Raw genomic sequence first — 53,748 nt, forward strand, 5'->3', positions numbered from 1 at the left:
CGAGCAGGGTCAAGATGATCCGGGATCGAGTGGGGTCGGCCAGTGCACGACCCAGGCGGTTCATCACGTCGAGACGCGAAGCAATAGTCAGCATGCACTGAACTATACAGCGCGCACTGAACACTCGTTCACAGGCGTCAGCCCAGATCGCATGCCCGTAAGGGGATCCCTAAGCGGGCAATGCGCGTGAGTGGGCCCCACGCGTGCATCGCGCGTACGGCCGTCGACGTGTTCGTCGGCCTCCAAGCAGGCGAGCGCGAGCACCACGCAGTCCTCCTCGACCGCGGCGGGGATAGGGGCATCCAGCCGAGTCGCCGCCGTCGTCTTTCCCGGGCGTCGTGCTGCTACCGATAGCGTCGGGTTGTGACACCAGAACCGATGAGCACCCCGACCGACGTTCGAATCGCCGCGCTGCACATCGCCACCGCGGAACTGGTCGCGGCCGTCGAGTCGGATGACGAGGTGATGATCCTCGCCCGCCTCAACGTCGCCGGCTCTGCGCTGTACGCACTCTGGCTGCGACTCGGAATTGACGGCCGCGAGCAGGTCCAGTGGGCGGGCGACGACGCTGAGCGGCGGAACGTCGTCGGTCTGGTCTATGCGCGCGGAGAAGCCGACCACCGCGGCGAGCACGTCGCGATGGCAGCAGGATATGGCGAGGCGCCCTACGGTCTGGGTCCCTACGGCGGCGGGTGGCTGTGGCGGGAGTGCCCGACCGACCGCCCGCACTACGCCGAGAGCCAGACGCTCTACGACGAGCAGGTGCTCTGGTGCCCGGTCGCTGAACCGTTCATCCGTGCGCTGGCATGGTTTGAGGCACATACGCCTTGAGCTGGCCCGTGGATGTGCGTCCTCCGCGGTCAGCGGCTCGTCGTCGCGTCCTGGCCTTCGGTGCCGCGCCAGGCGGGCGCGATCACCGCGACCACGGTCGCGAACAGCCAACGCATCGCGCCGATCCGATCCTTTTACGGGTCCTGTCCGCAAGCGGGGCCCGTCCGTGCAGTGGTGGAGCTCCAGAGATGGCGCGCATGATCCCGTTCGCGTGGGTCCATCATCGAGGTTGTGGATGGCCACCTTTCGGCTGACTCGCAAGCCGTGAGCGAGCACGTCTGTGCGCTAGCGTGTGAGTTCTGCGTTCTGGGGAGATAGCAACGAAAATGAGTTCCAACACAGGCATCACCGTTCCGCGCCGGGCGCTTGTGATCGGCGGCCTCGCCGTTGCTCTTCTACTCGTCGGGTGTGCAGTGCTTGTCGGCATAGTCATCGGATCCGCCAATGCTCAGATCTCCAACAACGCCAGTGCCCCTACCGCAACCGAACCACCCGCCGATGTTGCCCCAGCGCCAGCGAGGACTGCCGAACAGCCTGCGGCTTCCGCTGAACCCACGCCGTCGGCTTTCGCCCTCGGAGAGACCCTCACGACGGGAACGGTGACGCTCACCGTTCACTCAATCGAGGCGGTGTCGGAGGTCCCAACAACCGACGGCTCGCCGATAGTGCCTGACCCAGGTGGGCAGCTGTTTCTCATCAAGACGACCTACTCAAACTCGAAGAGTCAAGCTGACCTCGCATGTGGGGATAGCCACGTCTACATCCAGGTCTTCGATACGGAGGAGCGTGAGATGGCGCCGAACTTCGATAAGGATCGGATCCCCGGGAACCCGGAATGCAATGACCATCTCTTGCAGGACACGCCTCACGAATGGAACTTTGCGTTCCAGGCGGTAGCCGGTGCAGTGCCAATGGCAATGTCGGTCACAGAAACGGATAGCTGGCTCGATCCTGTCTGGATCGATCTTCAGTAACGGTCGACACCCGCGGCCGCGCCGATCCTCAAACGAGCATTGCTCGGAAGCGGGACCGCTGCGTGCATCAGTGCGGTGTGCAAACGCGATCGACTCGCCAGTGTCGTCCGCTCGTCGTGCATCGGCGACGGTCGGTAGCCTTCAGAGGTGAGAACCACCGACTTGGGGACAGTGCGGGCCACACTCTGGGCCGCTGCCGACGAATTGCGTGCGAACTCGAAGCTGACGCCGGTGCAGTATCGCGACCCGGTACTGGGGTTGGTGTTCCTCGCGTACGCCGAGAACCGCTTCGAGGAGGTGCGCGGCGAGGTCGAGGCGAACCGGAGCGCGCGCAACCCCGCCCAACCCACCGACTACAAAGCGAAGTCGGTGCTCTACGTCCCGGACGCGTCGCGGCTCTCGCACATCGTCAACCTGCCCGAAGGCGATGACATCGGGAAGGCGGTCGATGAGGCGATCAAGGCGATCGAGGCGGCGAATCCCGAGCTGAAGGACATCCTCCCGCGCGGTTACCAGAAGCTTGAGCGTGCGACTCTCATCGAGCTGCTACGCCTTTTCGCCCCGCTGCCGACCAAACTGTCCGGCGACGCGTTCGGGTTCATCTACGAGGACTTCCTCTCGAACTTCGCCGCCCAGGAGGGCAAGGGCGGCGGCGAGTACTTCACCCCGTACTCGATCGTCCGGCTCATCGTCGAGATCGTCGAGCCGTTCCAGGGCCGGGTCTTTGACCCGGCGTGCGGGTCGGGCGGCATGTTCGTGCAGTGTGCGAAGTTCGTCGAGCGGCATCACGAATCCGCCACCCGCAAGCTGTCGATCTACGGCGCGGAGAAGACCGATGACACCGTTCCGCTGGCGAAGATGAACCTCGCCCTGCATGGCCTGTCCGGTGAGATCCGTCAGGCCAACAGCTATTACGAAGACCCGCACAAGGCGGTGGGTGCGTTCGACTACGTAATGGCCAACCCGCCGTTCAACGTTGACAAGGTCAAGAAGGAACAGCTCGCTGGCGACAAGCGGTTCCCGTTTGGCATGCCGAAGGCCGACAACGCGAACTACCTGTGGATCCAGCAGTTCTACGCCGCCCTCACCGACACGGGCCGGGCCGGGTTCGTCATGGCCAACTCGGCGGGGGACGCTGGGCACTCCGAGAAGGAGATCCGCAAGCAGCTCGTCGAGACCGGCGCGGTCGACGTCCTGGTCGCGATCGGTTCGAACTTCTTCTACACCGTCACCCTGCCGGTCACGCTCTGGTTTCTCGACAAAGCCAAGTCGGGCACGCCCCGCGAAGACACGGTGTTGTTCATCGATGCCCGGCACATCTTTCGCCAGATCGACCGCGCCCACCGCGACTTTCTACCCGAGCAGATCGAGTTCCTCGCCAACATCGTCCGGCTCTACCGGGGCGAGGACGTCGAGACCCACGCGGGCAGCGACGCATTGCTCGCCGAGAACTTCTCCGACCGCAGGTACGCAGATGTTGCGGGTCTGTGCAAAGTCGCGACCCGCGCCGAGATTGAGGCCCAGGGTTGGAGCCTGAATCCAGGTCGATACACCGGCACCGCCGCCGCGGACGTCGACGAGGAAGACTTCGCGATCAAGCTCGAGGAACTCTTCGAGGAGTTCACCCGCCTAAGCGACGAGGCTGTCGACCTGCGGGCGAAGGTGGATGCCGCGGTGCAGGGGATTCTCGACGCATGAGCCGCATTGCCTTCCGAGACCTTCTCGGTGAGCCCGTGCGGAATGGTGTCTACAAACCCAAGGAGTTCCACGGCTCCGGTGTGAAGCTCGTAAACATGAAAGAGCTGTTCGCATTCGACTTCCTGTCGGATCAGCCCGACGCTCGAATCGAACTTACCCCCGCCGAATTCGCCAAGTCCCAACTCCGCGACGGCGACCTTCTGTTTGCACGACGTTCCTTCGTCCTCGAAGGTGCGGGTAAGTGCTCTCTGGTTGTCAACCCGCCGGAGTCACTGACATTCGAGTCGTCGATGATCCGCGCCCGTCCCAATCCCGCCAAGGCCGACTCCCGATTCCTCTTCTACTACTTCAGGTCGCCTGAAGGCCGGGCGCGAATGGCTTCAATTGCCGCTCGCACGGCGGTTTCGGGCATTACAGGCTCGAACCTCGCGGCGCTGGAGATCGATGTCCCCACCGTCGACGTACAGCGCGAGATTGCTAAGATCCTGTCGCTGTTCGATGAGTTGATTGAGAACAATCGGCGGCGGGTTCAGGTGCTGGACGAGATGGCGCGAGCCCTCTACCGGGAGTGGTTCGTGAAGTTCCGCTATCCCGGCCACGAGTCTGTCCCGCTCGTCGACTCCGTCCTCGGCCCTATCCCGGAGGGGTGGCGGATCACGTCACTCTCGGTGATCGCGAAGGTGAACGCGTCATCTCGGAAGCCGGCATCTGACGAGGTATTCAAGTATCTCGACATCACCGCGTTGTCTGAGCGGGACATCGGCGACCTTTCGTCCGTCGTCGGTGCCGAAGCACCGGGTCGAGCCCGACGCGTTCTCAGCCCCGGAGACGTTGTTTGGGCGACAGTTCGACCCAACCGCCGAGCGCACGCCCTCGTTGTTGATCCCGGCGTCGACTGGATCGCTTCCACGGGGCTCTCGGTTCTTACGCCTACCGAGACCTCCTCAGCGTTCCTGTTCGAATCGACCTCTACCCACGCATTTTCAGATTGGCTTGTCGGTCGAGCGACGGGATCCGCCTATCCAGCGGTCCGAGCGAACGACTTCGAGGAAGCGCCCGTGATCGTCCCCTCTGGGGCTGTGGACGAGGCGTTCTCGAAGCGGGTAGCGCCGATGCACAACCTGAGCTGGACGCTACGCGCGGAGTCATCGCGGTTGGCCACACTGCGCGATCTACTGCTGCCCGGTCTGGTGACGGGTCAGATCGACGTGACGTCATTAAGCCTCGACCGTGTCCTGGAGGAGGCGGTCGCATGATGGCGGCGCACGGACCGGAGGCGATGTTCGTAGAGGAGCCGAGCATGCAGCTCCTCGCCGAGCTGGGCTGGTCTCGTGTTGACGCGTGGCAGGAGACGCTCGGTGCGGACGGCACCCTGGGCCGCGACTCCCAGCATGAGGTCGTCCTCACCCATCGCCTGCGCGCCGCGATCCGCCGGCTGAACCCGGCCGACGTGCCGGAGGCGACGATCGACGAGGCGGTCGAGGCTGTGACGCAGGACCGCTCGTTGATGGATCGAGTGCGAGCGAATCGCGAGGTGTTCAACCTGCTCCGCGATGGCTATCGGGCCGAGTGGGTCGACGATACCGGCGACAAGCGCATGGGGCTGCTCCGGTACATAGATCTGGCCAACCCGTCGGCGAACGATCTGCTGGCAGTGCAGCAGATGTGGGTGAAGGGAAGCCTGCACAGCAGACGCCTGGATGTGGCGCTATTCGTCAACGGCATCCCACTGGTACTCATGGAGTTCAAACACCCGAACGAGGACGTCAAGAAGGGCTTCGACGACAACATCACCGACAACCGCGACACGATCCCGCAGCTGTTCGTCCCGAACCTGCTCGTGCTGGTCTCCAACGGCAGCAAGGCAAAGATCGGGTCAACGTACTCCCCGTGGGAATTCTTCGGTGACTGGAAAGTCACCGACGCAAAGGGCGACCGCGGGAAGATCGCGCTGGAGACGGCGCTGCGCGGAACGTGCGATCCCCCGGTGCTGCTCGACCTTTTCGAGAACTTCGTCGCATACGTGGAACGTCCCGGCGGGTTGATCAAGGTGATCGCCCGCTCACACCAGTACTACGGGGTAAACGCCGCGATCGAAAATCTTCACCGTGCGCGGGCCGCTCACGACAAGCGGCTCGGGGTGTTCTGGCACACGCAGGGGTCGGGCAAGAGCCTGTCGATGCTGTGGTTCACACAGAAGGTGCTGCGGCAGGTGCCGGGCAAGTGGACGTTCGTGATGGTCACCGACCGCAAGGAACTCGACGCACAGTTGCACGGCGAGTTCGCCGACGCTGGGGCGATCCCGGCCGGAGCGCAGGTCCAGGCCGAGTCGATCGCAGCCCTGCGCACGCTACTCGCCGCCGATCACCGGTACGTGTTCACGCTGATCCAGAAGTTCCAGCCCGCGGGGGACGAGCGGGAGATGCCGGTGCTGTCGACGCGGTCGGACATCATCGTCATCACCGACGAGGCCCACCGCTCCCAGTACGACACACTCGCGTTGAACATGCGACGTGCGCTACCGGCAGCATCCATGATGGGGTTCACCGGTACCCCGCTGATCGCCGGGGAGGAGCAGGCGACCCGGGCGCAGTTCGGCGAGTATGTGTCGATCTACAACTTCCGCGATGCGATCGAAGACGGCGCGACCGTACCGCTGTACTACGAGAACCGCATCCCCGAGCTCCAGCTAACAAACCCGGACTTCGCCGACGAGCTGGAAGAGATCCTCAACGACGCCGAGGTGGACGACGAAGCCGAGGGCGCGCTGGTCAAAGCGCTGGGCAACCAATACATGCTGCTGACCCGTCCGGAGCGTCTGAAGACGATCGCTGCCGACCTGGTACGACACTTCGTCGGTCGCGGGTTCAGCGGCAAGGCGATGTACGTGGGTCTCGACAAGGCCGCCGCCGTGCGGATGTACGACCTCGTCCAGGATGCTTGGGCCGCGCACCTCGCGGAACTTCGGGTGCAACACGACGGACTACCCGAACTGGAACGACCCTGGTTGGCGTCGCGGATCGCGCTCATGGAGTCGACCGACATGGCCGTGGTCGTCTCGCAGAGCCAGAACGAACTGAGGATGCTCGACAGCCAAGGCTTGGATATCCGTCCCCATCGGGCGCGCATGATCCGCGAAGACCTCGCCGAGAAGTTCAAGGACGCCAAGGACCCGCTGCGGATCGTGTTCGTCTGCGCAATGTGGATGACCGGATTCGACGCCCCGAGCGTGTCCACGGTGTACCTCGACCGACCGATGCGCAACCACACTCTCATGCAGACCATCGCCCGCGCCAACCGGGTGTTCCCGGAGAAGGACAACGGCCTCATCGTCGACTACGTCGGCGTATTCCGGGACCTTGAGAACGCCCTCGCGATCTACGGGGCAGCCTCCGCGGGCGAGACGCCGATCGAGATCATCGACGCCCTCGCAGGCGAACTCGACACCGCCGTCGCCGCAATGATCACGTTCTGCGCCGGCGCCGGCGTCGACCTCATCGCCATGCGCGACGCCACCGGCTTCGATCACGTCGCCAAACGCGACGCGGCCGTCGAGGCGCTGCTCGTACACGATGAGACGTGGAACGACTTCCTCGTGCGGGCGCGCCTCATTCGGCGGCTCTTCAAAGCACTGCTGCCGAACCCGAAGGCTGCGGCCCAGCAGCGCACCGTCGCTGCCATCCGGGTGCTCGCGGAGCGCATCACCGAGGTCACCAAGCCTCCGCAGCCCGACATCAGCGGCGTGCTCGACGCCGTGGACGCTCTTCTGGACCGCTCGGTCGGAGCAGAGGAGTACGTCATCCGGGCCGCCGCCGAGGGGATCACCCCGGACCCGTTGCTCGATCTGTCACAGATCGACTTCGAAGGGCTGGCCCGCAAGCTCGCAGGACGCAAGCGTGCCGAGACCGACCGGCTCGCTCAGCTCCTGCTCGCGCGCGCTGTCAGCGCGGCAACGCGCAACCCGACTCGCTACGAGCTTGTCGAGCGGATCGAGCAACTCATCGCCGACTATAACGCTGGCAGCGCAAACATTGACGAGTACCTCAAACGGCTCATCGAGATGACTCACACCCTCACCGACGAGGAAGAACGCGCCGTCCAAGAAGGTATGACCGAGGAGGAACTGGCCATCTTTGACCTGCTCACCCAGCCCGACCCGGTCCTCACCCAGGAGGAACAGCAGCGGGTCAAGGCCAGCGCGAAGTCTCTGCTGGAACACCTCCACGACAAGCTCGTCCAGGACTGGCGGCGCAAGGTCGACGTCATGAGCGACGTCGACAGCACGATCCGATCCGTGCTCGACGCGGGCCTCCCCGACCCGTACACCGTCGACATCTTCCAGACCAAGGTGCAGCTCGTCTACGACCACGTGCTCTCGGCCTACGGCGACAACGGCGAGAGTGCCTACACGACGAAGGTCGACTTCACCGGCCCGCGTGACACCGCGGTCGGCTACCACGGTGTCATCGATGTGCACCGGATCGCGGACGACGTAGTGCGGCGCATCCTCGCCGATTCGGCCTTCGCAGCGCAGGTGGCCCAACAGCTCCAAACCGCGACCGGACCTGCATCGCAGGGGAAGCGGGGCTGGTCGCTTAGTTCGTGATGTAGCAACGAAGGTTGACCCGGTACCGGATCGGCGAACGCTCGTCGAGCGAACACGCCACGGGGCTGTCAGGGCAGCACGCGTGAGAGTCGGCTCTCGTAGACGACGAATCCGGCGGGGGCGTCGGCGGTCGCTCGATCGAAAATGGCTGCGCGGTGTCGGATGAATCGAGCGGCCTGCTCCGGCCCGGTCATCCGAGATGTCGGGAGGATGAACGCGCGGGCGGCGTGATCGGTGATCGCTGCCCGCTCCAGAGGGTTGCTGAGGATCATCCCGTCGCAGGACAAGATCGCGTGACCGAGTTGGGCTTGCTCGGTGATCCAGGGGACGTCATTCATCCTGTCCCCGGGTCGGCCGTAGAACTCGCGCATCGTGACTATGTCCCAGCCATCGGCGCGGAGGAGCCGGGCGATGACCTTCCCGCCGAGGCTCCGGTCGACGAAGAATCGCGGGTCGGTCATCCGGACTCAGGCGGCTCGGTCGGCGGTGATAACTCGGAGGATCTCGTCTGGATCGAGGTCGTAATCGTCGGCGACCTCCGCGAGCGGTTCCCCCGCGGCGATCCGGTTCTCAACGTCGATGATCCGGACCCCGGTCTCGACGAACGAGGGGCGACCGGCGTTGATGCGCGGATCGACGAAGACGGTTCCGCCGTAGCGGATCGGCCGGAACGATTCCACGAGCCCATTTGCGTAGGAGATCGTCTGGAGGTAGTCGGCGACGACTTCGGGGATGACGCCTTGCTTGTTGCGGACGACGGCGAGCCCGGAACGGGTTAGCCCGTCATTCTCGACATAGTCGAAGAGCACTTCCGAGCCGTCGGTCTTGAGGCGCTCACTGAGGAGCGCTTCGGCGGTACCCAGCTCGTTTCGGATCGCTTCGACGGCGGGGCGGATGCGTTGCATCGGTACTCCCGCCTTCTTCAAGGAGGCGATGACATAGGCCTCCGCGAGCCCGACGAACGGGACCGACATCCGGCTGAAGGGTTGTGGAGTGACTGTGATGAGGCTGAGGGAAGTCCTCGGGCCCTCGGTCGTCCGGTAGGCGTATCCATGCGCCCAATTTCGGACCGTATTTTCCGGCTCGCCGATGATCCGCGCCGCCTCCGCCTGGGAGTACAACGGCACGGTGTATTCATCCGCGAGTCCGAGCACACCTTCACGATATCCGGAGGGACCCCCGCCCGCCCGCAGACTCACGGAGCCCGAGAACGGCACGCGCTGTCAAAGGAGATCACGCACCGTGGGGAGTGCCGAGACCCTTATGAGGTCCTCTTGCGTTCGCAAGCCGGTCGGCCCACGCATGCCCTCAGATATCGACTACGCCCGAACCCATCAAAGCGCGATGTGCACGTTTAGCCCGCCCGGTGAATTGAACGTCCATGGTGCCCTAACTGCCGCATCGGAACTGTCCGTATGAGGATCGGCTAACGAACACATCCACACGGTCGTTGGTGGGGCTGAAATCTTGCGATGTCGGATGTCCCATTTAGGGTGTTCACAAGGAATCCCATTAGGGGTCGCCTTAATGCGACACGGTTGGAGTAGGCGACATGGCTGAGCACGAGGATGATCTGCGAGCGTGGGCGAAGGGGCTACTCCCGCTCGAGGCGGCGACCGAGCTACTGATTAGGGCGGGGTGGGCCGGCCCTGAGCGACGCTGGGTGCACCGTGCCGACGACGGACGGGTGTACATCGTGTTCTCCGAGATCCCCGACATGATCGGCGGGTACTCGGGCGGAGAACAGCGGCTGCTGATGATCGCCGCATCCCTCGGTGCGGATCAGGAGGCGCCAGTGAGGATCAGTCTCGAAGATGAACTGCCTGGTCTTGACCGCGAATACGCGCAGCTCGTGCTCGCGGCGATCGCGCACGCTAGCGGGTTCCACCGGCCCGGGCGCTCGATCGAGCTCGTCGACGAGACGCCGCGCCTCGTCGACGTCGACGCGCTGTACACGTGGCCGAGCTCTTAGGCGGACACTGATGCCTGACTTCGAGAGCTCGTCCTTCGATCCGGTGCTCCTGGATCTCCGCGACATCCACGACTACATGGTGCTTGTTGCGGCGATGAATGACTACGCAGCCCAGCTCGAGCACGAAGCTGACGAGGAGGAGAAGGATGCGCGCCGTAACGGGGACGAGGGCGATCGTGCGCAGGTCGCACACAACCGAGAGTGGGCGGCGCGCCTGAATCGACTCATCGACGAGATCGAGCGGCAGCTCGACGCGAACAGTGCGGCACGCCGCGAGATCGGGGGCGGGTTGTGAAGGTCGGGTACGCGCGCGTGTCGACGAACGAGCAGGACGCGCAGGCACAGCGGGCCTTCTTGCTCTCCGTGGGCGTCGACGAGGGCCGGATCTACAGCGACGTCGGCTTCACGGGCAAGAACGCGCAGCGGGAGGGGCTACGCCAGGCGCTTGCGGCGGTGCGTGAGGGTGACACCCTCGTGGTGCCGAAGATGGACCGGTTGGCCCGCAACGTTGAGGACACCCTGCAGATCGTGCGTGAGCTCACCGAGCGGGGTGTGATCTTCCAGATGGGGCAAACCGTGTACGACCCGCACGACCCGTGGTCGAAACTGTTCCTCACCTTCCTCGCGGCGATCGCTGAGGCTGAGGGAGGGTGGATCAGTCTGCGCACGCAGGAGGCGATGGCGCGCCCCGCGGTCCGTGCGAAGTTGAAGGGTCGGCAGCCGAGCTTGTCGCCCGAGAAGGATGCGGCGATCGCCAGGCACCTCGCGGACAACGAGATGACTCCGGCGGAGATCGCCACGCTATTCAACACGTCGCGGAGCAGCGTCTACCGCGCGGCTGGCAGGCACCAGAAGCGGATGGAGGCGCGTCGTGGCTGAGTGGGGTTCGAGTGGTTGGATCATCGGTCTCGTTGCGTTGGTGGTCCTGCTCTTCGTGTTCGTGTGGGGGGTTCGAGGATTGAGTCGGCGCAGCCTGCCCGCCTCGCTCGAAGGTGTGAAGCTGGAAGTGATGGCGCCCGTCCTGGTGGACGACCGTGTGGTCGACGCGGACTGGGAGATTCCATTCGTCGCGTCGAACCCGACGCGGAGGCCGCGTTGTGTTCCGATCCTCTCGGCGGCCGCGCAGGTCAAGACTGAGCGTGCCCGCTACCGTGCCGTCGTCGAGGTTGACGACAACTGGGAGTGGGAGGGTCGCCGTCTGGAGCTCAACCCAGAGGCCACGGCAGTCGGACGTGTTCGGCTGACCCTCCCGGGTGGTCAGACGCCGCGCAAGCTGGCGCTGTCCCAGATCCGTCCGAAACAGTACGTGCTGCACGGTCGGCTCAAAGCGCCGTACACCTGACGCCTCGGTAGCTCATCGAGCACCGGGCAGTCAGGCGCGGTCGGGGGCGAGTACCGCCGACGCCCACACCCACGTCCGGTACTCCTTGTCGTCGACGCGAAACCGCACCGCGCAGGCATCGACTGTCCACCGGCATACTTCGACGTCCACGAGCACCGGCGTCGAGCCGAACCGAAGCCAGGCACGTCCTGGCTTCGGTCGAGGATCGATGGTGACCGGTTGGGTGTCGAGGCGTAGTTCCTCGGCCGTCAGCGTCTGCAGTGGTCCCGCTTCGGCGATCGTTCGCGACAAGATCCGACGATCCATTTGCCTGTCGACCGCAGCGGCATACCGCTTGCTGGTGCCCATCGCGCGACTCCTCCCAGCTCGACCAGGCTAGCGCGCATCGTATTTATGTTCTAATCTCTCGGTCATGAGTTCCGCGCTGGTCGAACACGAACTGACCCTCTGGATGGAAGCTGACGTTCCCGTGCGGATGGTGTTCGCGGGGGAGCGGTGGACCGTTACCGACATGCCTACTCGGCTCCGAGAATCGGTCTGGTCGACAACCCCGGGAGAGCGCCGGCCCGCGGCGGCTGGACTCTACGGGTGGCGCTTCCAAGCGACCAACGCTGCGGGGTTGTCCCGGGTGTTTGACGTGTATGGCGGCGACGGTGGCTGGCACGTGCATCACTGCTACGACTGATCCGCTTACCGGAGCCCCGGGTGGCTTCAGCTGACCAATCACACCGTCGAGGCTGGGCGACGGGTATGCCGTTCCGATCCGTTCGAGACCGATCGAGGCATCGGGTCAATCCACGACGATCTACTCATTCGCGGTGTCGACGAGGCCGGCGCCGTAGTCGAGATTGGGTGGCGTTCACACGGGCGCCACCGTGCGATTCCGACCGCCGTGTGACCGCCGCCGCGCTCCTCTTCCGGCCTCGCCATCCGGGGCCGGGGTGGGACCGGCCCGGGGGCGTTTGGACGCCCCCTAGATCTGACCTTCCGACTCCGACGTAACGCTCGTCGCGTTCGTCCGCGAGAGCCGATGGGGCACGCTCGTATCTGGGGACAGCCGCAGATCGTTCACGAACCAGTAGACGGGTTGTGGCGTCATTTGTGGCGCGCGAGGAGGGTGTCCTGTCTTTGAGAGCGTCAGTTATCTGACATAACGTCGATTATCGGTGGTTGAGTCGGAAGCGTTCCATGGCGGCTCAACGGGCCTTTCGCCGGGCGCGTCTCATCATGATGATGAGTACGAGCCCCGCACCGAGAACACCGACGGTTGCGATTGTTGCCATGACGGAGAGGAAGGCGCCGCTGTCCTGACGTGCGGCGGAGGGATCGGCTGCAGTTGAGGCGGGTGTTGTTGGCGAAGTCGTCGGGGATGCGCTGCTGGTGGGGGCGTTCGCGGAATCGACTGAGTAGTGGTACTCATCGCTGATGGGATGCCCGTCGCTTGAGACAACTCGCCACTGCACGGTGTAACTTCCGTTGCCTCCCTCACCCGTGATGGGTTGTGTGACGGTAGTGCCCTCGACGAGAGGGTCGTTGAGGGTGAGGTCGGTGCCGTCTGGTCCGAGCACGTTGACGATGGCTGAGCTCCCTTCATCGAAGACCTCGTCGCTGAATGTCAACGTGACCTCCGTGGGGGATTCGTTGAGTTTCGCCTCGGGTGCGGGTGTGGCGGAGATGATGCTGTCGTGGGCCACGGCGGGGGACGCGCCGGCAGCGACGGCTGCCCCCACGATGAGCGCGGCGGTGAGGACAGCGGCTGATCGGTGCTTCAGGGTGAAGAGCGTCGTGATGGTCGGCATGATGTTCCTTACGCTAAGTAGTCGCAGCGCGATGGCCGCTTTGATTCAGGTGGCTTGGGGCGGCGATCGTTGGTGAAGATGCGTGCACTTCGACGAGGCTCTATTCGCCGCCACTCGCCGCAGGGGTACGCGTCTCAGCGGTGGCATCGGGGGCGTTTTCGCCCGAGTGCTGCCGGGCGCGGTGGTTCCACCAGTAGGTGAGGACACCCACGGCGACACCGACGCCGATGAAGATGTCGGCCAGGTTGCCGATGAAGAGATTCCCGTAGGCGAGGAAGTCGATGACGTGTCCGTTTCCGCCGCCGGGGGGTGCGAGGAATCGGTCGAGGAGGTTGCCGAATGCTCCTCCGAGCACGAACCCGAGGGCGACGGCCCATCCTTTGGACCGGAGCCGGGTGGCGGTGAGGATGAGTCCGGCGCAGGCGATGCTTGCGATGAGTGTGAGGACTGTCGACGGCGCTCGAAAACTGGACAGTAGCGGCGCTTGAAAAGTGAACACTCAACGATTGGAGAGTGATCACTTTGGAGGACTGGGCGTTGATCCGGAGGCTGGCCGGCGAGGGCGTGCCGAAGGCGCATATTGCTGAGCGGTTGGGGATCTCGAGGACCACGGTCATCAAGGCGGTGAACTCGGAATCGCCGCCTCACTATGAGCGGACAGCGGCGCCGACGTCGTTCACGCCGTTCGAGTCGCGGGTGCGTGCGTTGCTGCTGGAGACGCCGACGATGCCGGCGACGGTGCTCGCGGAGCGGGTCGGGTGGACGGGCTCGATCCGGTGGTTCCGTGACAACGTGAAGCGGTTGCGGCCCGAGCAGCAGCGTCTCGATCCCGCGGATCGGATCACGTGGGCGGCGGGGGACGCGGCGCAGTGCGATCTGTGGTTCCCGCCGAAGAAGATCCCGCTCGAGGACGGGACAGCGAAGCTGTTGCCGGTGCTGGTGATCACCCCGGCGCATTGCCGGTTCACGACGGGAGTGATGATCCCGACGCGGAAGACGGAGGATCTGCTGCTCGGGACCTGGCAGCTGATCGAGCAGCTCGGCCGGGTTCCGCGTCGGCTGATCTGGGACAACGAGCCCGGCATCGGGCGAGGACGCCGTCACGCGGACGGAGTCGACGCGTTCATGGGAACCCTCGCGACCAAGCTCGTGCTGCTGCCGCCGCGGGATCCGGAATCGAAAGGGATCGTGGAACGCCGCAACGGTTGGTTCGAGACATCGTTCATGCCGGGCCGGTCATTCACCTCGCCCGCGGACTTCAACGAGCAGTTCACCGACTGGCTCGGAGTCGCCAACCAGCGGAGGGTGCGCACCCTGGCCGCCTCTCCGATCTCGCTGCTGCCTGCGGATCTGGCGGCGATGTTGCCGTTGCCGCCGATCCCGTTGCATCTGGGCTGGCGGAACCGGATCCGGCTCGGCCGCGACTACTACGTCCGCATCGACACGAACGACTACTCCGTCGACCCGCGCGCGATCGGCAGGATCGTCGACGTCACCGCGGACCTGGACCGGGTCCGCGTCCGCCTCGATGGACGGATCATCGCCAACCACACCCGTGTCTGGGCACGAGGAATGGTGATCACCGACCCCGCGCATCGAGAAGCTGCGGCCGTCCTACGACGCGAGTTCCAGCAGCCGCGACTTGTTCCAGTCGGCGACGATCTGACTCGGGATCTCGCCGACTACGACCGCGCGTTCGGGCTCGTCGAGGGGAGCAACTGATGGCCGGCAAGACCGACGTCGCGAAGCAGATCACCTATTTCGCCGGCGCACTCAAGGCACCCCGGATCACGGAGGCCGCAGCCCGGATGGCGGACCAAGCACGCGACGCCGGGTGGTCGTTCGAGGACTACCTCGCCGCCGTCCTCGAACGCGAAGTGAGCGCTCGCAACGCCTCCGGCGCGGAGCTGCGGATCAAAGCCGCTGGCTTCCCGAGCCGGAAGACGCTCGAGGACTTCGACTGGGACGCGCAACCAGCCACCCGGCAGCAGATCGCCGCGCTCGCTTCGGGAGGGTTCCTCCTCGAAGCGCAGAACGTGGTCCTGCTCGGCCCTCCCGGGACCGGGAAGACGCACCTCGCGACCGCGCTCGGGATCGTCGCTGCCCGCCACGGGCACCGGGTGTTGTTCGCGACTGCGACCGATTGGGTCACCCGACTCGCCGACGCCCACCGGCAAGGCAACCTCCCACGAGAGCTCACCCGGCTTCGCCGTTACGGGCTGATCATCGTCGACGAAGTCGGCTACCTCCCGTTCGAACAAGACGCCGCCAACCTCTTCTTCCAGCTGGTCTCGTCACGCTACGAACACGCGTCGCTGATCCTGACCTCGAACCTGCCGTTCTCCGGCTGGGGTGGCGTCTTCGGAGACCAGGCCGTCGCCGCCGCGATGATCGACCGGATCGTTCACCACGCCGACGTCCTCACCCTCAAAGGGGCCAGCTACCGCCTCCGCGGCAGAGGCATCGACAGCCTCCCCAGCATTCGCACCACCACCGACGAGACCCCTGGCTAGACTGCCCGCAACCGTTCACTTTTCGAGCGCCGAAAGTGACCAGGATTCACCCGCCGCCGACAAGGACCCATGTGATATCAGCGCCGAGCGACATCACGGTCCCCGGGTTGAATGCCAGCTGCAGGCCGAACAAATCGCCGACGAGGGGAATCCGTTCGGTCAGGCTCAGCTCTGTGAGCGCGTTTGCTTTCGTGGCCTGATCGACGAGGGCAGTGAGGGCTGCAACCGTGATGGCGAGAAAGAACAGAGCCACCCGTGGGGCTGGCTGCGGGCGAGGGCTGGTGTGAGTTGTCATGGTTCAGCTCAGTCCGGAGTAGGAGTGCAGTCCTTTGAAGAACATGTTGACGATGGTGAAGTTGAACAGGACAGCGGTAAAACCCACGATGGAGAGCCACGCGGATCTGGTCCCGCGCCAGCCCCGTGTGGCGCGGGCGTGGATGTAGCCGGCGTAGAGCACCCAGATGACGAAGGTCCACACTTCTTTCGTGTCGAATCCCCAGTACCGCCCCCAGGAGTCATTGGCCCAGATAGCGCCGGCGATAAGGGTGAACGTCCAGAAGATGAATCCGACGATCGCGAAACGGTAGGCGAGGGCTTCGAGCTCATCGGCGTGAGGGAGGGTGTCGAGGTAGCTGGGCTTGCGCGGGGGTGTGCCGCCGTTCTCGGTGTGTGTTGATCGTCTCGCCGGACGAGAGGGCGAACTGGTGCGCTCGCGTCTGGTCTGCAGCAGCTGCGTCACCGACAGCCCACACGCGATGGCGAATAGCGCAGTAGCCAGAGATGCGACGAAGACGTGGATGACGAGCCACACACTCTTCAGTGGGTCCATCAGGGGTGTCACTTCGACGTAAAAGGACAGGGTCGACCCGCCGAGCAGGAGGACGACCATACCGATGAGGAACGCGCCGAGAAAGCGAAGATCGTATCGCCGCAGGACCGCGAGGTATACGGCGACGATCAGGAGCGTGCCGGTCAGCGCGAATTCGTACATGTTGGCCCACGGCACGCGCTCGGCTGCGATCCCCCGGCCCACGTCCCCAGCGAGGTGGAATAGGAATCCCAGAACGGTCAAGGTGGTGCCAATGCGAGCCCACAACAGGCGTGGGCGGGCCGCGGGCGGCACGTCTACCGCGCGCGTCGTGTGTTCGCCGCGGCCGCCCCGAGGGGTCGCTGCGGTCCCGCCCGCTGCGACGAGTTCACGGGCGGGTGCCGTGTGCGCGACTCTGCCGGACCTATGTGCGAGGTCGATGGCGTAGGCGATGAACGCCAAGGCGTACACGCCGATGGCCGTCCACACCAGGAGCAGCGAGATGCTTTCGATAGAGAGCGGGTCGATCATGGGATGGGGTTCACTTTTCTTTATGGGCGCGAGTACGTGTAGCGGAGAGCCAGAGCAGGCCCGCTAGGGAAAGGGCCGAAAGGGTAGGGATCACCCAGGGGCCGATCTGTACCCCCGCGGTCGTCCCGGCCCGGAGGGGCACGTCTGTGATGTCGGCGGCGACAGTGTCGACAGCGGCGGCGGCAAGGATGCGGCCGTCGGAGGCGATGACCTGCGAGGTGCCCACCGTGGAGACGTTGACCACTGACCTGCCGGTCTCGATTGCGCGCATCTTCGCGAACGCGAGCTGTTGAAGGTTTTCGTCCGTACCTCGGAAGTCGGCGTTGTTGGTTTGGAAGATCAACAGGTCCGCACCCGCTCGGACACTGTCCCAAATCACGGTGTCGTAGATGACGTCGAAGCAGATCGCGAGCCCGATGGAAATGTCGTTCACACGGACTACCGGCGGCACCGTGCCCCGGCTGTAGTCGCGTTGGATGAGGTTAACAAGCTGCGGAGCGATGGCTTCGTAGAACGGGCGGTCGGGGACGTACTCCCCGAAGGGGACGGGGTTGATCTTGTCGTAGAACTGCAGGTCTGCAGCGTTCCCGGTCCACAGGAGCGAGGTGTTGAATGTTTCGTTGCCCCGGGTGGTGATGGCGTTGGCCAGGAGTGGCGCCCCCACGATCGAGACGGTCGAGTTGAGTTGCTGGGCGGTCTCCGGGATGTGGGTCGGGTCAGTGTCGACGCTCCCCTCCGGCCAGACCAGAAGGTCGATGCGCTGTCCGATGAGGGGGTCAGTCGCCTGCAGTTGAGAGTTCAGCATGGCTCCGGGGTCTCGGTCATCGAAGTAGCCCGCGGGCCCGTTTCCTTGCACCCATCCCACAGCGAGTGTGCCTGCGGGTGCCGTGGGGAACGCAGGGACGAGCATCATTACGCTTAGCGCCACGGCCGGGGGTACCGAGCGGCGCAGCCGCGCGCCGGCTGGCGTCCGGGCTGCCTGGACGCCAGCGGCGGTGAGGAACGCGATGACAAAGGACAGTCCCGACACGCCCGTCCACGACGCAACGCTTGCGATCGGCGCGTCGACCTGCGTCACACCGAGGCGAGCCCAGGGGAAGCCGCCGTAGGGCCACGCGCCCAGCACGCCTTCCCTGGCAACCCAGATCGCCCCGACCAGCGCGGGCACCGCCCACAACACGAGAACACTCCCCCGCGGGAACTGTGCCGACCACCGGAAGGCCAACGTGATCGGGACTGCGGTCACGGCGAACAAGATGGTCTGCAGCCCGGCAAGAGCCAGCCACGGGATCGGGCCGAGAAACGTTCCCACCCAGACGAGGTGGGTGAAGAAGAACACGCCCCCATACATCGCGCCGACCAGGATGGCACCCCCGATCGACCGCCCGATCAGGGCGATGAGCCCGAGCGCAACGCTTACGTACGTGAGAGGCCACCATCCCACGTCAGGGGTCGCGAGATCCAGGAGGAGCCCGCCGACTGCGGAGGTCACCAGGGCAAGACTGATGGTGCGGAATCGCTGCTGAGGTGAGGTGGGGGTCGCTGACGCGGTGCTACTTGGCGATAGCGGCATCGAGCGCATCGGTGAGGTCGCTCAGTTGGGTGAGCTCGAGCTTCTTCCCGTCGAGGAAGAACGTGGGAGTGCCCTGTACCCCCAGCGCTTCCCCTTCAGCGAAGTCCTCCTCCACCCGTTTCTTCACGTCGGGATCAGTGACCGCTGCGTCGTACGCGTCCATATCGAGCTGGAGTTCCTCGGCGAACGAGCGGAATAGGTTGGAATGATCGACCTGCTGGTCACCCCACGTCGACTGGGTCTGGAACATCTTGTTGTACATGTCCTCTACCCGACCCTGTTGCGCAGCCGCTTCGACAGCGAGCGCGGCGTTCATGGAGTTGAGGTGGCTGGGGATTGGGAAGTAACGGAAGGCGTAGTTGATCTTCCCGTCGTAGTCCTCGCGAAGCTGCTCGATGACCGGGTAGAACGCTCCGCACACCTCGCACTCGAAGTCGAGGAACTCCACCAGGGTAGGGGCGTCGGGATCAACCTGGTCGAGTACGTGCGTGTTGCTGCGGGTGGCAGGCAGGGCGCCTTCCGTCCCGGCGGCGTCGGGCGCCTGCGGCCGTGTGGCGTTGGTGTATATGACAGCTCCAACGACGATCGCAATGACGACGATCACAGCGATGAGCGTTACTTTCAGTGGCGTCGAGAGTCGGCGGGTTTGCGGGTCGGTTTGGGGGCTCATGGTTCTTGGCTCCGGGCGTCAGGGCGCTTCGTCGAGGACGGATTGGATGAGGGAGGACAGCAGTGCGGCAGATTCGAGCTGACCGATGATCCGTGCCGCGACCCTCCCCTGCGTGTCGATGACGAGGGTGGTGGGGGTGGCTTGGATCGGGGTGGCAGCTGCGAAGGCGAGCTTGACGTCCCCGTCGTTGACGTCGATTACGCTGGGGTAGGTGATGCCGTAGTCCTTCGCGAACGCGAGCGCTGTCGGTGCCTGGTCGTAGATGTTGACTCCGAGGAACCCGACATCGTCGGACTTGTGCGTCTGCCATGCTTCCTCGAGCATGGGTGCTTCCACCCGGCACGGCCCGCACGCGGCGTACCAGAAGTTGACGACGTACACCCTGCCGGTGAAATCCTTACTTGACACGTTGTCGCCGTGCTCGGTTTTCCCAGTGAAGGACACCGGTTCTCCACGGTCCTGCGCGGGCACTTGCACGACGGTCCCGTCTTGGGAGACGTACCCGGCGGAAGCGTCACTGGGGAACTCCGCCGACAACGATCGCCCCTGCGGCGCGCAGCCCGCGACCGCAGCCGCCATCCCGATCACGACTGCCGCGGCAACCACGACACGCCGGCGCCTATGCATGCGTCAGTGCCGGCTGCTGAGACCGGGCCGCCTTCAGGCGAGCTGCGGCGGGGCGGCGGGCGGCGCTGACACCGTTAAGGATGACGACAACTTCCGCGATCTCGTGCACGAGCACTACCCCCGCGAGCCCCAGGACTCCGAACAGAGCTAGTGGGAACAGGACGACGATGATCGCCAATGCGAGGCCGATGTTGATCGTCATGATGAGGCGTCCCCGACGCGCGTGTGCGAGGGCTCCGGGGATCAGACGTAGGTCGTTCCCGGTGAAGGCGATATCGGCCGACTCGATCGCCGCGGCAGACCCCTTCACTCCCATTGCGATACCCACAGTCGCAGTGGCCAGGGCCGGCGCGTCGTTGATACCGTCTCCGACCATTGCCGTCGGCCCGGATGCGACCAGCGTGGTGATGGCGTCAGCCTTATCCTTCGGGAGCTGCTCGGCGCGCACGTCCGTGATGCCGGCCTGGGCAGCCAAAGCACGGGCAGTGCGCTCATTGTCGCCCGTCAACATGACGGTGCTGACCCCTTGGGCGGCGAGCAGCTCGATCGTTTCGGCCGCCTCCGGCCGGAGCTCGTCGCGGACACCGATCAGGCCTGCGATCTCACCGTCGACCTCAACGACGACGACGGTCATACCGTCTTCAGCCATCCGCAGGGCGGAAGGCTGAAGAGTCCCCGGGTGCAGCCACCGCGTGTTTCCGACCCGCACAGCGGCTCCACCAACGCGACCTGTGATGCCGTGACCGGCTTCTTCTTCAACGTCTGTGCCGGGGGCGCTGTTCGGGGCGGCAGCGGTGATTGCGGCAGCAAGCGGATGCGTGCTGGTGGCTTCCAGTGCGGCGGCGGCGGCGAGAACGTCTTCCTCATTACGGCCCGGGGCTGCCTCGACCTCCACGACCTGCGGCTCGTTGCGGGTCAGGGTACCGGTCTTGTCCAGCGCCACATGCCGGATGGTCCCGAACTGTTCGAATGCTTCACCGGACTTGATCACGACACCGAACTTGGAAGCGGACCCGATGGCGCTGATGACGGTGACGGGCACGGCGATCGCTAGCGCGCACGGCGATGCGGCGACCAGCACGACCAGTGCACGTTCGATCCACAGCTGTGGCTCCCCGACGATGAACCCGAAGATCGCCACGAGGGCTGCCACGATCAGGACAAGCGGAACGAGTGGGCGGGCGATGCGGTCGGCGAGGCGCGCGCGCTCCCCCTTGCGTGCGTGCGCTTGTTCGACCAGCTCCACGATCTGGGTCAGCGAGTTGTCGCGTCCGTTCGCGGTTGCTTCGATGCGGAGCGTGGCGGAGCCATTGACGGATCCAGCCGGGACCGCGTCGCCGGGTACAACCTCGACAGGGATCGATTCGCCCGTGACCGCTGAGGTGTCAACGCTCGAACGCCCCTCCACGACGACCCCGTCGGTTGCAACCCGCTCCCCTGCCCCGACGACGATGATGTCGAGCTCACGAACCTCCGCCGCGGGGATGGTGACGTCTCCCGCGAGCCGGGACACCCGCACGGTGTCCGGGATGAGGGAGAGCAGCGCACGCAGCCCCTCTTTGGCCCGGTCCATCGCCCGGTCTTCCAGGGCCTCAGCGAGGGAGAACAGGAACGCGAGTGTCGCCGCCTCGCCGACATGCCCGAGCGCCACTGCCCCAACCGCCGCAATCGTCATGAGCAGTCCCACGCCCAGACGGCCACGGATCAGTCGACGCACCGCACCGGGGACGAAGGTGTAAGCCCCAGCGAGCAGCGCGATCCAGTGGAAGACGAGGGCGGGGAAAGGACTGCCGGTCCACTCGAAGATGTACCCGAGGAGCAGTGTCACGCCGGCGATCGCGGAAGGGAGCAACGCAGTGTCCCGCCAGAGCGGCGGTCTCACTTCCGTGAGCCCGTGACCGCGCTCGTCGCCGCTGTCCTTCACTTCGGAGTCGCAGCACGCATCTCCCTCAGCGTGTGTTGGAGGCTGAGGCGCGGCGTGGTCGTCTACCGGCCCGCAGCAGGCGTCCCCCGCCCCGTGCGGTTGCTGCAGCTGAACTCTGCGGGGGGCCTTCGGAGTTTTTGTCTTGCGGGGCTCGTCGGGGCCGCAGCACTCTTCGCTCATCGAGCATCCTCCACATCGGCGGTGGCTGCCGGAGTGCAGCACAAGGGGACATCGCAGTCCTCCTTCGTGCACGGCTCACCATCGTCAACGGCGACGACAGCGTCGACGAGCAACATGATCGCGCGCGTGAGGTGCGGGTCGGAGATTTCATACCGGGTGCGGCGGCCTTCAGGGGTTGCGACGACGAGCCCGCACCCCCGGAGGCAGGAGAGATGATTCGACACGTTGGTGCGTGAAAGTTCGAGAGACTCAGACAGTCGCGCGGGATACCCCGGGCCGGAAAGCAGCTCGAGCAGGATTCGTGATCGGGTGGGATCGGCCATGGCCCGACCAAGTCGGTTCATCACATCGACCCGCGACGCAATAGTCAGCATGTACTGATCATACATCGGCTGCTGTAGAGTCGTCGACGAGTTGCGGCCGTCATTTGGTCGCTGTTATTCCGCAGGCTGTGCATCCTCACGGCACCGCCGATCACAGGGGACGAACTGATGATGCTCGATCCGTGGCGCACCCGCGTCGTCGATGTCCGTGCTCTGGAGACCGAGCGCCAGACCGCATCTCCGGTACGCTCGTGACCCCGGGACTGACGATCGCCGAGGGTGCCCTGTGGGTGGCGTTGCCCCTTGCGGTGTTGGCCGGGTTCATCTCCTTCGTGTCGCCCTGCGTGCTGCCGCTGGTTCCCGGGTATCTCGGATATCTCGGCGCCGCGTCGGACTCCTCCGTCGCTGCCGGCGCGCGATCGACCTCCGTGTCACGACGTCGCCTGCTCGCCGGTGTGGCCCTGTTCATTGCGGGGTTCACTGTCGTGTTTGTTGCCGTCACCATTTTGGGCGGGACGTTCGGGATGCTGCTTCTTCGCTACACCGACATCATCACCCGCATATTCGGTGTGGTGGTGATGGCGATGGGGTTGGTTTTCCTAGGCCTGTTCGGTCGCCTGCAACGGACCGCGCGCCCTCGCACACAGAACCGGGTCGGACTGGTGGGGGCGCCGCTGTTGGGCTTCGCGTTGGGAGTCGGGTGGACGCCGTGCATCGGCCCCACGCTCGCGGCGATCATCTCCGTGTCGTGGAATCTCGGCGACCCGCTGCGGGCGGGGCTACTCGGTCTTGCCTACTCACTCGGCCTCGGTCTTCCTTTCTTCGTCCTCGCCCTCGGGTTGGGGTGGGCAACCCGAACGGTCGGGTTCCTCCGCCGCCACATTCGGACCCTCAACATCATCGGAGGAGCCATCCTGTTCCTCCTCGGTGTGCTGATGGTGACCGGCGTGTGGAGCATGTTCATGTCCGCTCTGCAACAGGTGGTGGTCAATGTCCCCCTCCCCCTCTGAAAACCGGCCCCCCTCGACGGGCGACCCGCTACGACCATCGGACCACGCCGACAGCCAGACACCACCCCCGGACCGCGACGCGGTGTCCGCCCGCTTGAGCCCGATCGAATGGGCAAGGTGGGGGTGGCGGCAGTTGACGAGCATGAAGACCGCACTGGTCCTGCTGCTGCTGCTTGCTATAGCGGCAGTTCCGGGATCGCTGTTCCCCCAACGCACCGCGGACCCCAACGGCGTGATCCAATGGGAGAAGAACAATCCGGACTGGTACAACCTCGCCGACACGGTCGGGATGTTCAACGTCTACGGCTCGGTGTGGTTCTCTGCCATCTACCTCCTACTGTTCGCATCGCTTATTGGCTGCGTGATCCCTCGGGCCAAGCACCACTGGAAGGCACTGCGCGCTGCGCCGCCGCGGACCCCGGCTCGACTCTCACGCTTGGACACCTACCGCAGCGTCAGCTTTTCGCCCACGCCGCCGGAGATCACTGGGAACCAGGCGGCGGCGCAGGCGATCGACGTGGCTCTCGCGCAGCTGCGGCGCGACGGGTACCGCACACACCGTTACAACGACCGCAGCGGATGGATGTCCGTCTCCGCCGAGCGCGGCTACCTCCGCGAAACGGGGAACCTCATCTTCCACGTCGCCCTCATCGGCGTGCTGGTCTCGGTCGGTGTTGGTGGCGCGATGGCCTACACCGGGCAGCGAGTGATCGTCGAGGGAACCACGTTCGTCAATGCCCTCAGCGACTACTCGTCCTTCACTCCGGGCCGTCTCGCAGACAGCACGAACCTGCCGCCGTACTCACTGACCCTCGACCGGTTCAATGTCGAATACGAGACGCCCGGCAGCCCCGGCGCCGGGCAGGCGGGCAACTTCTCCGCCAACCTCAGCATCCGAGACGCCGGCGGCACCCGGAGGGAAGAAGCCGTACGCGTCAATTACCCCATCGACGTCGCCGGGGACCGAATCTACCTCCTCGGCAACGGGTACGCACCGACGATCACTGTCCGAAACGCCGACGGAGACGTCGCCTACAGCGAGTCACAACCCTTCCTCCCCCAGGACGGCAACATGACCTCGCTCGGCATAGTGAAAGTGCCCGACGGGCTCCCAGAACAGGTGGGACTGGTCGGGTTCCTCTACCCCACCAAAGGGGCACTCCCGTCGGGAGCGTTCACCTCGATCTATCCCGATTTAGCCAGCCCGCTGCTGACGCTCAACGTCTTCAGCGGCGACCTAGGGATCAATGACGGAACCCCTCGATCCGTGTACACCCTCGACACCCAAACGCTGCAACAACAGACCGGTGGAACCACCGGACTTGCATCCCTCCAACTCGGCCCCGGTGATACCGCCGATCTCCCGAACGGGTGGGGAACGGTCACCTGGGAAGACGAGACCCCGACCATCGGTGAGCCGGTCAAGCGATTCGCGTCCCTCCAGATACAGCGCGACCCAAGCGGCATCTGGGTGCTCGTCTTCGCCACCCTCGCGACCGCCGGTCTCTTCGCCGGCCTGTTCGTCCCCCGTCGTCGGGTGTGGATCAAAGCCCACGCCGCGACAGATCGAGTCGAGCTCGAGTACGCCGGGCTTGCCCGAGGTGAGGATCCCACTCTCGCCCGAGCTCTCGACGAGATCGTCGACAAACATCAAGAACAACTGATCAGGAGGCCTGGGGCACCCAGCAACGACCGCGCCTCCGACTCGAACTCTCGACTGAGCGATAGGCGCACGCAATGACACTTCCTCCCGACGTCGTGTCTTCCACCAGGAACAGCCGGGAGCCGGTCTTTGGTCTGTTCCTCGTTGTGGCCGGCACGATCGGATTGCTGGCAGCACTCGCCCTGTCGATCGAGAAGGTCGAAAAACTGCAGAACCCACAGGAAGGGTTGAGCTGCGACTTCTCCGTTCTCGTGCAATGCTCCGCGAACCTAGACAGCCCTCAAGGCGCCGTGCTCGGCTTTCCCAACCCCTTCCTCGGCCTGATCGGGTTCGCGCTCGTTGCCTGTGTCGGCGTGGCAACCTGGGCCACCCCTCACCTCTCCCGGTGGTTCTGGGCCACCTTCAACGCCGGGATCCTGGGCGCGGGTCTATTCGTGGCATGGCTCATCAGCCAGAGCATCTACGTCCTCGGCACCCTCTGCCCCTGGTGCCTCGTCGTCTGGACGGTCACCATCCCCCTCGTCATCTTCGTCACCGGCCGCAACCTCCGCCGCGGCACTTTCGGTAAGCGCGGCATCGCGCTCGGAGAACGAGCATGGCCATGGCTCCCCCTGACAACCATCGCCACATACACGGTGATCGCAGTCCTCGCCCAGATCCGGCTCAACGTTCTCGAGAGCCTCGTCTAAGTGCCTCCGAGGGGCGGCCTGGCGACATAAGACCGATTATCGGCATACGGCGGCACGTCACCGATGCGGAGGCGGATCGCCCAGCTGGGATGTGCTCGCTTCCTCCCGGGGATAGTGCGTGACCGGGCGGCGCCCGAGTTCCAGGTCGGAGAAGTCGTCCGAGGCATACAGCTCAGTCGGTGAACGACGGCGGCCCCTTGCTCGGTGAACCGAAAAGCGCGCTGCTCCGATTGCCAGCGCCGCGAATGCGCATACGAGGAGAATGAGCCAGGGGGAGCCTGACCCGCTTTTCCGGACACCAACTTTGAGGCGATGATCGTCTCGGAAGGAGTCCGTGAGATGCCTGCTGCCCACCCGCCGGAGTTTCGGCGTCGAGCCCTCGATCTCGTTGCCCAGGGCAACCCGGTTGCGCAGACCGCGCGTGATCTCGGGATCAGTGAGTCCTGTCTGCGGAACTGGATGAACCGGGATGCGGTCGACTCCGGCCGCAAGGCCGGGGTCACGACCGACGAGCACAAGGAGCTCGTTGAGCTGCGGCGCCGCAACCGTGTGCTGGAGATGGAGATTGAGATCCTCAAGCGCGCCAGCGCGTACTTCGCGAGGGAGAACGTGCTCCCAAAATAGGGTTCCGGCTGGTCCAGGAGCTCGCCGCGGACGGTGTTCCCGTCGTGGTGGCCTGCCGGTTCCTGAGCGTCTCGAAGTCTGGCTTCTACGAGTGGGTGCGTCGACCGCCATCACCGCGGGCTCTCGCGGATGCGGAGCTGACGATGACGATCCGTCGCATTCACGCTGATTCCCGCGAAACCTATGGTTCTCCTCGCGTGCTGGCGGAGTTGCGACTCGGGCTCGGCGTTCACGTCGGCCGGAAGCGCGTCGCGAGGCTGATGCGGCGGGATGGGCTGGTCGGTGTCTCGCATCGCCGCAAACGGCGCGGCTGGAAGCCGGACACCGCCACGCACGAGGACCTCGTGAAGCGGCAGTTCCGCGCCGACGCGCCGAACCGGCTCTGGTTCTGCGACATCACGCAGCACCGCGCGAGGGACGGATGGGTTTACTGCGCCGCCGTGATCGACGCGTCCAGCCGCCGGATCGTGGGCTGGTCGATCTCGGATCGGATCACCGCAGAGATCGTTGTTGACGCGCTCGAAATGGCCCGGTGGCGCCGCCGCCCCGAGCCCGGAACCGTGGTCCACGCGGATCGAGGAGCGCAATACACCTCGTGGCTCTTCGGGCACCGACTCCGCCAAGCAGGTCTCCTCGGCTCGATGGGCAGAGTCGCCTCAAGCGTCGATAACGCCCTCATCGAGAGCTTCTGGTCAACGATGCAGCGCGAGCTACTGGATCGCACGTCCTGGGACTCAAGGACGCAACTCGCGTCGGCCATGTTCGAGTGGATCGAGGGGTTCTACAACCCGCCGCCGGTGACACCAGCCTCGGCAACCTCAGCCCCGCCGAATACGAAGCCCTTCACACCGCCGCCGAAATCGCGGCATGATCAACACACAAGAACCGTCCGGGAAACCGGGTCAGGCTCCACTCCCCCGCCGCGCCGGACACGTCCCGACGCCGCCCATCACGATGGTGCTGCACCAGGAGCAACTCACCATCACCAGGAGGGCCGTGCCTGTGGAGGCCGTCACGGTGCGAGTATCGAGGGCGCAACGCGAGCACCGTATTGATGAAACTCCCCGCCATGAACAGGTCGACATCGTCGAGCACGACATCTCCCGTGGAGACCAGCAAAACCCTGAGAGCTTCGATCCAGAGCCTGCGAGCTCGGATGTTGGGCAGGGCGACCGGGGCCGTTTACGTCGATAGCGATACCGCTATCTCGAATGAGCCACTCCGCTCCCAACGAAAAAGGATCGCTTTGTCAGACACCATCATTTTCGATGTCGACGGGACACTCGTGGACAGCAACTATCAGCACACGCTCGCCTGGTACCGGGCACTGCGACGTAGCGGCATCACGGTGCCGATCTGGCGCATCCATCGCACGATCGGGATGGGTGGGGACAAGCTGATCGCCGAAGTCGCCGGACCCTCCGCAGAGAACGCGCGCGGCGCCGAGATCCGAGCTGCGTGGGAGGAGGAGTTCGAACTGCTGATCGATGAGATCCAGCCCCTTCCGGGCGCGCACGAACTCCTTGTTGAGACGAAACGACGAGGGTTCCAGATTGTGCTGGCAAGCTCGGGAAAGGCAGCGCACGTTGAGCGCAGCCTGGACCTGATCGACGCGCGGGGGCTCGCTGACGCATGGACCACTTCGGAAGATGCCTCCGACAGCAAACCTGCACCGGACCTGGTTGACACGGCACTGAAGAAGGTGTCCCGCTCCAGTGGGGTCATGATCGGAGACTCGACGTGGGATGTCATCGCCGCGGGCCGGCTCGACGTGAAAACGATCGCCCTGCTCACGGGTGGCTCCTCACGCGCCGAGCTCAGCGAGGCCGGCGCGATCGCCGTCTTCGACTCACCGCAGGACCTTCTCGACCATTTGGACATCACCCCGCTGCACCATCCCTCTGACGGGGTGGGAAGGACAGTTCAGACCTGAGCTGCGGACCTCTGTCAGGCGACGTCATCGCTCCCACCGGCACGAAGGCCAGGTTCAGTGTCGTAGCGGCTATCGGATGTGAAGGGCGCCGGGCTGGACAGTCACGGTGAAGGAGTCGGTTTCGCCGATCTGTTCGCCGTCGATTTCGAACGGTCGGGGACCGGGGAGGGTGACGTCGAGTTTGCGGGCGCGGGCGTGGGTGACCGTGTCGGTGCTGGTGGTTTCCTCGGTACTGCTGATGAGTCGTTTGAGTCCGTTGTCCCACAGCATCGTCTTGAGCGTTCCTGCCCATTGCGCGATGCCTTCGGCGCTGAGCAGGAGGTAGTCCAGCTCCCCGTCGGAGGGGTCCGCGTCGGGGAGCAGGGTGAATCCGCCCTGGAGGGTGCCGCAGTTGGCGATGAGCAGGGTGTGGCCTTCTTCATCGCGGGCCGGCTGGTCATCGGCGGTGATGTGGAAGGGGACGACGTCGCTGGCGGCGAGAGCACGACCGAGGGATTCGACGTAGGCGAGCCAACCGGCTTTGTCTTTCAGGTCGTCGTTGGTTTCGGCGATCATGTGCGCGTCGATTCCGAATCCGACCATGACGACGAAGCCGTGTCGTTCGCGCCCGCTGATCAGATTGACGTCGACCCAGCCCATGTCCACCTTCCGCGGGGTGCCGGTGAGTGCGCGGGTGAACGCTGCCGGGATGTCGCCGAGGGGGATGTCCAGATTGCGGGCGAGGAGGTTCCCGGTGCCGAGAGGGACGATGCCCAGATCGAGCGCCGACGGGCTGCTGGCGAGGTGTTCGGCGACAGCCCGGACAGTGCCATCACCCCCGGCGGCGATGATGAGGTCAGGCGTGGTGGCAACTGCGCGGCGGGTGGCGTCCCCGCCGGGGTCATTCTCGGTGGTCTCCCACCAGGACACCTCGGGGGCTGTGGCGTCCTGAAGGGCCGCAGATAGTCCTTCACTGAGCGTGTCCTTATCCGTCTTGGACGGGTTCCACACGATGGCAAGTCGACGTGTCATGAGGAGTCCTTTCGCGGGACACCGCGAGCCGGCCGTGCCGGATGAGGGGCATGGTCCGGCTCGCGCGTGTTCGTGTGTGCTTACTCGGCGTGCTCGTCTTCTTCAGGTTCGAAGGTGGACGCGGTCCCGGTGTGTCCGGCAGCGATACCGGCGGGGTGGTTGGGGATGGTGCCGTCGCCGCCGAGACCGCCCGGCTTGGTGGTGCCGTCGGAGTCATGCGTGGGGACTTCGATGTCGGGACCTTCCAGCGAGTTGTCTTCTGACAGCGGGGTGGTGTTCTCGGTCATGATCTGCTCCTTCAGGGTGCTGTTATGGTGCGGGGAGGTGGGGAGGACATCGCAGGGGGACGCGGTTCCTCCCCACCGGTCTGCTACCGGAGGTCGTCCTTGACGTTCTCAGCGGCCTTCTTCATCTTGGCTTCGGCTTGGTCGGCGGCGCCTTCGGCGGCGAGCTTGTCGTTGTCGGTGGCGGTGCCGATCTTCTCCTTGGCCTTGCCAGTGAGATCCTGCGCGGCGTTCTTGATCTTGTCGTCGAGTCCCATGACGGGCTCCCTTCCCTGGTGGTGTGGCACCGCGTGTGCGGGGCGTGTGGTGTTCAGTTGTCGTCGGAGTTGATAACGGCGTCCTCGGCGGCGTCCATCGCCGCCTGACCTTCCTCGGGTGATTCGGATCCTGCGGACGCTGCGGAATCGTCCTCAACGGTGGTGTCGTCTTCGTCGTCACCCTGCGACGGCCGGTCCGCGCGTGAACCATTCATCGTGATCTCCCTTTCCCTTGCAACTGATTGGTCGTGCGGTGATGAGCGGGTTCCGGTGTGGGCCGATGTCAGCCGGAGGGGTTCTCGAGGGGAAACCCGTCCTCGTCCGTGGTCTCGGGGAGGGGTTCGCGGTGCTCACCGGAATCCTGCTCTTCGCGGTCATTGTCCGCCGACTCGAGCTCACGTCTACTTTTCGTCATGGGTCAACCCCGGCGGGTGAGGCGGTGCAGGAATCCGGCGACGGGACGCTGCTGCTCGCCCTGCTGTGCGCCGAGGACGATGAGCACGCCGGTGAGGGCGGGAAGCACCCACTGGAGGACGCGCTGTTGACGCTGCGCGGAGGTGAGTTCCGGCGACGCCGTCTCATCGGCTTCGGTGACACCCTCGCCACCCTCGTCGGCGTGTTTGGCGATCTTGGTGCCGAGGATCCCGGCGTAGAGGGTCGCTGCTGCCGCGGCGGCGGTGAGGGCGAACTTCACCTTCGTGTTCGTGCGGGACTCCGGCTGGGCGGCGATCCTTGACTTGTTGCCGAGGATGAGGCCGGCACCGCCGATGCCGTGTGCGATGATCGCCGCCAGCTGGACCGGTGCCCACTTAGCCCATCCGATAGAGGACAGCCGCAGACGCTCGGCGGGGTCGGCGGCTTTCGCTGTGCCGCCGTTGAGGCCGACAGCGCCCATCAAAGTGCCCCCGAACCACGCGGCCAGGCCCACGTCGTGCAGAGATCGGACAACAGTATTGCGACCAGTCATGATGCGGTTCCTATCCGTGAAAGCGTGTTGCTGCGTGTAGTGAGGTGGGGTCAGGACTTGGCTTTGCGGCCGACGAGGAAGCCGTAGATGAGGAGGACGATGAGCGATCCACCGATGGCGAGGAGCCAGGTCTGCAGGGAGAAGAACTCTTCGAGCGGGGCATTGAACAGCACGCTGCCCAGCCATCCCCCCAGGAGTGCACCCACAACACCGAGGAGGAGGGTGATGAACCAGCCGCCCCCCTGCTTGCCGGGAAGGATCAGTTTGGCGATGGCGCCGGCGATCAGGCCGAGGAGAAGAAATCCGAGAAAACCCATGAGTCTGTCTTTCTGTGCGGGGTCGCGACGGGTCAGTCGCGGCGGGTGAGGGTGGCGAGGACGGCGGTCAGCCCGGCGAGGGATACCGCGCCGATGATGAGCACGCGGGCCGGGTTGGCGCGGTAGGCGGTGCGCAGCTTGTCGAGCCCATCGTTGACGAGGATGCCGGCCTTATCGATCACCTCGGTCACAATCTGGCCGAGGTCACCGGTTTTGCCCTTCGCGGCGTTCGAGGTCTTGTCAATGGCGTCGCGTGCGGTGTCGATGGTGTTGTCGGTATCTGAGGCCATGGGGTGCCCTTCTGGACTATCTGGTGACGGCGCGGGTCAGCGTGCGGCTGCCAGCTGTGGTGGTTTTGCGTGCGGCGCGCACGCCCCGCGTGTTCCACGCCTTCTTCGCGTTCTTCTTGATCGAGTGGTACCGGCCACGGCCGGCGCGAGCGCCAAGCGTGTAGGCACCGAACGCGATGGCGGCGACGAACAGGATGCGGAGGGAGGTCATGGCGGTCTTTCGCTGTGGCTAGGAGAGGCGACGCTGGTCGTGGGCCAGCTTGGCGCGCAACCCGGAGTGCACCGAGATGTACGTGTCGACGTTCTTTCCGGTCAATGTCGCCAGGTTGGAGACGAGTTGGTCCACGTCTGCGACCACCTGGGCTGGGGACGTGCCCTGCCGCGGTGTCACGCTGACGTGCATGACCGGGGTCTTGCGGATGTCGTTGGCGGTGACTGAGGAGAACAGGATCTCGTCGCGCTGGTCCAGGGAGTGCTTGAGAGCGTCGGAGACGAATGATTCCTGCACCGTGACCCGGCCCAGCGGGTTCTGTGCGCCGGTGGAGCGCAGAACCGTGTGGGAGCGTCCACCGCCGACGCGGGTGAGCGCGACGATGAGGAGGATGACGAGGAACAGGATCAGCGCGAGCGCGGCGATCGCGATCCAGCTGATGGTGGTCGCGCCGACCGTGGTGGTAGCGATCGCGTTGTCCAGCCATCCCTGCCCGGCTTCGGTTGCTCCGGTCCAGTACTCTGCGCTGGCGGGCCAGACGATGATGGTGACCAGCACGGCCCCGATGGCCAGGAACAGGATGCCGACGATGAAAAGGACGATTCTGTTCAGGGCACGGTTGGTGCGGTTCATTGCTCGTCCTCGTTCTGTTTCGGGCGCTCCACGCGCACGCGGGTCTTCACTCGGGGTGCGAGCTGGTAGCTGTCCACCTTCGCGGCCGCGAGTTGCTGGATGGGTGCTTTGTCGACCGGGACGCCGACGGCAGGTCGCACGGTGACGTCGACGGTGCGGTGTGAGACACCGACGGTGATGTCCTCGCGGGCGATGCCGGTCTCGTCGCTCAGATGCTGGGCGACAGATGCGGCGATCACCCCGTTGTCCACCAGCACAGCACGACTCTCGTGCTGCATCTGGTGTTTCGACAGCCGGCCGGGCGCGAGCGCCAGGAACACGAAGATGACGCCGAGTACGGCGAGCACCACACCGAACGCGGCGACCAGCCATCCCGGCTGCTGCGTGGGCAGCCCGATCAGCCACGTCGCGGCGGCCGCAGGCCCCAACAGCAGCGCCGGCTGTGCGAGCAGGAACAGGACGATCTCGGTACCGATGTAGATCAGCACGATCAGCAGCAGCACGACCGCGATGATCATCGCGACGGTGCGGGGCGAGTGGGTTTCACGCCGCAGGACGCGGCGGAAAGCAGGGGAGCTCATTTCACTCTTCTCTTCTGCTCATCGATCACGGCACCGGTGATGGTGATGTTCACCCGAGTGACGTCGCGTCCGGTGACGTGCGCGATGCGGTCCCTGAGCTGTTCTTGCGCGGTCTGCACCCGCTGAAGGATCGGGGCGCCGGCGTGGATCGCGGCGGTGTCGTCCAGGTGCGGGATCGGAAGGGGTGTTCGGATGGTGAGGGCTATTCCGCCCCGCGCTTCCGACACCCCCACCGATACGTCACCGCGATCCACCCGAAGGGTGGTGGCAGTCGCTTCCTCGGCGACCTTCACGAGCACGCGCTCTTTGATGGTGATGCGGCCAGGGTAGGGCGAGGCGTCGGGCGACGCCCCGGCGGCGACCCGCGTGAGGTCGCCGCCGGCCTGGCCGGCTCCAGCCGCACTCATCACGAGGTGCGCCGGCCGGAGAACGCGTTCGCCAGGCCGCGCACGTCGAGCTTGCCCGACATTATCCGACCGACGAGCGCGCCGATTCCCATGAACAGGGCCACGAGGAGGAATCCCCAGAACCCGAACAGCAGGATCGAGACGGCGAGGATGACGCCCATCAGGGCGCCGGTGACGGTCGGGTTCATGAGACGCGCGACTCTTCCTCGTCCTTGTCGTCCGAGGGCAGGTGCACGTCGTTGACCTCGACGTTGACCTCGACGACCTCGAGGCCGACCAGCTGGCTGATCGCTCCGCTGACCGCAGCGCGGACGTTGGAGGCGACCTCCTGGACCGGCATCGGATACTCCACGACGATGGTGATGTCCGCCGCGGCCTGCGTCTCGCCGACCTCGACCTTGACGCCCTGCGTCTTGTCGTCCGCGTTCACGACGCTGCGGATCGCACCGAGCGCACGGGCGCCGCCGCCACCGAGCGCGTACACGCCGGGAACCTCACGGGCAGCGATCCCGGCGACCTTGGCGACCACGCCGTCGGCGATCGTCGTCTTGCCGGCTGCGGAGTCATCCGCGGCCGGACGGGCGGGCGCGGTGCGGTCCACACGTGATCCGGCGAACGCCGGGGCCGGGGTGGTGGGGGTCTGGTCTTCGGTAGCCATTGCAGTCCTTCTAACTGTTGAGGTAGGAGAACGCAACCACCTAGGGGGTTGCTGTTCTGGGCGATAAATTTCGCTTCACAAGTTAGAGACCCGTTCCGGCCGATTCGTCACAAAAAGAGTCCATGACCGCACCACGGAAGCAGTTCGCGGAAGTCATCGCGGATGAGATCCTCGTCCAGCGTGCCGTGCAGGGTGACGTGGCGGCGTTCGAAGTGCTGATCCGCAGACACGGACCCCTGATGCGCGCATATGTCACCCGCATCGTGGGGTCCCTCACCGAGGCCGACGACGTGGTGCAAGAAGCGTTTTTCATCGCCTGGCGGCGACTACCCGAGCTCCGCGATCCCTCCGCGGTGAAGGCCTGGCTGATGCAGATCGCCAGCCGTCAGGCGTTCCGGCACCTCCGTCGCCGCCCGGCGGAGGACCCGCTCCCCATCCTGGAAGCCGCCCACCCGGCCGACACGCAACCGGAAAACGTCGCCATCCGTAACGCGCAACTCCGCGCCCTCGCCACCGCACTGGACACCCTGCCCCCGGACCTTCGACAAGCCTGGCTGTTGCGGGAGATCGCCCAGCTCAGCTACGACGACATCGCGAAACAGCTTGACATTCCCCGTACAACCGTTCGGGGGAAACTATCCAGAGCACGCGCGTCGATTTACGCGCAGATGGAGGAATGGCGGTGACTGACACGACACCCCGAACGCTGGACTGCGGGAAGACCATCGAAGAGCTCAGCGACTACCTCTCCGCCGACCGCATCCCCTACAACCCGTCCATCGAGACCTGCCCGGAATGTCTCAACGCCCTCCAGGCCCTCTCCGGCGTCTCACAACTCAGCCGAGACCTGCTCGCCCACGACGCGGCAACCCTCCCCCCGCCGCCGGCGAACTGGATGGAGCAGATCCTGGCGAGCATCCGTAACGAGGTCCGCGCCGGCAGGTCTGTGCCGCTGCACCACCCTGACCCCCGCGTCACCCTCACCGTCACCGAAGGTGCTCTCCGGGCGCTGATCCGCAGTATCGGCGACGACGTGCCAGGCATCGTCATCGGAAAGTGCCAGTTCGACGGGGACGTCGAAACCCCCGGCGCGCCCATCGATGTCACCGTGACCGCGAGCATCGCCTGGAAATCCCCGATCCCCGAAACTGCCATCCGCTTGCGAGACGCCGTCCGTGAAGCTCTCACCACCCACAGCCACCTCAACGTCATGTCCGTCAACGTCACCGTCGAAGACCTACACGGCTACACCACCACCCCCACCGAGGAGACGCCATGAGCAGCGACATCAACACCCCCCTCGCCTCCAACGCACTAGACCCCGTCGCCCTCACCGCGGTGGTGCTCGATATGGACAGCGTCATCGACATCTACCCGCCAGCGCCCACCCTCACTCAGGCGCCGCAACTGGTCGCCGCACTCCTCACCGGTGCACCCTCCCGCATCAACCGGGTCGACGTGCGAAGCGAGGGCACCACGCACACTCTGACGGCCCGGATCGGCACCCACCGACACACCCCCGCCCCGCAAGCCGCAGCCCACGTCGCTGACGCTCTCCTTGCCCGCATCCCCGACGGCCACGATGCGACCGTCACCATCCAGATCTCCCGGATCGCGTGAGACACACGGACTCCTTGATCCTCACTGCCGCGCTGGAATTCACCGACGACACTCTTCTGTTCGCGGCGATCGGCGTGATGACCCTCGCCGCAGCGCTCCTCCCGCGACTGCTCGGCAAACTTCCCATCTCGATCCCGATGGTGTTCCTCGCCGCAGGCATCATCGTGTTCGCCCTCATCCCCGACCTCCCCGACCCGCACCCGAGCGATCACCCCGACATCACGCTGCACCTGACCGAGATCTGCGTCTTGGTCTCCCTCATGGGCGCCGGCCTGGCCATCAACCGGCCGCTGCGCTGGAAAACCTGGTCCACCACCTGGCGGCTGCTGGCCATCACCATGCCGCTGTCCATCGCCGCCGTGGCCGTCCTCGGATGGGTGGGGCTCGGACTCGGAGCCGCCAGCGCACTCCTTCTCGCCGCGGCTCTCGCTCCCACGGACCCGGTGCTCGCCACCGAGGTGCAGGTAAGCGAACCCGTCGACGATGAGAATGCCGACGATGAGGTGCGGTTCGCTCTCACCTCCGAAGCGGGCCTCAACGACGGCCTCGCCTTCCCGTTCACCTACGCCGCCATCGCCATCAGCATGGTCGGCCTCGCCCCGTCAGCGTGGTTCACCGACTGGTTCCTCATCGACGTGCTGTGGAGGATCACCATCGGCGTCATCGCCGGCATCGGCACGGGTTGGCTCTTCGGCCGACTCTTCTTCTCCGCGCACCTCGCCGGACGGAAAGTCGTCGACCAAGCCGAAGGATTCGTCGCCATCGCCGCGATCTTCCTCGCCTACGGGATCGCCGAAACCGCGGAAGGATATGGCTTCATCGCCGTGTTCGTCTGCGCAGTCACCATCCGGGCATCAGAACGAGGACACGGCTACCACCAAGTCCTCCACAAGTTCGTCGAACAGATCGAACGACTCCTCACCGTCGCCGTCGTCGTCCTCCTGGGCGGCGCCATCGCCCGCGGCCTATTCGCTGACATCGGCTGGATGGAAATCCTCGTCGCTCTGGTGATCCTGCTGATCGTCCGGCCGGTCGCGGGATGGATCGGGCTCACCCCCGGAAAGACCGGGCCCCGCGAACGCAGCGTCATCGCGTTCTTCGGCGTCCGAGGCGTCGGCTCGCTGTTCTACATCGCCTATGCCACCCAGAACGGCTACTTTCCCGACGGTGACCGGCTCTGGTCCATCGTCGGCCTCGTCATCGTCGGCTCCATCGTGATCCACGGCCTCGCCGCCACCCCCACGATGCGGCTCCTCGACGCCACCCGCCTCCGCCTCACCCGACGACGCGGCGGCGATCCCACCGACGTTGCAACAACCCCGGTCTGACACCGGCCATCGCAACGCAACGCGGGGTTTGTGGCGCGATCGGGCGCCGGACCCTGATGCTCAAAGTCGCCGCCCTCAGGACGCCGATCCCTTTCACCGGAGGACGTGATGGCGACGGGAACCGGGTGGAAGCGGTTGACCAGCCACCCCGCGATCACGCTGCCTAGCCACCGATCCGACGGGACCGCACGCCACGAGCAGGCCGAATGTCAACGCGCTCAGTTCGAATCGGTCTTTGAACTCCGGGTACCGGGTCACGATCGTCGCGAACACCAACGCGTTGGCGATGAACAGCATCGCGACCCCGCTCCGTGCTGCCGAGACACGCGACACGGCCGGGGGTGAGGTCATTCCTGGAGTCTACGGATCTCGCGTCACGGCTGATCGGTGCCGAGCTCCTCGTCGGACCCGCGGCTGGCCGAGATGCGCAGGAGTGCGCCGCGCTTCTTCGTGACGCCGGGATGCACTCAACGTGTGTCTATCTTGAGCGGTCCGGCAGCGGGAACCCGACGCGTTCTAAAGTCGTGCACAGGTGGACGGTTAGTTGGCGTCTTCATCTTCTTCGGCATTGAAGTGAGAGGGGGTGTCTGTGTAGCCCGCGGCGAGACCATCGGGATTGGCAGGAATTGTTCCGTCCTTGCCGAGCCCGTCGGGCTCGTTCGCGAGTGATGTTGGGGTTGCCGTGTTGGCGTTTTCGGACGCGGCAACGATCTTGTCTTTGAGGCTTTCGGCCGAGATCCCTGTGTGCGTGCGCGACGGCTGTGCAGCGTTTTCGTCAGTGGTGGCCAATTCGTGCTGTCCTCTCATGGGTGTTCTGTGGATGCCAGGGATCATGGCTCTTGATGCGCGGGCGGGTCGTCGCTGCCACTGTCCGGGTCGGCGGTTTGCGCCCGTTCGGCTCTTCCGAAGAGGCGCCCTCCTAGGACCCAGGATGCGACCGCGACTGCGAACAAGACGGTCCCGGCAACTCGCCAGCCGACAGCATCGGGAACGATCCAGCAGTAGATGCCGACTGCTGCGGCTACGAACCCGGCGATCAGGACGATCACTGCTCGTCCGTGTGAGGTCATCGCGTGGGCTCCGTTCATGGTGGCGCCGGCCCACACCCGGACCGGCGCCGCACAGTTCTTTCCTGGGCAGTAGTCCCAGCCATGGTGCGCCGTGTGATGCCGGCGCGAGACCGCCTTACTGCGTAAGCATGGGCCACGTCGTGCTGCTCATGAACGGGGATTGACATGGGTGGGGGGCGCCCACGCGGGTAGGCTGCAGTATTGCCGAGGCTAGCGACTCGGCAATACGATCGTCGCTACAGGCGGGCAGGGGGTTTGTGCTGGACAGGGTCAGGTCGATCTCTGTGACCGTCGCGCTACTCGGGGGGCTGACCCTTGGCCTGTTCTTCACCTGGTACGGGATCTTCGGCCCCGATGGCCCTCAAGACGTGCAGTGGAACTGGGGCGTCATCTTTCCCGGGGCGGTGTTGACCGGGATATGCGCAGTGCTCCTCGTGCTTCTTCCGCGGCACCGGTGGCTTGTGCGGCGCCGTCGGGGCGCGTCGTAGTGACCAGGGTCGCGTCGACGCTAGGGCTGCGGGGTCGCCAGCCGTGCTGCTCAGAATCCGGGCATGGACGCCCGGTACTTTCTCCAGGTGGGCCGCTCGACGGGGAGATGAGTCGGGTGTTGCCCGCGAATACGTCCTGACCGGGCGCCGCGTGCTCAGTGCCGGCTGCAACGGAGAGTTGTCTGTCGCGAAGTGGGCGGATATCGAGTTCGCCGCTCTCCTCATCGAGAAGAGCACGGCGCGTACCGCGTTCGAGTCACTGTTGGCCGAGCGCAGCCTGCCGGTGGATGCTGCGATCGACGCACTTCCCCTCGACATGGAGATGCGGCACGCGTTGTCGAAGTTCCGGTGGGCTGCTGCTCGGTACGAGCAGTGGTTGCGCCGGTGACGACTCGCCTGGTGGTGCTATTGAGACAGTTCCCCGTCGAGTCGGTCCAGCAGAAGCTCGAGCGCGATTTCGAACTCTTCCTTGCTGCGATCCTCGCTCAGCAGTGAGCGGAGGCGCCGGACCTCGGGGACGTCGTCGAGCGTCGCGCGGCCGTCCTGGTTCGGGATGGATGCGCCGCCTTCGTCGAGCGGGACGTCGTCGGGGCCGAACTGTGCTCCGCGGATGGTTGTTTCTAGGAGCAGCTGGCCGAGGAGGAAGCTGGTGAAGGCGCGGTACGCGCTGACGGCCTGGGCGTCCGTGAACCCTTGAGCGATGAGCGCACGAAGGAACGTGTTGACGACTTCCACGCTGCGAAGCGGTGGACGAAGCCACGGGGCGGCGGGATGGCGGGTCGCGATCAGCGGGAATGCCTTGGGGTGTTCCACGGCGATGTCCCGGATCGTGTGCGCGAGCTTCTGAAGGAATGCCTGCCAGTGCTGGTCGAGCTCGTCGTCCATCGTGGCGGCGAGGTCTGCCAGGAGCGAGGCGACGACGCCTTCGAGGAGGTCTTCTTTTCCGTGTACGTGTCGGTACAGCGACATCGCTTCAACGCCTAGTCGTTGGCCGAGGCTGCGCATCGACAATCCCTGCGGCCCGGACTGATCAACCAGCTCCAGGGCCGCGTCGATGATCACCTCGCGGGTGAGTTTGTTGGACGTGGTGTTGGACTGCTTGGTCATGTGAAGCCTCCACCTCGATCCTCCCCCGTCTTCCTGGGTTCATGGTCACATTCGGGTACGCCAATACGCATGCTTACACCGTAAGCTAGTGCCAGCCCCGCGCCGTCTCGACGCCCAGAACGAAACGATGCAAAGCCCTTCCGCACCATTTCGAAACCCTTTTGCCCTTCCAGGAAGACGCCACGATGAACGGCACCTCTCTGAACGATCACGCCCGGAACCCTGCGACGCTGTCGACGGCGTCGGCAGCACCTGCTCCGGATCCCGCTCGTGATGGTTCCGGACTGGCGAGCACATCCGGAACGTCGTTTCACAGCCACGCCACACTGCAAGGGTGGCTCGCGGAATTCTCACTTCCCGCGGCGACGGCGACCTCATCAAGGTGGTCTTGCAGGACAGCTCCCGCGCGCTCACCGCGGAACTCGACACCGCGGCGGAACTCTGTGCATACCTGGAGCAGCGGTCGTCCTCCCACACGGAACCCCTGCCCCTCCCCTGAATAGTTCTCGCCGGTCGTTTCGACCCACGCCGGCGTCGGAAAGGAGTAGCAGCCGTGGGAAGGTTGACCATCGGTACGAACGTCATCAAACTCGATGACCGCGTTCTCGCACACCTTGAAGCCGTGATCGTGACCAAGCTCCGCCGTCACGAGCCCTTCGTGTTCACGTGGCCGATCGACGTGAGCCTGGGCAGCGGTCGCGTCGCCAAGTGGGTGAGCGCGTCGACCAGCTGGGACATCCGGTTCGACAACCGACAGTCCGAGCCGCTGAACCAGGCGTGGCTGAAGCAGCTGATGTCGACAGCAAACTCGCCCGGAGGACTGAAACTGGTCCCCGAGCCCTCACAAGACCAAATCCCGTCGACCGCTGACAGCGAGTTGTCGATGTCGGTCGAACAGTGACCGAGACCCCTCCTCCGCCGCACGACGACACCGACTCCGGACCGCCACATTCAAGGAGCATGCGCATGGCCTTCCACAGCAAAGAGACCCTCGAGAGCTGGGTTGCCGACTTCGTCGAAGCCCGGACCGCTGGCGACGAGATCCGGGTCGCGGTGCAAGATGGCTCCGACGGCGAGGACACGGGGTTGGTGCTCATCCCGCTGGAGAATGCGCCCAACGCGGTGTGGATCGAACCTCGCGACTCGGGCGACGAGCTCAGCTGGCACGTGTTCATCGAGCCATCCAACGACACCATCGAGCTGACCAGCTTCGAGCTCAACGCGCTGACGCACGAACTCCAGATCGCTGCCGAGCTGTGCGCCTTTCTGCAGGAGCGATCGCTGGGGCACTACGAACCGGCAGCGGAGGCGACAGCAACAGCGGCCGACTGACGTCGACCGCTGAGCCTCGTCCTCACCACTCGGCGCGTCCGCCTGGCGCCGGCTTAGATGTAGCCAAGGCCGAGATCAGGGTCGACGTCATACCTGATGTCGAAAGCAAGCGAAGAGTCCGAGTCGAGTCGCACAGGCTCTGCGCTGACGACCACACGCGACGCGGCCGTGATCAAGACGTGAATCAGACGGTCACCCAACAGGGCCAGTTCGACGAAGTCTCCGCCGGAGAGCACGGCGGCACGGACACGACCCAGCAACCGGTGCACCGTCTCCCCCTGTGCGAGCTCGAATCGGTCATCGTTGATCGTGATGACCGTGCGGATGATCGAGTGCGGCTCGCTCATCGCGGCATCGTACGAACCCGATTCCGAAGCATCAGGCGCCTTGACAGGGCGAGGAAGCAGCGACAGGAACCCACTCACAGCCCGGTCTCCGCCTCCCCGGAATCCGCGCCAGTGGTGAAGTCCCTGGAAATGTAAAGGCCGCCCGGCTGGCTCGCTTCAAGGACCATGCGCTCTACGCTCTCTCTGTTTACCGGCGGTCGCTGCTTGGCTCTGAATTTGAAGACGAGCGTGCTGGCTGCGTTCACCCAGATGCTGGTCTTCCCATCGCCCAGGGAAGCGTCGTTTCGCCACGTCAGCATGAATGCCTCTCCGCGCCGCAGCTTCATCCCCACCACGGCCTGCAGGTGAGCAAGCACATCATCGGTGAAGATGACGCGCGCTGACGCGTGGTACTGGAAGCGACCCACGACCCAGAGCCTACTCACCGGGCATGGAAGGTGGTTCCGCCGCCCAAGTCATCGGCGGAACCACCCGAGCTGCTGCAGCCCACCAACGACGGTAGGGCCCAGACCCGCCGACGCTGTGGGCCTTGCCGCAGGCACAGCTGTCAAGTAGGCGGCGACCGCCCCGATGCGGATCTCCGATCTTGCGCATGGCTTCGGCGCACGACCTGAGCGGCAACCTGAGAACTGGAATTGGTACTCTCACGCTTAGTTGTTCGTCTGTAAGAAAAGGACCGCCGTTTCGATGCCGTACCGTAGCCGCGCTCTCCTCGAAACCTGGCTCACTGAGTTCACCGCTGACCACGCGCTTGGCGGTCTCGCCAGGGTCATCCCCCAAGACGGCACCCTCGGAGGAGACACGGGACTCATCGTCTTCCCCCTCGGTGGCGGCACCACCAGCGTCTACATCGAGCCGGTCGCCGTCGGCGACCGCAGATGGCGCATACACTTCGAACCCCGCGAACAAGAAGCCGTCATGAGCAGCGCGCAGGTCCACACCATGGCAGCCGAACTCGAGATGTCCGCAGCACTATGCGACTTCATCGAAACGAAATCAGCGGCACACCTCGCCGGCACGCACTCCAACTAATCAGCTTGGTGGGGTGCTCGGCGACATAAGAGTGATTCTCAGCAACGGTGGAGAGTGGCTTACTACTCTCACATCAGTCCGACAGTGGAGGTGGGTTCTGGACCTCGGCGGTCTGTCCGACAGCATCCATGTGGAAGAGATCACTCAGGCCGCTAGCGGCGAGGGTGTTTGGTGACCACCTGCTCCCACACCTGATTCAGGGGACGGCCGCCAGGGCGAGGGCTCGCGTAGAGCTCCTCCATCAGTGCTTGCAACTGCTCTGGTGTCGCACCCTTCGCCTTTCCGTATCGCCAAACCGCTTCGTCGATGAGCGACCCTATCGGCGCTAGTCCCCTCACTTCCGTGGGGCTACTACTGTTCGAGCGAGCACTGGGCGCTGCGGGGCCGCTCGCGTCGCTGATCGCCGCCAGCACGATCGGCGGAGTGGAAGTGTTGCTCGCAAGCGCCTCAGTGATCTCAGGTATCTCGCGAGCGAGCAGGTCGAGCGCTTCGGCTTCTGTGATGCCCTCCGAACCGGCTCGAATCCACATCGAGTGGAGCTCATCGAGGCTCATTTGGACGCCACCGATCACGCGGGAAAGAGGCATCGGAACGCCACAGAGGCGGTTGGCGTGCGACACGTTGCAGATTTCGCGGTCTCCCACTCAGCCGTCACGGGGCCGCCCTTCGTGTGGTAGACGGTCATCTTGAACCAGACCTGAAAATTCTTCCCCGCCGACCCGGCCTGCCCGTCGGGCGCGGCAGCATCCCCTCGATCGACGACCACTGAGCATCTGACAACACTTGAAACCGCGACACAACTCCACGATTCCAACCGCCCACACAAGCCGGTGTCAGACACGCCCTAAAGGAGCCTCGTGCACGAATCGACGTTGCCAGGGTGTCTCAACCGCGTTGCGGCGATAGACAGCGCGGACCCACGCTACGGCTTGTTCGGCCGGTACGCCGTCGTAGCGGGCAAGGACGGCGAGAGCTGTCCCCGTTCTTCCCGTGCCACCGCCGCACGCTACCTCGACTCTCTCGGTGAGCGATCGATCGTAGGTCTCCCAAAGCGCCGCCATCGCGTCGAGCGGCGCTCTGGGTAGACGAAAATCTGGCCATGCGATCCAGCGCGACGGCCAGCTCTCCTGGTGCAGACGCGACGTGAGGTAGAGCCCAAAATCGGGTCGGTCACCGTCAGCGACTGGTCCATCTCTCAGCCCACGTCCACGCACGAGACGACCACTTGGCAGCGTCACCACGCCGGTTCGCTCAGCCGCCCACGATTCCATCCTCTAATCGTGTCACCAACCTTTGTCAGACACGCCCTAGATCTGACCTTCCGACTCCGACGTAACGCTCGTCGCATTCGTCCGCGAGAGCCGATGGAGAAGCCGAGACGTCGTCCCCTTGAGCATCCATCGACCGCGACGGACGGTCGCACTCGCAAGGCGGCGAGCCCGCGCCTTTCCATCTCGATCGAGCTGGCCAGAGGCCACTCTCTCGAGGCCCGACTCAACACCGATCGTCACCTGCTGATCGAGCACACCAGCGAGATGAGTCGCAATGTCGACGCTTCGCATCGACGCCAGTCGAAGCTTCGCATCGACGCCGCTGCGCGACCACGAGCAGGAGCATCACGGACAGCTCCAGAGACAAAAACCGAATCAATGCACGCAGGCACTTTCTGTGAGCGCTACGCTGGGGGCATGCGCGGTGGCCTGCAGCGATGGAAGCGAGGAGTGTCCTCGCAAGGTGTCCAGCAAGCCGTCGCGTACGCGTTCGGAGGGTCCTGCGACTCCCATCTGCACACCGCTGGCGGGGTGGACGCCCTCGGTCACTACAGCGACGTCAACGTCGCGGATGTGCAGCGGTTCACAGTCACTGCGGGTGGCATCGACGTCGACGCGCTGAACCAGGCAGAGCTCGCCGCATGGGTCGATGGCCGCGATCCCGAGACGGGGGAGCGTCGGGGTCGGGAACTGAATCGGCCGGACGCGGACCTGGTGCTCGACGGGACGATCAACGCCCCGAAGTCGTATAGCCTCGCCGCGCTTCTGAACGACGATCTGGCGGCTGAGTTCGAGGCCCTGCAAGACCGGTTGCGTGAGCGTGTGATCCGCACCTGGCAGCGCGAGCTCAACGCTCGACGCGGAGCCGGCGGTGCGATCCGGGAGGGCATCGCTCAGCTCGAGGTCGTCGAGCTGCAGCACCGCCGCTCGCGCGCCCTCGACCCTCACATTCACCGGCACCTGTGGCTGAACGTTCGCGTTCAGGGTGAGGATGGCCGGTGGTCCAACCTCGATTCGCGTGTGGCTATGAAGCTACACACGGTCATCAATGCGGAGGGCGAAGTCGCTTCCCGTACGGATCCGGAATGGATCGCCGCGCTCGCGCGTAACGGCTACTCGTTGAACGAGTCGGGAGAGATCGCCGAGCTCGCTCACGCCGTTCGCCCGCTGTCGCGCAGGTCGAACCAGATCGAGGCAAACCGGGCGATGCGCCTCGCGCAGTGGCGTGCCGAGAACCCTGGACTTGAGCCGAGCCCTGACGTCCTCTTGGCGATCGACCGGTGGGCATGGGCGCACGGCCGTCCGAACAAGCCTGCGAATGTCGATGAGGACGAGTGGGAACAGCGCACCCGCGCGGAGCTCGCTGACATCGACCCCGCGATCCTTGAGGACCGTGGGCCGATCACGATTGAGCCGACCCAGATTGCTGATCTCGATCGGGATCTGCTGGCCGCTCGCGCCGTCGTCGACGCCGACAAGCGCGCGAGCGCGACAGGTGGTCGCTACAGCCTTTTCGACCTCCGCGCGGGCGCGCTTCGCGCGATCGCGGCATCAGGTGTCGTCGCGGAGCGGGACCTTCTGACAGAGGTCGCCGAGGACGTTGTCGAGCGTGCACAGTTGATGAGCGTGGACGTGCTCGTCGACGAGGTTGAGATCCCCGCGCACATCAAGCACATGATCTCGTCCGACACCGCGGCCGCCAAGATCGACCTCGCCGAGGCGTTCGACCGGCTCAACACCCGCGGCCGCGTCGCACGCGACGTCGTGACCGCCAAAGCGGCCGAGAAGGTTCTTGGCGAGGACGTCGCGCTCGACGAGGCCCAGGCTTCCGCGGCGTCGGCGATCGCCGGCACCCACGGACTGGTCACCGTCACCGGCCCTGCAGGGACAGGAAAGACCACGCTGCTCCGGGTCGCGCGTGCCGCGCTCGAGGCGAAGGGACGACGCATGGTCGTCGTTGCCCCCACAAAGAAGGCGGCCAGTGTCGCCGGCCGAGAGGTTGGCGCGAGCGCCGGGAGTCTCCACGCGTTGCTGTTCGACCACGGATGGCGGTGGGGCACCGACGAGACCGGCGCGACCGCCTGGTCGAAGCTCGAGGTCGGCGACGTCGACCCGCGGACGGGAAACGCGTACACCGGCCCGCGTCAGTACCTTCTGAACGCCCGAGACCGGCTCGTCGTCGACGAAGCCGGGATGGTCGACCTCGAGGCAGCTGTGGCGCTGGCCGACGTCGCCGAGCGCACCGGAGCCGGTATCGCGATGGTCGGCGACCACCTCCAAGCCCGCCCCGTTGGGCATTCGGGGGCGATGGCCATGATGAAGCAGCGCAGCGGCGCCGTCGTCGAGCTCAGCGCTGTCCACCGCTTCACCGACCGCACCTACGCGGATCTCTCGCTTCGGCTCCGCGAACCGGCGGATGCCGCGGCGGCAACGGCCGTCGCATGGGAGCTCTACGAGCGCGGACAACTCCGCGTCGTGGGGAGCGAGGACGAGGCGCGTGCGCGCATGGTCGACGAGTACCTGCACAACGCGGCGCAGGGTCGTCGGGTAGCGCTGGTGACCAGCACCAATGCGGAGGCGCAGCAGATCAATGAGACGATCCAGGCTGCCCTCGTTCGCGCGGGGAAGCTGTCGGATACGGTCGTCGCGGTGGGCCAAGACGAGCAACGTCTCCTAATCGGAGACGTCGTGCAGACCCGTCGCAACGACAGTGAGACAGGCGTCGAGAACAGAGCGATGTGGCGCATCCGCCGCATCGAGGGCGACACGATCGAACTGGCCAGCCTCAGCGACAGCACCGACGTTCGCCAGGTGCACGCGGACTACGCGGCCACGCACCTTCACCTTGCCTACGCGTCCACGGTCCACGGCATCCAGGGAGAGACCACCGATGACGCGATCGTCGGCCCTGGCGTCGACGCCGCGGGGCTGTACGTCGGGATGACTCGCGGCCGGCGCCGCAACGAGGCGATCGTCGTCGCGCAGAACACCCCGCAGGCGATTGGCGCGCTGTCCGAGACGATGCTGCGCGGCAAGCTCGAGCTGACCATCACCGACGCAACCGGCGCGGCTCGCGACGAGCTCAGCCGAGCGGCCCGATCCCCCCGCAACGCGCCCAGCGTGCCCCGCTGGGACGACCGGAGCGCCCGGCCGCTCGGGGCGATCGTCAACCTCGATCGGTACCACCCCGACGCGCCAGAACGCGCTGCCGAGCTGGCAAAGCAGGTCGAACGGCTCGGGGATCTCCTCGACCGCACCCGAACGACCCTGGGAGAGATGCGCGCTCGACTCAGCACCGTCGAAGCCAAAGATCACGCAGCAGAGGCGACAGGCCAGCAGTCATCCGGGAACGCGCCTCCGCTTGCGCTCATCTACGAGCGCATGTCGGCCCAGTACGAGGAACGCAGCGCTCAGTATCGCGAGCTTCGCACCGCACACGGGAAGGCCGTTCGTCTCGCCGACCGTGTGGCTGCAGAACGCGCCATCCGTGAGGCGCTGCCCACCGAGCAGCTCGCCGCCGAGGCCGCTGCCCGCCTCGAGCACATGAAACAGGCGACCGGTGCGCGACAGCCCTCCACCGATCGCGATTCTGGGCTGTCGCTCTAAGAGGCGGATTGCCGGTCTATCTCTCGATGCCCGAGCGCAGCGAAGCGGGCGGGGCTACGCTGTGTCCCGCCCGCTTCGGTACTTCTGTCAGCGAGCAACCCCTGCGCCGGACTGGACCTCCGGCGTGGCTACGGGCCCGGTGGCGTACAGCTCCGGGCCTCTAGCTTTTGGGGATTGGCCGACCGTCACCTCGTTGAACTTCAGGGACGCCCCGACCGTGTCCGCGATCACCTGACGCGTTTCGCGCGTCTCACCGGTTTCGGGATTCGTGTAGGTACCGAACTTCAGGTCGCCGTTGACGACGACGTTGTGCCCCTTGCGCAGGGACGCGGCGACGTTCTGCGCCTGCTGCCCGAACGCGACGACACGGTGGAAGACGACAGCACCGTCTTCCCACTTGTTGGTCTCCTCGTTCAGTCGACGCTCGTTGACCGCGATGTCGAACGCGGCATAGTCGATTCCGCGCTCAGATCGACCGCTGTCTGGGTCGGCGGTGAGCCGGCCCTCCAGGGTGACCGGGATCTTCGTGGAGCTCATCTCTCATCCTTTCCTTCGTTCCTGCGGGTGCAGGAGGTCATCGGTTGCCGTGGCCCTGCGTGATCCACGCTTCCCATTCGTCGGCGTCGTCGACGGCGCTCCAATCGCGGGCCGACTTCTTCTCCACGTGACCGCTGGTGCAGCCGTACCCGTTGGAGACGTCCTTGATGCGTTGGAGGGAGAGCGTGAGGCGTTCGTGCCACCCGATCGGTCCCAGGCCACTGTCTTCATCGGAGAACAGTGCTCGGTGGGCGCTGCGGAGCGCGGACAGTTCCTCAACGAGCCGGCCATGCCGCCACCAACAGTTCGGAATCACCGAGGTGCTGAGTTGGTAGCGGACGGTGAACCATTCCACCCACCCGCGAAGATCTGTCCACACTTCCGGCGCGCGGCTGTCCTCGAGTTCGCGCCAGTTGACGACATCTCCCGCGGCCGCGGCGGCGCCCGCGGCGCGATCGCCAACGTCGTACCCGCCGAGTTCCTCCAACAGCGCGGCCTCAGCCTCTTCGGGCGACCAGTCACCGGAAAAGCTCACGAGTGGCTCCCATTCTCGATTCGAGTGCGAACGATCCGGAGGGCAGCCTCCGACGCCTGACGGCGTGTGCGGTGTCGGGAGAGGACGGGATCCTTGTCGATGATCCGGTGCAGCAACTCGTGGCATGCCGGATGCATCGGCCACAGGTCGTCGTGCGCCTCCTGAGCGCTCCACACGCCGTCGACGTAGGAGACCCCGTCGTACGAGATGTGGTGGAGCTCGACGTGCCGCCGATCCGCCGGCCGTCCGCATCCGGCTGCACATTCGATGGCTCCGTGTTCACGGAACCACCGGTCGCGGCGCGCAAACCACTGCCGCGACCGGAGATACCCGCTGCGGTACCGGTTCGCGTGAGCGGAACGCCGGCGATTAGACATCGTCCTCCTGCGTCGCATCTGGGCCGCGTCGCAGTGTGGCCTGCGCGAGCTCACGCGCGGCGAAGTGCGCCTGTTGCTCCTTCTCGAGGGCGCTCTTGCCTGCACTGATTTGGCGAGCGTCACGACGGTCGATCCACCCGTCGAGCTCGAGCAACGCGGGTCGCCGGTTGCGGTACGTGAGCAGTCCGATGCCGGTTGGCATCCGTCGAATCTCATCCACGGTCATCAGCGGGAGACGTTCGTGCTGCTCGCTGACGGAATGACCCATCGACTCGGTGTTCCACGACCGGGACTTCCGGCTGGTGGTGCGCGTGCCCAGAAGCGCCTCGATGTCGCGAAGGTGTGCAGCGTCGCCGGCGCCACCGAGCAGAATCTTGGCGGTCGCCGCGCTCCAGATGGTGCTTGCTTCCGCGGCGGACCAGCTCGTTTCCGCCTGAGAGAGTGCCTGCAGCACGACGAACGTACAGATCCCGCGTCCGCCGCCGTCTGCCATGACTCGAGGGAGCGCATCCCACCGGAACATGTTGGCGATCTCGTCCAGGATCAGCCCCAACGGCAGGGGCAGTCGTGATCCCTGGGATGACAGCGCTTTGCGCCTGGCGACCTCGACGATGTCGTCGAGCATGGCCGAGAGGAACCCGCCCATCGCGGTCGCACCGCTCGAGGACCCCAGCAGGTAGAGCGTGTTCTCTCCCGCGAGGAACTCCTGCGGGTCGAACACGACGTCGTACGGCCCCGGAGAGAGCGTTTCGCGGATCTGCGGGATCGCCAGTGGCGCGACGGCACTCTGCACGCCGAACCACTGCGACGAGAGGAGCTTCGGGTCGCCGTCGAGGATCGACTCAAGCCCGTCACCCCACCCGGGCGTCCCGTCGACGCGGAGAATGTCGACAGCGGCGCGCGCCATCCCGGGGGTTGACCCCCAGTTGTACAGGTCAGCGACGCTCATGCCACCCACCGCGGCCGCGTGCAGGAGACGTGCCAACACGGTCGCTGCGGCGTCTGCCCACTCGCCGTTGCTCGCTGATGCTCCCAGCGCCGTGCCGTTGATGATGGCTCGGCCGCGCTGAGTGGCGACGAGGGGGTCCTCACAACCGCTGATTGGGCTGTACCGGAGAGTGCGCGACAGACCGGAGAGCCCCTGCGGGTCGAACACGTGAACCGTTCCGCGCTCTTGGCGGGAACGGAGCGTCGCGGTGAGGTTGTCGTTGGTGGTCGACGTGGTGATCAGAGGGCCGGCCCAGTCGATGATCGCCGAGATGAGGACCCGGAACCCCTTGCCCCCTCGGGGCGGGCCCTCGAGGACAACCGAATCCTCGATCGACACGTAGACGTCGACGCCGCGCGATTCGCCTAACGGCCACCCCACATCGGACGCGCTGGGCTTTCGCGTCAGCCCAGGCCGGAGAGTCTTGGCCTGGCGGAGGACAGAGGCCCCGGAGAAGTACTTCTGGACCTCTCGCCTGGTGGCGAAGCCAGGCCGTCCGCGGAGGTCTGCGATCAATGCTGCGTCTGTCTGTTTCCAACGCGCGTACGCGATCGCGCCGCCGATGGCGAGAGCGATCAGCAGCACGGTCACGCCGATGGTGACGCCTTGGATGAGCCCGGTCGGGAACGCGCACCCTGCGATCGGGGCGTACCCGTCGGGTGATCCCGTGAACAGCAGTTGCAGTGCTGCGATCGGGTTCGTTGCCTGCGGGCGCTCCCCACATACAGATGCGATGAGCATTTCGCAGAGCAGGACGTACCCGACGCCCACAGCCAACAACGCCGCGAGGACCCCCACGGTGATCAGTGACGAGCGTTCGCGGCCCATGGCGTTCAGAACACCCGTGCAGCCTCGGCCGCGACGCGGATCCAGGCTTCCTGCGTCATCTTCCCGAGGCGACCGAACCGCAGCGGGCCACTCTTCAGCTCCGGGTCGAACGGGACTACCTCAGTGCGGTAGCCCGCCTCCCGGAACTCTGCCGCGATCGTCTGGGTACGCGCGTTGCGTTCCCCGTCCGTCACGACGATCACAGCGTTCTGTGCGAGCCATGCTGAGTACTCGCTCCGCTGCTCCAATGCCTCCAGGAGCAGAGTTGCCGACTCTGCGGACTCAGGCGCAGCCGACGTGGGAATCACCAGCTGGTGCGAGTGATCGACCATGCGCAGCCATCGCTCCGCAGACTCGTCATTGCCAGAGTCGAACACCACCAACCGGTAGTTGCGGTTGGTCACCTCGACGAGCTTGTCGAACTCCGCGTTCGCGATTTGCTGCCGGATAGCCAGCATCTCCGGGTTGGAGCGCAGGACGTCGTAACGGTCCTCGGTCTGATGGTGAACGTAGCCCGCAATCGTCGACAGCGGCATTCCCGGCTCAAGGAGACGGTCAGAGTGCTCGAGCATGTCCTGGATCGTGGCGTTGTGCGCGGCGGCTTCGGTGCGCCAGCCCAACGTCCCACGGGTGGGGTTGTTGTCCCAGGCAAGCACTCCCCCGCCACCGAACCGGGCGAACGTCGCTGCGAGGCAGGCGACCGTCGTGGTCTTGCCCACACCGCCTTTGCCGTTCACGACCGAGATCCGCTTGATCTCTGGCCAGTGGCTCGACACGATCCGCTGAGCCGCGGCCATCTGTTCCTCGTGCGGCGTGGGCTTCATGCCCAGCGCGCGACGCCACCCGTTCGCCTCAACAGGAGGTGCGGTTTCGGTGACGATGAATGAGGGACGTCGACGCTGCGGTGCCTCGGGCTGCGGCGGGTCGGGCTGCGGCGGGTCGGGCTGCGTCGACGCATCCGCATGCTGGGTCGGTCCGGCGGCGACGCGGGGTCCCGGGGGCTCGGGCGTCGTTCGCGTCCGCTGACGAGAGGCCGGGACTGTATCGAAGATCGGTGACTGCCGCAGCGTGTCGGCGGCGCGGTGCAGCGGCGACGGTTCCTCGATCGACTCGATGGTGTCCTCGATCTTCAGTTGTGACACGCTCCCCTCAGTGCCGATGAGCAGGTGCGTGGAGCCGAGCGTTCCCGTGGTCACGAGCTCGATGTCGTGACCGAGCTCTGCCGCCAGCTGTTGCGCCCGCTGTATGACGGTGCGTCGAATGTCGCTGTCGTCTTCGGCGATCAGACGTGTTGCTGTGCCGTCGGGGAGGGTGAAGGTTGCGTAGCCGTCGAGGACGGCGGCTCGGGCGATGGGCCGAGTGATGGTCATGATGCTCCTTCGTTGTGAGCCGGCACGGCAGCCAGCCATTCGTCGGTGGCGTCCTCGATCGGCGCCGGCCACAGCTCGTCGAGCGCGAGAGGGGCGGGGTCTGGGGTCGTGCCGGGGACGTCGCGGTCGGACATCATCGCGTCGTCGGTCTTGAACAGCTCGAACTCTTCGGGAGTGGAGGTGCTGAAGCAGTCCACGACATACGCGAACCTTCCAACGTAGGCGAGGAAATCGCCCTTGCGAAGTCGCCGAGCGACCTGAATATGCGAGTCCGGCATGTTCAGCTTCGTCGCGAGGTTCTTCTCCTCCTGGTGGTTCACCCGGAAGATGAACTTGTTCTCGATGTCCTGCACGACCGAGTAGGCGAGAGCGCGCTCCTGCGAACCCTCGCGTCCCACGGCGTCGAGGTCGCCCATCTTGTGCAGGATGACGATGTTCGAGACGCCGTAGTAGCGCGACAGCTTCAGCCACTGCTGATACATCTGCAGCGCCTGGACGCTCGTCATATCGCGCCAGCCCTCTTCCCGGATGACGTAGCGCTTGCGACGCGAGTTCCGGTCCGAGATGACGGCCTGCACCCAACTGGTGGTGCAGACCTGCGCGATCTGAGCGACCAGCTCGCTGCGCTGGAACAGCTCAGACGTGTCGACGACGACGATCGGTGCGTCCTGATCGAACTCGACGGTGGACTCGTCCTCGAACATGCCTGAAAGGTCGCCGCTGATGAATCGGTTGAGCAGCAACCGCACGTCCTCGGCGGCTTCTCGAGGCTTACGTTCCACGTCGAGGGAGTCATCCGTGATGATGTGCCCCAGCTGCCGGTGGACCTCGCGAAGCGTGGGTCGATCGTCGGTGGCTTGGATCGCCAGATTCAAGGCGAGGACTGCGACGCTGTGCTCAGCCGCGGTCAGAGAGTGCGCCGCGTTGGTCATCTCGAGCAACTGCACGAGAGTGGTGATGCGACGTTGGTGGACGATCATGTCGTCCTCTACATCCGTTGTCTCGCTGCGGACGGGCCCCCGGTCGAGAGGGTTCAGCCGGTAAGCCCCCGGACCGCCGAGGCTGATGACTTTCCCGCCCACGTTGTTGGCCAGCGCTACCCACTCCCCCTTCGAGTCAGACGGGACGACTGCCTGGTATCCCCACGCGAACGACCGGCTCACGAGGCACTTGACCGTGCCGGACTTCCCGGCGCGGTACGCGCCCATCACGAGGATGTTGGTCGACAGGGTGCCTCGCTCGCTTTCGTCGTTGTACGCGTCCCACGGGGAGAAGCAGAACAAGCTGTCTGCGTTGAGGTCGACGCCGAGGATCGGTCCCTTGGTCCCGATGCCGCTATCGGCAACGAACGGGTAGATCGCTGCCAGGTCGCGCGTGGTGGCGCGGTGCGGCGGAACGTCCATCGGCAGGAGGTTCCACCACCCGTGGTTCTTCATGCCGTCACCCCAGCGGGGCGTGGACGGCAGTGGCAGGCGCGTTTCGGCCTTGTTCGTCTTCGTGCGGACGTTGGTGGCGCTCTCGCGCATCTCCTTGCGGAGGCGGCGGCGCTCCTTCGGCGTGAGGTTGGCGTCCTCGAACACCCATCCTTCGCGGCGTCGGTCGGTCATTTCAGCCCCAATCCGATCGGAAGAGCATTGATCAGCAGCGCCTCACGCTGCTGGGCGTACAGGATCGGAGCTTCCATGCCTGCGCGGGAAAGCGCGTTGCGCACCCCCGCGATCGACTGCTCGAGCTCCTCCTCCGTCGCCGCGGTGACCCTGCCGGACTTCCCGGCGCGGTACGCGCCCATCACGAGGATGTTGGTCGACAGGGTGCCTCGCTCGCTTTCGTCGTTGTACGCGACCCACGGGGAGAAGCAGAACAAGCTGTCTGCGTTGAGGTCGACGCCGAGGATCGGTCCCTTGGTCCCGATGCCGCTATCGGCAACGAACGGGTAGATCGCTGCCAGGTCGCGCGTGCGGTCGGTCATTTCAGCCCCAATCCGATCGGAAGAGCATTGATCAGCA

The 53,748-nt window shown here is 65.3% G+C and carries 67 protein-coding genes and 1 pseudogene (1 of these 68 only partly in view); 29 read left to right on the plus strand and 39 right to left on the minus strand.

Annotation, left to right across the window (positions count from 1 at the left end):
• Nucleotides 1–94, minus strand: a pseudogene (locus AB0P29_RS14405) (transcriptional regulator); the annotation flags it as partial.
• A gap of 284 nt (nt 95–378) precedes the next feature.
• On the opposite strand from AB0P29_RS14405, the gene AB0P29_RS14410 reads away from it, so the two are divergent.
• The 5 genes from AB0P29_RS14410 (at nt 379) to AB0P29_RS14430 (ending at nt 8,109) form a co-directional block, all read left to right on the plus strand.
• Nucleotides 379–831 carry a hypothetical protein gene (locus AB0P29_RS14410; protein ID WP_363380850.1) on the plus strand — a complete coding sequence of 151 codons (453 nt, stop codon included), beginning with the start codon at nt 379–381 and terminating at the stop codon, nt 829–831.
• 326 nt (nt 832–1,157) lie between these two features.
• A complete protein-coding gene (locus AB0P29_RS14415) occupies nt 1,158–1,805 on the plus strand; it encodes a hypothetical protein (protein ID WP_363380853.1) in 648 nt (215 codons plus the stop codon).
• Nucleotides 1,806–1,952: 147 nt separating this feature from the next.
• Complete coding sequence (locus tag AB0P29_RS14420; RefSeq protein ID WP_363380855.1) at nt 1,953–3,503, plus strand: class I SAM-dependent DNA methyltransferase; 1,551 nt, start codon at nt 1,953–1,955, stop codon at nt 3,501–3,503.
• Nucleotides 3,500–4,759, plus strand: a complete 1,260-nt coding sequence (locus tag AB0P29_RS14425; RefSeq protein WP_363380857.1) for a restriction endonuclease subunit S — start codon at nt 3,500–3,502, stop codon at nt 4,757–4,759. Before AB0P29_RS14420 ends, AB0P29_RS14425 begins: the two co-directional genes overlap by 4 nt.
• Nucleotides 4,760–4,782: 23 nt before the next feature.
• Nucleotides 4,783–8,109: a type I restriction endonuclease subunit R gene (locus AB0P29_RS14430; protein WP_363380978.1), complete on the plus strand. Its 3,327-nt coding sequence runs from the start codon at nt 4,783–4,785 to the stop codon at nt 8,107–8,109.
• A gap of 68 nt (nt 8,110–8,177) precedes the next feature.
• Here the strand turns inward: AB0P29_RS14430 and AB0P29_RS14435 are convergent, their stop codons facing one another.
• Together AB0P29_RS14435 and AB0P29_RS14440 are read right to left on the minus strand one after the other, a co-directional pair.
• Entirely contained in the window at nt 8,178–8,570 is a 393-nt protein-coding gene (locus tag AB0P29_RS14435) for a hypothetical protein (protein WP_363380860.1), read from the minus strand.
• 6 nt (nt 8,571–8,576) lie between these two features.
• Nucleotides 8,577–9,263, minus strand: a complete 687-nt coding sequence (locus AB0P29_RS14440) for a DUF433 domain-containing protein (protein ID WP_363380862.1) — start codon at nt 9,261–9,263, stop codon at nt 8,577–8,579.
• Nucleotides 9,264–9,661: 398 nt separating this feature from the next.
• On the opposite strand from AB0P29_RS14440, the gene AB0P29_RS14445 reads away from it, so the two are divergent.
• Genes AB0P29_RS14445 through AB0P29_RS14460 form a run of 4 tightly spaced genes read left to right on the plus strand, consistent with a single transcriptional unit; the run spans nt 9,662 to nt 11,423 of the window.
• The gene (locus tag AB0P29_RS14445; protein ID WP_363380865.1) at nt 9,662–10,081 is read left to right on the plus strand and encodes a hypothetical protein; all 420 of its coding nucleotides are present in this window, start codon (nt 9,662–9,664) and stop codon (nt 10,079–10,081) included.
• A gap of 10 nt (nt 10,082–10,091) precedes the next feature.
• Nucleotides 10,092–10,376 (plus strand): hypothetical protein, encoded by a 285-nt coding sequence (locus tag AB0P29_RS14450; protein ID WP_363380866.1) that lies wholly within the window; start codon nt 10,092–10,094, stop codon nt 10,374–10,376.
• The gene (locus tag AB0P29_RS14455) at nt 10,373–10,960 is read left to right on the plus strand and encodes a recombinase family protein (RefSeq protein ID WP_363380868.1); all 588 of its coding nucleotides are present in this window, start codon (nt 10,373–10,375) and stop codon (nt 10,958–10,960) included. The genes AB0P29_RS14450 and AB0P29_RS14455 overlap by 4 nt, the downstream gene beginning before the upstream one ends.
• Entirely contained in the window at nt 10,953–11,423 is a 471-nt protein-coding gene (locus AB0P29_RS14460) for a hypothetical protein (RefSeq protein ID WP_363380870.1), read from the plus strand. Before AB0P29_RS14455 ends, AB0P29_RS14460 begins: the two co-directional genes overlap by 8 nt.
• 30 nt (nt 11,424–11,453) lie before the next feature.
• Here AB0P29_RS14460 and AB0P29_RS14465 read toward each other — a convergent pair whose 3' ends face one another.
• Complete coding sequence (locus AB0P29_RS14465) at nt 11,454–11,771, minus strand: hypothetical protein (RefSeq protein ID WP_363380873.1); 318 nt, start codon at nt 11,769–11,771, stop codon at nt 11,454–11,456.
• 64 nt (nt 11,772–11,835) lie between these two features.
• Between AB0P29_RS14465 and AB0P29_RS14470 the strand changes: the two genes are divergently transcribed.
• Complete coding sequence (locus AB0P29_RS14470; protein ID WP_363380875.1) at nt 11,836–12,108, plus strand: hypothetical protein; 273 nt, start codon at nt 11,836–11,838, stop codon at nt 12,106–12,108.
• A gap of 511 nt (nt 12,109–12,619) precedes the next feature.
• On the opposite strand, the gene AB0P29_RS14475 is transcribed toward AB0P29_RS14470, so the two are convergent.
• Together AB0P29_RS14475 and AB0P29_RS14480 are read right to left on the minus strand one after the other, a co-directional pair.
• On the minus strand, nt 12,620–13,222 hold the full coding sequence (locus AB0P29_RS14475) for a copper resistance CopC family protein (protein WP_363380878.1): 603 nt from the start codon (nt 13,220–13,222) through the stop codon (nt 12,620–12,622).
• A 100-nt stretch (nt 13,223–13,322) separates the two neighbouring features.
• Nucleotides 13,323–13,721: a signal peptidase II gene (locus AB0P29_RS14480; protein ID WP_363380881.1), complete on the minus strand. Its 399-nt coding sequence runs from the start codon at nt 13,719–13,721 to the stop codon at nt 13,323–13,325.
• Nucleotides 13,722–13,735: 14 nt separating this feature from the next.
• Here AB0P29_RS14480 and istA point away from each other — a divergent pair, with 14 nt between their 5' ends.
• A complete protein-coding gene (istA, locus tag AB0P29_RS14485) occupies nt 13,736–14,944 on the plus strand; it encodes an IS21 family transposase (protein WP_363380883.1) in 1,209 nt (402 codons plus the stop codon).
• Nucleotides 14,944–15,735, plus strand: a complete 792-nt coding sequence (gene istB, locus AB0P29_RS14490; protein WP_125133150.1) for an IS21-like element helper ATPase IstB — start codon at nt 14,944–14,946, stop codon at nt 15,733–15,735. Before istA ends, istB begins: the two co-directional genes overlap by 1 nt.
• 46 nt (nt 15,736–15,781) lie before the next feature.
• Here istB and AB0P29_RS14495 read toward each other — a convergent pair whose 3' ends face one another.
• From AB0P29_RS14495 to AB0P29_RS14525, 7 genes are all read right to left on the minus strand, one after another.
• Nucleotides 15,782–15,988 (minus strand): signal peptidase II, encoded by a 207-nt coding sequence (locus tag AB0P29_RS14495; protein ID WP_363380886.1) that lies wholly within the window; start codon nt 15,986–15,988, stop codon nt 15,782–15,784.
• Between the two features lie 45 nt (nt 15,989–16,033).
• Nucleotides 16,034–17,074, minus strand: coding sequence for a c-type cytochrome biogenesis protein CcsB (gene ccsB / locus AB0P29_RS14500; protein ID WP_363380889.1), 1,041 nt, complete (start codon nt 17,072–17,074; stop codon nt 16,034–16,036).
• Nucleotides 17,075–17,084: 10 nt separating this feature from the next.
• The gene (lnt, locus tag AB0P29_RS14505; RefSeq protein ID WP_363380891.1) at nt 17,085–18,566 is read right to left on the minus strand and encodes an apolipoprotein N-acyltransferase; all 1,482 of its coding nucleotides are present in this window, start codon (nt 18,564–18,566) and stop codon (nt 17,085–17,087) included.
• 61 nt (nt 18,567–18,627) lie between these two features.
• Entirely contained in the window at nt 18,628–19,317 is a 690-nt protein-coding gene (locus AB0P29_RS14510) for a thioredoxin domain-containing protein (protein WP_363380894.1), read from the minus strand.
• 18 nt (nt 19,318–19,335) lie between these two features.
• Nucleotides 19,336–19,944, minus strand: coding sequence for a TlpA disulfide reductase family protein (locus AB0P29_RS14515; RefSeq protein ID WP_363380897.1), 609 nt, complete (start codon nt 19,942–19,944; stop codon nt 19,336–19,338).
• A complete protein-coding gene (locus AB0P29_RS14520) occupies nt 19,937–21,826 on the minus strand; it encodes a cation-translocating P-type ATPase (RefSeq protein WP_363380980.1) in 1,890 nt (629 codons plus the stop codon). The genes AB0P29_RS14515 and AB0P29_RS14520 overlap by 8 nt, the downstream gene beginning before the upstream one ends.
• Before the next feature lie 218 nt (nt 21,827–22,044).
• Nucleotides 22,045–22,422 carry a metalloregulator ArsR/SmtB family transcription factor gene (locus AB0P29_RS14525; RefSeq protein WP_363380899.1) on the minus strand — a complete coding sequence of 126 codons (378 nt, stop codon included), beginning with the start codon at nt 22,420–22,422 and terminating at the stop codon, nt 22,045–22,047.
• A gap of 200 nt (nt 22,423–22,622) precedes the next feature.
• Here AB0P29_RS14525 and AB0P29_RS14530 point away from each other — a divergent pair, with 200 nt between their 5' ends.
• The 7 genes from AB0P29_RS14530 to AB0P29_RS14560 all read left to right on the plus strand — a co-directional run bounded on the left by AB0P29_RS14530 (nt 22,623) and on the right by AB0P29_RS14560 (nt 28,290).
• A complete protein-coding gene (locus AB0P29_RS14530; RefSeq protein ID WP_363380902.1) occupies nt 22,623–23,381 on the plus strand; it encodes a cytochrome c biogenesis CcdA family protein in 759 nt (252 codons plus the stop codon).
• A 142-nt stretch (nt 23,382–23,523) separates the two neighbouring features.
• Nucleotides 23,524–25,122: a cytochrome c biogenesis protein ResB gene (locus AB0P29_RS14535; protein ID WP_363380905.1), complete on the plus strand. Its 1,599-nt coding sequence runs from the start codon at nt 23,524–23,526 to the stop codon at nt 25,120–25,122.
• Entirely contained in the window at nt 25,119–25,733 is a 615-nt protein-coding gene (locus AB0P29_RS14540) for a vitamin K epoxide reductase family protein (protein ID WP_363380907.1), read from the plus strand. The genes AB0P29_RS14535 and AB0P29_RS14540 overlap by 4 nt, the downstream gene beginning before the upstream one ends.
• Nucleotides 25,734–26,072: 339 nt before the next feature.
• Nucleotides 26,073–26,357, plus strand: coding sequence for a transposase (locus AB0P29_RS14545; protein ID WP_253035124.1), 285 nt, complete (start codon nt 26,073–26,075; stop codon nt 26,355–26,357).
• An 8-nt stretch (nt 26,358–26,365) separates the two neighbouring features.
• Entirely contained in the window at nt 26,366–27,412 is a 1,047-nt protein-coding gene (locus tag AB0P29_RS14550; RefSeq protein WP_253035155.1) for an IS3 family transposase, read from the plus strand.
• Entirely contained in the window at nt 27,312–27,551 is a 240-nt protein-coding gene (locus tag AB0P29_RS14555) for a DUF2382 domain-containing protein (protein WP_363380982.1), read from the plus strand. The genes AB0P29_RS14550 and AB0P29_RS14555 overlap by 101 nt, the downstream gene beginning before the upstream one ends.
• A 52-nt stretch (nt 27,552–27,603) precedes the next feature.
• Nucleotides 27,604–28,290: an HAD family hydrolase gene (locus tag AB0P29_RS14560; protein WP_253035125.1), complete on the plus strand. Its 687-nt coding sequence runs from the start codon at nt 27,604–27,606 to the stop codon at nt 28,288–28,290.
• 69 nt (nt 28,291–28,359) lie between these two features.
• Here the strand turns inward: AB0P29_RS14560 and AB0P29_RS14565 are convergent, their stop codons facing one another.
• From AB0P29_RS14565 to AB0P29_RS14630, 14 genes are all read right to left on the minus strand, one after another.
• Entirely contained in the window at nt 28,360–29,301 is a 942-nt protein-coding gene (locus AB0P29_RS14565) for a diacylglycerol kinase family protein (protein ID WP_253035126.1), read from the minus strand.
• Between the two features lie 80 nt (nt 29,302–29,381).
• Complete coding sequence (locus AB0P29_RS14570) at nt 29,382–29,588, minus strand: hypothetical protein (protein ID WP_253035127.1); 207 nt, start codon at nt 29,586–29,588, stop codon at nt 29,382–29,384.
• Nucleotides 29,589–29,671: 83 nt separating this feature from the next.
• Nucleotides 29,672–29,842, minus strand: coding sequence for a CsbD family protein (locus tag AB0P29_RS14575; protein ID WP_253035128.1), 171 nt, complete (start codon nt 29,840–29,842; stop codon nt 29,672–29,674).
• Between the two features lie 53 nt (nt 29,843–29,895).
• Complete coding sequence (locus tag AB0P29_RS14580) at nt 29,896–30,057, minus strand: hypothetical protein (RefSeq protein WP_253035129.1); 162 nt, start codon at nt 30,055–30,057, stop codon at nt 29,896–29,898.
• Nucleotides 30,058–30,125: 68 nt separating this feature from the next.
• Nucleotides 30,126–30,257, minus strand: coding sequence for a hypothetical protein (locus tag AB0P29_RS14585; RefSeq protein WP_290440435.1), 132 nt, complete (start codon nt 30,255–30,257; stop codon nt 30,126–30,128).
• Nucleotides 30,258–30,260: 3 nt separating this feature from the next.
• Nucleotides 30,261–30,809 carry a hypothetical protein gene (locus AB0P29_RS14590; protein ID WP_253035130.1) on the minus strand — a complete coding sequence of 183 codons (549 nt, stop codon included), beginning with the start codon at nt 30,807–30,809 and terminating at the stop codon, nt 30,261–30,263.
• Between the two features lie 50 nt (nt 30,810–30,859).
• Nucleotides 30,860–31,126 (minus strand): GlsB/YeaQ/YmgE family stress response membrane protein, encoded by a 267-nt coding sequence (locus AB0P29_RS14595; protein WP_253035131.1) that lies wholly within the window; start codon nt 31,124–31,126, stop codon nt 30,860–30,862.
• A 32-nt stretch (nt 31,127–31,158) separates the two neighbouring features.
• Nucleotides 31,159–31,416, minus strand: coding sequence for a hypothetical protein (locus AB0P29_RS14600; protein WP_253035132.1), 258 nt, complete (start codon nt 31,414–31,416; stop codon nt 31,159–31,161).
• Nucleotides 31,417–31,432: 16 nt separating this feature from the next.
• On the minus strand, nt 31,433–31,627 hold the full coding sequence (locus AB0P29_RS14605) for a hypothetical protein (protein WP_253035133.1): 195 nt from the start codon (nt 31,625–31,627) through the stop codon (nt 31,433–31,435).
• 18 nt (nt 31,628–31,645) lie between these two features.
• Nucleotides 31,646–32,260 carry a hypothetical protein gene (locus AB0P29_RS14610; RefSeq protein ID WP_253035134.1) on the minus strand — a complete coding sequence of 205 codons (615 nt, stop codon included), beginning with the start codon at nt 32,258–32,260 and terminating at the stop codon, nt 31,646–31,648.
• Nucleotides 32,257–32,778: a DUF6286 domain-containing protein gene (locus AB0P29_RS14615; RefSeq protein ID WP_253035135.1), complete on the minus strand. Its 522-nt coding sequence runs from the start codon at nt 32,776–32,778 to the stop codon at nt 32,257–32,259. The genes AB0P29_RS14610 and AB0P29_RS14615 overlap by 4 nt, the downstream gene beginning before the upstream one ends.
• A 59-nt stretch (nt 32,779–32,837) precedes the next feature.
• Nucleotides 32,838–33,140, minus strand: a complete 303-nt coding sequence (locus AB0P29_RS14620; RefSeq protein WP_253035136.1) for a hypothetical protein — start codon at nt 33,138–33,140, stop codon at nt 32,838–32,840.
• Nucleotides 33,141–33,247: 107 nt separating this feature from the next.
• Entirely contained in the window at nt 33,248–33,436 is a 189-nt protein-coding gene (locus tag AB0P29_RS14625; RefSeq protein ID WP_127011604.1) for a DUF2273 domain-containing protein, read from the minus strand.
• Entirely contained in the window at nt 33,433–33,906 is a 474-nt protein-coding gene (locus AB0P29_RS14630) for an Asp23/Gls24 family envelope stress response protein (RefSeq protein WP_253035137.1), read from the minus strand. The genes AB0P29_RS14625 and AB0P29_RS14630 overlap by 4 nt, the downstream gene beginning before the upstream one ends.
• Nucleotides 33,907–34,028: 122 nt before the next feature.
• On the opposite strand from AB0P29_RS14630, the gene AB0P29_RS14635 reads away from it, so the two are divergent.
• The 4 genes from AB0P29_RS14635 to AB0P29_RS14650 all read left to right on the plus strand — a co-directional run bounded on the left by AB0P29_RS14635 (nt 34,029) and on the right by AB0P29_RS14650 (nt 36,854).
• Nucleotides 34,029–34,592, plus strand: a complete 564-nt coding sequence (locus AB0P29_RS14635; RefSeq protein WP_253035139.1) for an RNA polymerase sigma factor — start codon at nt 34,029–34,031, stop codon at nt 34,590–34,592.
• Entirely contained in the window at nt 34,583–35,185 is a 603-nt protein-coding gene (locus AB0P29_RS14640; RefSeq protein ID WP_253035140.1) for an Asp23/Gls24 family envelope stress response protein, read from the plus strand. The genes AB0P29_RS14635 and AB0P29_RS14640 overlap by 10 nt, the downstream gene beginning before the upstream one ends.
• Nucleotides 35,182–35,526 (plus strand): hypothetical protein, encoded by a 345-nt coding sequence (locus AB0P29_RS14645; protein ID WP_253035141.1) that lies wholly within the window; start codon nt 35,182–35,184, stop codon nt 35,524–35,526. The genes AB0P29_RS14640 and AB0P29_RS14645 overlap by 4 nt, the downstream gene beginning before the upstream one ends.
• Nucleotides 35,527–35,603: 77 nt before the next feature.
• Nucleotides 35,604–36,854 carry a cation:proton antiporter gene (locus AB0P29_RS14650; protein ID WP_363380984.1) on the plus strand — a complete coding sequence of 417 codons (1,251 nt, stop codon included), beginning with the start codon at nt 35,604–35,606 and terminating at the stop codon, nt 36,852–36,854.
• A gap of 540 nt (nt 36,855–37,394) precedes the next feature.
• On the opposite strand, the gene AB0P29_RS14655 is transcribed toward AB0P29_RS14650, so the two are convergent.
• Nucleotides 37,395–37,643 (minus strand): hypothetical protein, encoded by a 249-nt coding sequence (locus tag AB0P29_RS14655; RefSeq protein ID WP_253035142.1) that lies wholly within the window; start codon nt 37,641–37,643, stop codon nt 37,395–37,397.
• A 947-nt stretch (nt 37,644–38,590) separates the two neighbouring features.
• Between AB0P29_RS14655 and AB0P29_RS14660 the strand changes: the two genes are divergently transcribed.
• A complete protein-coding gene (locus tag AB0P29_RS14660) occupies nt 38,591–38,800 on the plus strand; it encodes a hypothetical protein (RefSeq protein ID WP_253035143.1) in 210 nt (69 codons plus the stop codon).
• Nucleotides 38,801–38,817: 17 nt separating this feature from the next.
• Here AB0P29_RS14660 and AB0P29_RS14665 read toward each other — a convergent pair whose 3' ends face one another.
• Complete coding sequence (locus AB0P29_RS14665; protein ID WP_253035144.1) at nt 38,818–39,519, minus strand: TetR/AcrR family transcriptional regulator C-terminal domain-containing protein; 702 nt, start codon at nt 39,517–39,519, stop codon at nt 38,818–38,820.
• A 334-nt stretch (nt 39,520–39,853) separates the two neighbouring features.
• Between AB0P29_RS14665 and AB0P29_RS14670 the strand changes: the two genes are divergently transcribed.
• The 3 genes from AB0P29_RS14670 (at nt 39,854) to AB0P29_RS14680 (ending at nt 40,851) form a co-directional block, all read left to right on the plus strand.
• On the plus strand, nt 39,854–40,018 hold the full coding sequence (locus AB0P29_RS14670; RefSeq protein ID WP_253035145.1) for a hypothetical protein: 165 nt from the start codon (nt 39,854–39,856) through the stop codon (nt 40,016–40,018).
• A 54-nt stretch (nt 40,019–40,072) separates the two neighbouring features.
• Nucleotides 40,073–40,420 (plus strand): hypothetical protein, encoded by a 348-nt coding sequence (locus AB0P29_RS14675; protein ID WP_253035146.1) that lies wholly within the window; start codon nt 40,073–40,075, stop codon nt 40,418–40,420.
• Nucleotides 40,421–40,485: 65 nt separating this feature from the next.
• Entirely contained in the window at nt 40,486–40,851 is a 366-nt protein-coding gene (locus tag AB0P29_RS14680; protein ID WP_253035147.1) for a hypothetical protein, read from the plus strand.
• 53 nt (nt 40,852–40,904) lie between these two features.
• On the opposite strand, the gene AB0P29_RS14685 is transcribed toward AB0P29_RS14680, so the two are convergent.
• Both AB0P29_RS14685 and AB0P29_RS14690 read right to left on the minus strand, forming a co-directional pair.
• Nucleotides 40,905–41,198 (minus strand): hypothetical protein, encoded by a 294-nt coding sequence (locus AB0P29_RS14685; RefSeq protein ID WP_253035148.1) that lies wholly within the window; start codon nt 41,196–41,198, stop codon nt 40,905–40,907.
• A gap of 74 nt (nt 41,199–41,272) precedes the next feature.
• The gene (locus tag AB0P29_RS14690; RefSeq protein WP_253035149.1) at nt 41,273–41,605 is read right to left on the minus strand and encodes an ATP-dependent DNA ligase; all 333 of its coding nucleotides are present in this window, start codon (nt 41,603–41,605) and stop codon (nt 41,273–41,275) included.
• A 280-nt stretch (nt 41,606–41,885) separates the two neighbouring features.
• Here AB0P29_RS14690 and AB0P29_RS14695 point away from each other — a divergent pair, with 280 nt between their 5' ends.
• On the plus strand, nt 41,886–42,230 hold the full coding sequence (locus tag AB0P29_RS14695) for a hypothetical protein (RefSeq protein WP_363380918.1): 345 nt from the start codon (nt 41,886–41,888) through the stop codon (nt 42,228–42,230).
• A gap of 833 nt (nt 42,231–43,063) precedes the next feature.
• Here the strand turns inward: AB0P29_RS14695 and AB0P29_RS14700 are convergent.
• On the minus strand, nt 43,064–43,501 hold the full coding sequence (locus AB0P29_RS14700; protein ID WP_363380921.1) for a protein-tyrosine phosphatase family protein: 438 nt from the start codon (nt 43,499–43,501) through the stop codon (nt 43,064–43,066).
• Between the two features lie 417 nt (nt 43,502–43,918).
• Here AB0P29_RS14700 and mobF point away from each other — a divergent pair, with 417 nt between their 5' ends.
• A complete protein-coding gene (gene mobF / locus AB0P29_RS14705) occupies nt 43,919–47,107 on the plus strand; it encodes a MobF family relaxase (protein ID WP_363380986.1) in 3,189 nt (1,062 codons plus the stop codon).
• An 87-nt stretch (nt 47,108–47,194) separates the two neighbouring features.
• Here the strand turns inward: mobF and AB0P29_RS14710 are convergent, their stop codons facing one another.
• From AB0P29_RS14710 to AB0P29_RS14740, 7 genes are all read right to left on the minus strand, one after another.
• Nucleotides 47,195–47,644, minus strand: coding sequence for a single-stranded DNA-binding protein (locus tag AB0P29_RS14710; protein WP_363380923.1), 450 nt, complete (start codon nt 47,642–47,644; stop codon nt 47,195–47,197).
• 37 nt (nt 47,645–47,681) lie between these two features.
• A complete protein-coding gene (locus AB0P29_RS14715) occupies nt 47,682–48,179 on the minus strand; it encodes a hypothetical protein (RefSeq protein WP_363380926.1) in 498 nt (165 codons plus the stop codon).
• Between the two features lie 369 nt (nt 48,180–48,548).
• On the minus strand, nt 48,549–50,372 hold the full coding sequence (locus AB0P29_RS14720; protein WP_363380927.1) for a TraM recognition domain-containing protein: 1,824 nt from the start codon (nt 50,370–50,372) through the stop codon (nt 48,549–48,551).
• A 5-nt stretch (nt 50,373–50,377) separates the two neighbouring features.
• Nucleotides 50,378–51,814, minus strand: coding sequence for an AAA family ATPase (locus AB0P29_RS14725; RefSeq protein ID WP_363380929.1), 1,437 nt, complete (start codon nt 51,812–51,814; stop codon nt 50,378–50,380).
• Complete coding sequence (locus tag AB0P29_RS14730) at nt 51,739–53,349, minus strand: hypothetical protein (RefSeq protein WP_363380931.1); 1,611 nt, start codon at nt 53,347–53,349, stop codon at nt 51,739–51,741. Before AB0P29_RS14730 ends, AB0P29_RS14725 begins: the two co-directional genes overlap by 76 nt.
• A complete protein-coding gene (locus AB0P29_RS14735; RefSeq protein ID WP_363380933.1) occupies nt 53,346–53,711 on the minus strand; it encodes a hypothetical protein in 366 nt (121 codons plus the stop codon). Before AB0P29_RS14735 ends, AB0P29_RS14730 begins: the two co-directional genes overlap by 4 nt.
• A protein-coding gene (locus AB0P29_RS14740; protein ID WP_363380936.1) for an SCO6880 family protein crosses the window boundary here: on the minus strand, nt 53,708–53,748 show its end. It continues 1,456 nt past the right edge of the window; only the last 41 of its 1,497 coding nucleotides appear in the window; the start codon falls outside the window, past its right edge; its stop codon occupies nt 53,708–53,710. Before AB0P29_RS14740 ends, AB0P29_RS14735 begins: the two co-directional genes overlap by 4 nt.

Origin of the sequence: Microbacterium sp. NPDC080220 (assembly GCF_040686395.1) — a bacterium.
Taxonomy (GTDB): Bacteria; Actinomycetota; Actinomycetes; order Actinomycetales; family Microbacteriaceae; genus Microbacterium; species Microbacterium gawkjiense.

Excerpts from the sequence above, each read along its gene's own strand:
- AB0P29_RS14410 (WP_363380850.1), top strand. The coding sequence starts at position 379 with ATGAGCACCCCGACCGACGTTCGAATCGCCGCGCTGCACATCGCCACC.
- AB0P29_RS14415 (WP_363380853.1), top strand. The coding sequence starts at position 1,158 with ATGAGTTCCAACACAGGCATCACCGTTCCGCGCCGGGCGCTTGTGATC.
- AB0P29_RS14425 (WP_363380857.1), top strand. The coding sequence starts at position 3,500 with ATGAGCCGCATTGCCTTCCGAGACCTTCTCGGTGAGCCCGTGCGGAAT.
- AB0P29_RS14430 (WP_363380978.1), top strand. The coding sequence starts at position 4,783 with ATGTTCGTAGAGGAGCCGAGCATGCAGCTCCTCGCCGAGCTGGGCTGG.
- AB0P29_RS14435 (WP_363380860.1), bottom strand. The coding sequence starts at position 8,570 with ATGACCGACCCGCGATTCTTCGTCGACCGGAGCCTCGGCGGGAAGGTC.
- AB0P29_RS14445 (WP_363380865.1), top strand. The coding sequence starts at position 9,662 with ATGGCTGAGCACGAGGATGATCTGCGAGCGTGGGCGAAGGGGCTACTC.
- AB0P29_RS14450 (WP_363380866.1), top strand. The coding sequence starts at position 10,092 with ATGCCTGACTTCGAGAGCTCGTCCTTCGATCCGGTGCTCCTGGATCTC.
- AB0P29_RS14465 (WP_363380873.1), bottom strand. The coding sequence starts at position 11,771 with ATGGGCACCAGCAAGCGGTATGCCGCTGCGGTCGACAGGCAAATGGAT.
- AB0P29_RS14470 (WP_363380875.1), top strand. The coding sequence starts at position 11,836 with ATGAGTTCCGCGCTGGTCGAACACGAACTGACCCTCTGGATGGAAGCT.
- AB0P29_RS14475 (WP_363380878.1), bottom strand. The coding sequence starts at position 13,222 with ATGCCGACCATCACGACGCTCTTCACCCTGAAGCACCGATCAGCCGCT.
- istB (WP_125133150.1), top strand. The coding sequence starts at position 14,944 with ATGGCCGGCAAGACCGACGTCGCGAAGCAGATCACCTATTTCGCCGGC.
- ccsB (WP_363380889.1), bottom strand. The coding sequence starts at position 17,074 with ATGATCGACCCGCTCTCTATCGAAAGCATCTCGCTGCTCCTGGTGTGG.
- AB0P29_RS14510 (WP_363380894.1), bottom strand. The coding sequence starts at position 19,317 with ATGAGCCCCCAAACCGACCCGCAAACCCGCCGACTCTCGACGCCACTG.
- AB0P29_RS14515 (WP_363380897.1), bottom strand. The coding sequence starts at position 19,944 with ATGCATAGGCGCCGGCGTGTCGTGGTTGCCGCGGCAGTCGTGATCGGG.
- AB0P29_RS14525 (WP_363380899.1), bottom strand. The coding sequence starts at position 22,422 with ATGCTGACTATTGCGTCGCGGGTCGATGTGATGAACCGACTTGGTCGG.
- AB0P29_RS14535 (WP_363380905.1), top strand. The coding sequence starts at position 23,524 with ATGAAGACCGCACTGGTCCTGCTGCTGCTGCTTGCTATAGCGGCAGTT.
- AB0P29_RS14540 (WP_363380907.1), top strand. The coding sequence starts at position 25,119 with ATGACACTTCCTCCCGACGTCGTGTCTTCCACCAGGAACAGCCGGGAG.
- AB0P29_RS14545 (WP_253035124.1), top strand. The coding sequence starts at position 26,073 with ATGCCTGCTGCCCACCCGCCGGAGTTTCGGCGTCGAGCCCTCGATCTC.
- AB0P29_RS14555 (WP_363380982.1), top strand. The coding sequence starts at position 27,312 with ATGGTGCTGCACCAGGAGCAACTCACCATCACCAGGAGGGCCGTGCCT.
- AB0P29_RS14565 (WP_253035126.1), bottom strand. The coding sequence starts at position 29,301 with ATGACACGTCGACTTGCCATCGTGTGGAACCCGTCCAAGACGGATAAG.
- AB0P29_RS14570 (WP_253035127.1), bottom strand. The coding sequence starts at position 29,588 with ATGACCGAGAACACCACCCCGCTGTCAGAAGACAACTCGCTGGAAGGT.
- AB0P29_RS14575 (WP_253035128.1), bottom strand. The coding sequence starts at position 29,842 with ATGGGACTCGACGACAAGATCAAGAACGCCGCGCAGGATCTCACTGGC.
- AB0P29_RS14580 (WP_253035129.1), bottom strand. The coding sequence starts at position 30,057 with ATGAATGGTTCACGCGCGGACCGGCCGTCGCAGGGTGACGACGAAGAC.
- AB0P29_RS14585 (WP_290440435.1), bottom strand. The coding sequence starts at position 30,257 with ATGACGAAAAGTAGACGTGAGCTCGAGTCGGCGGACAATGACCGCGAA.
- AB0P29_RS14590 (WP_253035130.1), bottom strand. The coding sequence starts at position 30,809 with ATGACTGGTCGCAATACTGTTGTCCGATCTCTGCACGACGTGGGCCTG.
- AB0P29_RS14595 (WP_253035131.1), bottom strand. The coding sequence starts at position 31,126 with ATGGGTTTTCTCGGATTTCTTCTCCTCGGCCTGATCGCCGGCGCCATC.
- AB0P29_RS14600 (WP_253035132.1), bottom strand. The coding sequence starts at position 31,416 with ATGGCCTCAGATACCGACAACACCATCGACACCGCACGCGACGCCATT.
- AB0P29_RS14605 (WP_253035133.1), bottom strand. The coding sequence starts at position 31,627 with ATGACCTCCCTCCGCATCCTGTTCGTCGCCGCCATCGCGTTCGGTGCC.
- AB0P29_RS14610 (WP_253035134.1), bottom strand. The coding sequence starts at position 32,260 with ATGAACCGCACCAACCGTGCCCTGAACAGAATCGTCCTTTTCATCGTC.
- AB0P29_RS14615 (WP_253035135.1), bottom strand. The coding sequence starts at position 32,778 with ATGATCATCGCGGTCGTGCTGCTGCTGATCGTGCTGATCTACATCGGT.
- AB0P29_RS14625 (WP_127011604.1), bottom strand. The coding sequence starts at position 33,436 with ATGAACCCGACCGTCACCGGCGCCCTGATGGGCGTCATCCTCGCCGTC.
- AB0P29_RS14630 (WP_253035137.1), bottom strand. The coding sequence starts at position 33,906 with ATGGCTACCGAAGACCAGACCCCCACCACCCCGGCCCCGGCGTTCGCC.
- AB0P29_RS14635 (WP_253035139.1), top strand. The coding sequence starts at position 34,029 with ATGACCGCACCACGGAAGCAGTTCGCGGAAGTCATCGCGGATGAGATC.
- AB0P29_RS14640 (WP_253035140.1), top strand. The coding sequence starts at position 34,583 with ATGGCGGTGACTGACACGACACCCCGAACGCTGGACTGCGGGAAGACC.
- AB0P29_RS14645 (WP_253035141.1), top strand. The coding sequence starts at position 35,182 with ATGAGCAGCGACATCAACACCCCCCTCGCCTCCAACGCACTAGACCCC.
- AB0P29_RS14650 (WP_363380984.1), top strand. The coding sequence starts at position 35,604 with ATGACCCTCGCCGCAGCGCTCCTCCCGCGACTGCTCGGCAAACTTCCC.
- AB0P29_RS14665 (WP_253035144.1), bottom strand. The coding sequence starts at position 39,519 with ATGACCAAGCAGTCCAACACCACGTCCAACAAACTCACCCGCGAGGTG.
- AB0P29_RS14680 (WP_253035147.1), top strand. The coding sequence starts at position 40,486 with ATGGCCTTCCACAGCAAAGAGACCCTCGAGAGCTGGGTTGCCGACTTC.
- AB0P29_RS14685 (WP_253035148.1), bottom strand. The coding sequence starts at position 41,198 with ATGAGCGAGCCGCACTCGATCATCCGCACGGTCATCACGATCAACGAT.
- AB0P29_RS14695 (WP_363380918.1), top strand. The coding sequence starts at position 41,886 with ATGCCGTACCGTAGCCGCGCTCTCCTCGAAACCTGGCTCACTGAGTTC.
- AB0P29_RS14700 (WP_363380921.1), bottom strand. The coding sequence starts at position 43,501 with ATGGAATCGTGGGCGGCTGAGCGAACCGGCGTGGTGACGCTGCCAAGT.
- mobF (WP_363380986.1), top strand. The coding sequence starts at position 43,919 with ATGCGCGGTGGCCTGCAGCGATGGAAGCGAGGAGTGTCCTCGCAAGGT.
- AB0P29_RS14710 (WP_363380923.1), bottom strand. The coding sequence starts at position 47,644 with ATGAGCTCCACGAAGATCCCGGTCACCCTGGAGGGCCGGCTCACCGCC.
- AB0P29_RS14720 (WP_363380927.1), bottom strand. The coding sequence starts at position 50,372 with ATGGGCCGCGAACGCTCGTCACTGATCACCGTGGGGGTCCTCGCGGCG.
- AB0P29_RS14730 (WP_363380931.1), bottom strand. The coding sequence starts at position 53,349 with ATGACCGACCGACGCCGCGAAGGATGGGTGTTCGAGGACGCCAACCTC.
- AB0P29_RS14735 (WP_363380933.1), bottom strand. The coding sequence starts at position 53,711 with ATGACCGACCGCACGCGCGACCTGGCAGCGATCTACCCGTTCGTTGCC.